Origin of the sequence: Cronobacter dublinensis subsp. dublinensis LMG 23823 (assembly GCF_001277235.1) — a bacterium.
Classification (GTDB): Bacteria; Pseudomonadota; Gammaproteobacteria; order Enterobacterales; family Enterobacteriaceae; genus Cronobacter; species Cronobacter dublinensis.
In genome coordinates this window covers 1,090,385-1,147,724 of the sequence record NZ_CP012266.1, presented here as the reverse complement: position 1 = coordinate 1,147,724, position 57,340 = coordinate 1,090,385, and the positions used below count along the sequence as shown (strand labels likewise).

Annotated in this window: 51 protein-coding genes, 1 other RNA gene and 2 CRISPR repeat arrays (2 of these 54 cut by a window edge); of the genes, 18 read left to right on the top strand and 34 right to left on the bottom strand. The window is 57.3% G+C overall.

The features are described 5' to 3' along the window. Positions 1-243, top strand: the final stretch of a protein-coding gene (gene yczR, locus AFK67_RS05255) for a MocR-like transcription factor YczR (protein WP_007713770.1). Its footprint begins 1,182 nt before the window's first position; 243 of the gene's 1,425 nt are visible here — the last part of the coding sequence; its start codon lies beyond the left edge, outside the window; the stop codon is at positions 241-243. Between the two features lie 249 nt (positions 244-492). Here the strand turns inward: yczR and AFK67_RS05250 are convergent, their stop codons facing one another. The 13 genes from AFK67_RS05250 to AFK67_RS05200 all read right to left on the bottom strand — a co-directional run bounded on the left by AFK67_RS05250 (position 493) and on the right by AFK67_RS05200 (position 12,838). Further along, on the bottom strand, positions 493-705 hold the full coding sequence (locus tag AFK67_RS05250) for a hypothetical protein (protein ID WP_007713772.1): 213 nt from the start codon (positions 703-705) through the stop codon (positions 493-495). Continuing rightward, the gene (locus tag AFK67_RS05245) at positions 702-953 is read right to left on the bottom strand and encodes a hypothetical protein (RefSeq protein ID WP_007713774.1); all 252 of its coding nucleotides are present in this window, start codon (positions 951-953) and stop codon (positions 702-704) included. Before AFK67_RS05245 ends, AFK67_RS05250 begins: the two co-directional genes overlap by 4 nt. Positions 954-1,253: 300 nt before the next feature. Then, positions 1,254-1,350, bottom strand: an RNA gene (gene ffs, locus AFK67_RS21560) — signal recognition particle sRNA small type. A 252-nt stretch (positions 1,351-1,602) separates the two neighbouring features. After that, positions 1,603-2,064 carry a DUF3828 domain-containing protein gene (locus AFK67_RS05240; RefSeq protein ID WP_007713776.1) on the bottom strand — a complete coding sequence of 154 codons (462 nt, stop codon included), beginning with the start codon at positions 2,062-2,064 and terminating at the stop codon, positions 1,603-1,605. A 1-nt stretch (position 2,065) separates the two neighbouring features. Further along, entirely contained in the window at positions 2,066-2,425 is a 360-nt protein-coding gene (locus AFK67_RS21555; RefSeq protein ID WP_071602753.1) for a hypothetical protein, read from the bottom strand. A gap of 414 nt (positions 2,426-2,839) precedes the next feature. Then, positions 2,840-3,906: a CRISPR direct-repeat array (repeat unit 29 nt; unit sequence CGGTTTATCCCCGCTCGCGCGGGGAACAC). Between the two features lie 96 nt (positions 3,907-4,002). Then, positions 4,003-4,296, bottom strand: coding sequence for a type I-E CRISPR-associated endoribonuclease Cas2e (gene cas2e / locus AFK67_RS05235; protein ID WP_007710382.1), 294 nt, complete (start codon positions 4,294-4,296; stop codon positions 4,003-4,005). Then, positions 4,296-5,213, bottom strand: coding sequence for a type I-E CRISPR-associated endonuclease Cas1e (gene cas1e, locus AFK67_RS05230; protein ID WP_007710384.1), 918 nt, complete (start codon positions 5,211-5,213; stop codon positions 4,296-4,298). The genes cas2e and cas1e overlap by 1 nt, the downstream gene beginning before the upstream one ends. After that, complete coding sequence (gene cas6e, locus AFK67_RS05225) at positions 5,210-5,860, bottom strand: type I-E CRISPR-associated protein Cas6/Cse3/CasE (protein WP_007710387.1); 651 nt, start codon at positions 5,858-5,860, stop codon at positions 5,210-5,212. Before cas6e ends, cas1e begins: the two co-directional genes overlap by 4 nt. Then, a complete protein-coding gene (gene cas5e, locus AFK67_RS05220) occupies positions 5,842-6,594 on the bottom strand; it encodes a type I-E CRISPR-associated protein Cas5/CasD (protein ID WP_007710389.1) in 753 nt (250 codons plus the stop codon). Before cas5e ends, cas6e begins: the two co-directional genes overlap by 19 nt. 9 nt (positions 6,595-6,603) lie before the next feature. Further along, positions 6,604-7,677 carry a type I-E CRISPR-associated protein Cas7/Cse4/CasC gene (cas7e, locus tag AFK67_RS05215; protein ID WP_007710391.1) on the bottom strand — a complete coding sequence of 358 codons (1,074 nt, stop codon included), beginning with the start codon at positions 7,675-7,677 and terminating at the stop codon, positions 6,604-6,606. A 12-nt stretch (positions 7,678-7,689) separates the two neighbouring features. Continuing rightward, entirely contained in the window at positions 7,690-8,295 is a 606-nt protein-coding gene (gene casB / locus AFK67_RS05210) for a type I-E CRISPR-associated protein Cse2/CasB (protein WP_032966249.1), read from the bottom strand. After that, entirely contained in the window at positions 8,296-9,897 is a 1,602-nt protein-coding gene (gene casA, locus AFK67_RS05205) for a type I-E CRISPR-associated protein Cse1/CasA (protein WP_050569281.1), read from the bottom strand. Positions 9,898-10,204: 307 nt separating this feature from the next. Continuing rightward, on the bottom strand, positions 10,205-12,838 hold the full coding sequence (locus AFK67_RS05200; RefSeq protein ID WP_007710401.1) for a CRISPR-associated helicase/endonuclease Cas3: 2,634 nt from the start codon (positions 12,836-12,838) through the stop codon (positions 10,205-10,207). A 221-nt stretch (positions 12,839-13,059) separates the two neighbouring features. Here AFK67_RS05200 and AFK67_RS05195 point away from each other — a divergent pair, with 221 nt between their 5' ends. Further along, positions 13,060-13,371: an MGMT family protein gene (locus tag AFK67_RS05195; protein WP_007710404.1), complete on the top strand. Its 312-nt coding sequence runs from the start codon at positions 13,060-13,062 to the stop codon at positions 13,369-13,371. 31 nt (positions 13,372-13,402) lie between these two features. Here the strand turns inward: AFK67_RS05195 and AFK67_RS05190 are convergent, their stop codons facing one another. Next, the gene (locus tag AFK67_RS05190) at positions 13,403-13,975 is read right to left on the bottom strand and encodes a YbaY family lipoprotein (RefSeq protein ID WP_007710406.1); all 573 of its coding nucleotides are present in this window, start codon (positions 13,973-13,975) and stop codon (positions 13,403-13,405) included. Between the two features lie 223 nt (positions 13,976-14,198). On the opposite strand from AFK67_RS05190, the gene tesB reads away from it, so the two are divergent. After that, entirely contained in the window at positions 14,199-15,059 is an 861-nt protein-coding gene (gene tesB, locus AFK67_RS05185) for an acyl-CoA thioesterase II (protein WP_007710408.1), read from the top strand. Positions 15,060-15,246: 187 nt separating this feature from the next. Here the strand turns inward: tesB and amtB are convergent, their stop codons facing one another. The 5 genes from amtB to AFK67_RS05160 form a co-directional block, all read right to left on the bottom strand. Further along, on the bottom strand, positions 15,247-16,533 hold the full coding sequence (gene amtB / locus AFK67_RS05180; protein ID WP_007710410.1) for an ammonium transporter AmtB: 1,287 nt from the start codon (positions 16,531-16,533) through the stop codon (positions 15,247-15,249). A 31-nt stretch (positions 16,534-16,564) separates the two neighbouring features. Continuing rightward, complete coding sequence (gene glnK, locus AFK67_RS05175; RefSeq protein ID WP_007673733.1) at positions 16,565-16,903, bottom strand: P-II family nitrogen regulator; 339 nt, start codon at positions 16,901-16,903, stop codon at positions 16,565-16,567. 231 nt (positions 16,904-17,134) lie between these two features. Next, positions 17,135-18,913, bottom strand: a complete 1,779-nt coding sequence (locus AFK67_RS05170; protein ID WP_038884072.1) for a SmdB family multidrug efflux ABC transporter permease/ATP-binding protein — start codon at positions 18,911-18,913, stop codon at positions 17,135-17,137. After that, positions 18,906-20,681, bottom strand: coding sequence for a SmdA family multidrug ABC transporter permease/ATP-binding protein (locus AFK67_RS05165; protein WP_007710414.1), 1,776 nt, complete (start codon positions 20,679-20,681; stop codon positions 18,906-18,908). The genes AFK67_RS05170 and AFK67_RS05165 overlap by 8 nt, the downstream gene beginning before the upstream one ends. 57 nt (positions 20,682-20,738) lie before the next feature. Further along, positions 20,739-21,200: an Lrp/AsnC family transcriptional regulator gene (locus AFK67_RS05160; RefSeq protein WP_004387554.1), complete on the bottom strand. Its 462-nt coding sequence runs from the start codon at positions 21,198-21,200 to the stop codon at positions 20,739-20,741. Between the two features lie 115 nt (positions 21,201-21,315). Here AFK67_RS05160 and AFK67_RS05155 point away from each other — a divergent pair, with 115 nt between their 5' ends. The 3 genes from AFK67_RS05155 to AFK67_RS23355 all read left to right on the top strand — a co-directional run bounded on the left by AFK67_RS05155 (position 21,316) and on the right by AFK67_RS23355 (position 25,959). After that, positions 21,316-22,362, top strand: coding sequence for a PLP-dependent cysteine synthase family protein (locus AFK67_RS05155; protein ID WP_007710416.1), 1,047 nt, complete (start codon positions 21,316-21,318; stop codon positions 22,360-22,362). Positions 22,363-22,783: 421 nt separating this feature from the next. Then, positions 22,784-23,227 carry a hypothetical protein gene (locus AFK67_RS05150; protein ID WP_007710418.1) on the top strand — a complete coding sequence of 148 codons (444 nt, stop codon included), beginning with the start codon at positions 22,784-22,786 and terminating at the stop codon, positions 23,225-23,227. Positions 23,228-23,238: 11 nt separating this feature from the next. Then, positions 23,239-25,959, top strand: a complete 2,721-nt coding sequence (locus AFK67_RS23355; RefSeq protein WP_235047923.1) for a hypothetical protein — start codon at positions 23,239-23,241, stop codon at positions 25,957-25,959. A 55-nt stretch (positions 25,960-26,014) separates the two neighbouring features. Here the strand turns inward: AFK67_RS23355 and cof are convergent, their stop codons facing one another. Further along, positions 26,015-26,815, bottom strand: coding sequence for an HMP-PP phosphatase (cof, locus tag AFK67_RS05135; protein WP_007730965.1), 801 nt, complete (start codon positions 26,813-26,815; stop codon positions 26,015-26,017). A 90-nt stretch (positions 26,816-26,905) separates the two neighbouring features. Here cof and AFK67_RS05130 point away from each other — a divergent pair, with 90 nt between their 5' ends. Together AFK67_RS05130 and queC are read left to right on the top strand one after the other, a co-directional pair. Beyond that, positions 26,906-28,636: an SgrR family transcriptional regulator gene (locus tag AFK67_RS05130; protein WP_038884075.1), complete on the top strand. Its 1,731-nt coding sequence runs from the start codon at positions 26,906-26,908 to the stop codon at positions 28,634-28,636. Positions 28,637-28,664: 28 nt separating this feature from the next. Then, positions 28,665-29,360, top strand: a complete 696-nt coding sequence (queC, locus tag AFK67_RS05125; RefSeq protein ID WP_007730980.1) for a 7-cyano-7-deazaguanine synthase QueC — start codon at positions 28,665-28,667, stop codon at positions 29,358-29,360. Here queC and AFK67_RS05120 read toward each other — a convergent pair. The 10 genes from AFK67_RS05120 to bolA all read right to left on the bottom strand — a co-directional run bounded on the left by AFK67_RS05120 (position 29,353) and on the right by bolA (position 42,018). Continuing rightward, positions 29,353-30,189 carry an MBL fold metallo-hydrolase gene (locus AFK67_RS05120; protein ID WP_050569282.1) on the bottom strand — a complete coding sequence of 279 codons (837 nt, stop codon included), beginning with the start codon at positions 30,187-30,189 and terminating at the stop codon, positions 29,353-29,355. The two genes, queC and AFK67_RS05120, sit on opposite strands and share 8 nt — an antisense overlap. A 168-nt stretch (positions 30,190-30,357) precedes the next feature. Continuing rightward, positions 30,358-31,362: direct repeats of the CRISPR family, unit length 29 nt; unit sequence CGGTTTATCCCCGCTGGCGCGGGGAACAC. Positions 31,363-31,575: 213 nt separating this feature from the next. Continuing rightward, positions 31,576-31,974, bottom strand: coding sequence for a YbgC/FadM family acyl-CoA thioesterase (locus AFK67_RS05115; protein WP_007731149.1), 399 nt, complete (start codon positions 31,972-31,974; stop codon positions 31,576-31,578). Positions 31,975-32,099: 125 nt separating this feature from the next. Continuing rightward, the gene (locus tag AFK67_RS05110) at positions 32,100-32,468 is read right to left on the bottom strand and encodes a helix-hairpin-helix domain-containing protein (RefSeq protein WP_007720319.1); all 369 of its coding nucleotides are present in this window, start codon (positions 32,466-32,468) and stop codon (positions 32,100-32,102) included. 146 nt (positions 32,469-32,614) lie between these two features. Beyond that, the gene (ppiD, locus tag AFK67_RS05105; RefSeq protein ID WP_007720321.1) at positions 32,615-34,492 is read right to left on the bottom strand and encodes a peptidylprolyl isomerase; all 1,878 of its coding nucleotides are present in this window, start codon (positions 34,490-34,492) and stop codon (positions 32,615-32,617) included. 215 nt (positions 34,493-34,707) lie between these two features. Then, a complete protein-coding gene (gene hupB / locus AFK67_RS05100; RefSeq protein WP_007720325.1) occupies positions 34,708-34,980 on the bottom strand; it encodes a nucleoid-associated protein HU-beta in 273 nt (90 codons plus the stop codon). Between the two features lie 209 nt (positions 34,981-35,189). Continuing rightward, positions 35,190-37,544: an endopeptidase La gene (gene lon / locus AFK67_RS05095; protein WP_071601122.1), complete on the bottom strand. Its 2,355-nt coding sequence runs from the start codon at positions 37,542-37,544 to the stop codon at positions 35,190-35,192. 185 nt (positions 37,545-37,729) lie between these two features. Beyond that, a complete protein-coding gene (clpX, locus tag AFK67_RS05090) occupies positions 37,730-39,004 on the bottom strand; it encodes an ATP-dependent protease ATP-binding subunit ClpX (protein WP_004387729.1) in 1,275 nt (424 codons plus the stop codon). 123 nt (positions 39,005-39,127) lie between these two features. Then, positions 39,128-39,751 carry an ATP-dependent Clp endopeptidase proteolytic subunit ClpP gene (gene clpP, locus AFK67_RS05085; RefSeq protein WP_004387730.1) on the bottom strand — a complete coding sequence of 208 codons (624 nt, stop codon included), beginning with the start codon at positions 39,749-39,751 and terminating at the stop codon, positions 39,128-39,130. A 300-nt stretch (positions 39,752-40,051) separates the two neighbouring features. Further along, positions 40,052-41,350, bottom strand: a complete 1,299-nt coding sequence (tig, locus tag AFK67_RS05080; protein ID WP_007720329.1) for a trigger factor — start codon at positions 41,348-41,350, stop codon at positions 40,052-40,054. A gap of 350 nt (positions 41,351-41,700) precedes the next feature. Then, entirely contained in the window at positions 41,701-42,018 is a 318-nt protein-coding gene (gene bolA / locus AFK67_RS05075; protein ID WP_004387733.1) for a transcriptional regulator BolA, read from the bottom strand. A 298-nt stretch (positions 42,019-42,316) separates the two neighbouring features. Here bolA and AFK67_RS05070 point away from each other — a divergent pair, with 298 nt between their 5' ends. Both AFK67_RS05070 and ampG read left to right on the top strand, forming a co-directional pair. Beyond that, positions 42,317-42,895: a lipoprotein gene (locus tag AFK67_RS05070; protein ID WP_007673843.1), complete on the top strand. Its 579-nt coding sequence runs from the start codon at positions 42,317-42,319 to the stop codon at positions 42,893-42,895. Positions 42,896-42,949: 54 nt separating this feature from the next. Next, a complete protein-coding gene (gene ampG, locus AFK67_RS05065) occupies positions 42,950-44,425 on the top strand; it encodes a muropeptide MFS transporter AmpG (protein WP_007720333.1) in 1,476 nt (491 codons plus the stop codon). 3 nt (positions 44,426-44,428) lie between these two features. On the opposite strand, the gene AFK67_RS05060 is transcribed toward ampG, so the two are convergent. Both AFK67_RS05060 and AFK67_RS05055 read right to left on the bottom strand, forming a co-directional pair. Further along, positions 44,429-45,775 (bottom strand): J domain-containing protein, encoded by a 1,347-nt coding sequence (locus tag AFK67_RS05060; RefSeq protein WP_007720335.1) that lies wholly within the window; start codon positions 45,773-45,775, stop codon positions 44,429-44,431. After that, the gene (locus AFK67_RS05055) at positions 45,775-47,475 is read right to left on the bottom strand and encodes a molecular chaperone HscC (RefSeq protein WP_038884077.1); all 1,701 of its coding nucleotides are present in this window, start codon (positions 47,473-47,475) and stop codon (positions 45,775-45,777) included. Before AFK67_RS05055 ends, AFK67_RS05060 begins: the two co-directional genes overlap by 1 nt. Before the next feature lie 520 nt (positions 47,476-47,995). Here AFK67_RS05055 and cyoA point away from each other — a divergent pair. The 6 genes from cyoA (at position 47,996) to AFK67_RS05025 (ending at position 54,325) form a co-directional block, all read left to right on the top strand. Further along, positions 47,996-48,943 (top strand): cytochrome o ubiquinol oxidase subunit II, encoded by a 948-nt coding sequence (gene cyoA / locus AFK67_RS05050; RefSeq protein WP_032967089.1) that lies wholly within the window; start codon positions 47,996-47,998, stop codon positions 48,941-48,943. A gap of 19 nt (positions 48,944-48,962) precedes the next feature. After that, a complete protein-coding gene (gene cyoB / locus AFK67_RS05045; RefSeq protein ID WP_032967091.1) occupies positions 48,963-50,954 on the top strand; it encodes a cytochrome o ubiquinol oxidase subunit I in 1,992 nt (663 codons plus the stop codon). After that, a complete protein-coding gene (locus tag AFK67_RS05040; RefSeq protein WP_032967093.1) occupies positions 50,944-51,561 on the top strand; it encodes a cytochrome o ubiquinol oxidase subunit III in 618 nt (205 codons plus the stop codon). Before cyoB ends, AFK67_RS05040 begins: the two co-directional genes overlap by 11 nt. Continuing rightward, positions 51,561-51,890: a cytochrome o ubiquinol oxidase subunit IV gene (locus AFK67_RS05035; protein WP_004387740.1), complete on the top strand. Its 330-nt coding sequence runs from the start codon at positions 51,561-51,563 to the stop codon at positions 51,888-51,890. Before AFK67_RS05040 ends, AFK67_RS05035 begins: the two co-directional genes overlap by 1 nt. 11 nt (positions 51,891-51,901) lie before the next feature. Then, complete coding sequence (gene cyoE / locus AFK67_RS05030) at positions 51,902-52,789, top strand: heme o synthase (protein ID WP_007720347.1); 888 nt, start codon at positions 51,902-51,904, stop codon at positions 52,787-52,789. A gap of 171 nt (positions 52,790-52,960) precedes the next feature. Then, positions 52,961-54,325 (top strand): MFS transporter, encoded by a 1,365-nt coding sequence (locus tag AFK67_RS05025; protein WP_032967094.1) that lies wholly within the window; start codon positions 52,961-52,963, stop codon positions 54,323-54,325. A 63-nt stretch (positions 54,326-54,388) separates the two neighbouring features. Here the strand turns inward: AFK67_RS05025 and AFK67_RS05020 are convergent, their stop codons facing one another. Continuing rightward, positions 54,389-54,880, bottom strand: a complete 492-nt coding sequence (locus tag AFK67_RS05020) for a YajQ family cyclic di-GMP-binding protein (protein ID WP_007720350.1) — start codon at positions 54,878-54,880, stop codon at positions 54,389-54,391. A 152-nt stretch (positions 54,881-55,032) separates the two neighbouring features. Here AFK67_RS05020 and panE point away from each other — a divergent pair, with 152 nt between their 5' ends. Both panE and yajL read left to right on the top strand, forming a co-directional pair. Continuing rightward, positions 55,033-55,947, top strand: a complete 915-nt coding sequence (gene panE / locus AFK67_RS05015) for a 2-dehydropantoate 2-reductase (protein WP_007720352.1) — start codon at positions 55,033-55,035, stop codon at positions 55,945-55,947. Then, positions 55,907-56,500, top strand: coding sequence for a protein deglycase YajL (yajL, locus tag AFK67_RS05010; RefSeq protein WP_007720362.1), 594 nt, complete (start codon positions 55,907-55,909; stop codon positions 56,498-56,500). Before panE ends, yajL begins: the two co-directional genes overlap by 41 nt. 76 nt (positions 56,501-56,576) lie before the next feature. Here yajL and thiI read toward each other — a convergent pair whose 3' ends face one another. Then, a protein-coding gene (thiI, locus tag AFK67_RS05005; protein ID WP_007720365.1) for a tRNA uracil 4-sulfurtransferase ThiI crosses the window boundary here: on the bottom strand, positions 56,577-57,340 show its 3' portion. The gene runs 685 nt beyond the window's last position; only the last 764 of its 1,449 coding nucleotides appear in the window; the start codon falls outside the window, past its right edge; its stop codon occupies positions 56,577-56,579.

Below are 57,340 nucleotides of genomic sequence, written 5' to 3'. Positions count from 1 at the left end.
GGATTATCCTTCTGGGTCGAGCTGCCACGCCCGCTCGCGACGCGTTTTGCCGCCAGCGCCGAGGGGCTCGGCATTCATCTTGGCGCGGGCAACCGGTTCGGCGTGGATGGCGCATTCGAGCGCTATCTGCGTATGCCGTTTACGCTGGAGACCGAACGTCTGGAAGAAGCGTTCAGCCGGTTGCAGCCGCTCTGGCAGCAGCTTATGGAGACGCGCGCGACAACATCGCGTGGGCTGGTATGAGCCACGGGTGATGTCATGTGCGTGAATAAGGTAAGTCTGAAGCACGGGCGCAGAACAGCGCAGTGAAATAAGCAGGAAAAAAACAGATGGCGACCCTTCCGGCTCGCCATAAATTACCGTCATCCGTGACTGCACATGATATGAGATGGTGAGGCGTATTGTTTTATTATGCCGGAGATAATGACGGCGCTTTGTAACAGCGCCGTGTCACGAAGATGATATATTAATGACGAATTTAACAGGCAGGAATTAATGCTGGCGCGGGACGGGGAAACCTTTCAGGGAAATGATAAATTCATTACCCTCTTTTTTAATTTTAGCGCCGGCATCGCACCAGTCTGACGCAATGCGAAAAAACTCATCGCTGCCGACATCCCAGCCCAGACGGACATGTTTTACGTAGCCTGAACGCAGCAGCTCGCACGCTTCCCGGTAGGTTGAAGCTGTAGGGGTGTCTTTCATTTTTTCTTCTTCAGCAGTTTACGTAGCGCTTTGATTTCTTTTACAGAAAGTGGGGAGATATCTTCTTCGGTATGCTGGCTGTCAATCTCTTCGCCGCTTACTGCGTCGTCTTCATCAGCCAGCACCAGCGCTTGGATCAGCAGCTTTTCGGTGGCGGCGCTAAGCGTTTCACTGTTCTGCTCAGCATACTGACGAAGCTTTTCTTTGAGGTCGGTATTAATTTTTACGTTAAGCACCGCAGCAGTCATAGAAAATTCCTTTCTTTTCAGATGAGGGCTATTTAATACCTCAATTGATTATTAAGATCCAGCGCTAAGCTCTTTCTTATAAAAAGACGTTTCAAAAATGAGATATTCGACAGGTGATTATGACAATAAGATGACAGTACAATGACAGTTAAATGAAATTTAAAAGACGAAATAAAATAAATAAAGCGGTGTCGCAGAAATAGATATTTTGCGTCATAGCCGTGAAAAGGCAGTGAGGGATACTCTGAAGGAGAGAAGCGGCAGCATGTTGTCGCGGCGAGCGCCTGAAATGGGTGGGGGCCCTGCCAGCTACATCCCGGCACACACGTCATCTGCCTTGGCTGCTTCCTTCCGGACCTGACCTGGTAAACAGAGTAGCGTTGCGGGAGAACCAACAGGGCCCCCATTGAGAGCGTCGTTAAACGCGCAGGGCGCATTATGTCTGTTGCCCCTGGCGATTGCAACCCAACGCGCGCCGGATGTTGGTTTATTGCGCAATCATGGCAAGCGGAGCGTAAAACAGCGCGATTTGAATGAAAAAATGCGCAAAACGTCATCTGTTATGCCTCTGTAGTCTTAATAAAGCGGGGTGAGTACGATAACGGAAAGCGCTATTACGCGCGGTGAGGGCTGTGCAGGTGCCGAGAGCTTATGGCTGGCGCAGTGCTGGCTCGGGCGGTTGCCGCGCAACAGACCGGATTTTCCATCTTCCAGACTCTTTTACCATGCAATCAACCACGCCATGCGTCTGATGCTGGCCGAATGAGACGTACACCTGAGTACAAACGGGATCGTATTCTGCGCCTGTCACTACCGTATGGGATGGCCAGTCAGGCATGATGTCCTGCGCCTTTATAAAAAAGTCAGCATCGTAGAATTCATCGTCGTTATTTCTCGCGTGTCGTAATGTTTCCAGCGTCTCTTTCGCCACGTAGATTTCGATTTCTTTACTGTTAAGCAGATTATCATCCGAATCGTTGAAGTGTTTTATATACCACTGGTTGAATTTGAGCGCGGCCTGTTGCGGCTGTTGCCCGGGAGTGTCATCCCCGGCAAACACGCAAAAACAATATAACGCTGGAATAGCCAGTAAAAGGTTTTTTTTATTCATCTCAGTAATGCCTGTATAGTTTATAAGCTGGTTGTGCTTTTCGATAACTCTCTGCGGGGTAGAGCGTTTTTTGTCGAAAATCGCTTATCCAAATTTGCCCATCATAAATGCATGCATGGCCATCAGGATGGCCGGGTATTGCCTGGATCACCGCCACATCACCAGCAACAGGCTCGCCATAAACCTCATAAAACCCTGGTTTTATCAACGCCTTGCCCATATCTTTTGCTGAGGGTGTGGGATAGATATTTACTCCACCCGCAATAATAGCCTCTTTAACAAAGAGTTCGCATTTATGATGACTTTGGCTATAAGCACGATCACGCACGTGTCTTATCGCCGCATATTTACCCCATGCCATATAAAATTTAATTTTAAAAAAATGATCAGGGGATACTATATGATTTTCGAAAAAAACATTGTAATAAAGCTTTAAAAGCCATTAACTAAAATAAAAATTAGCTATTTTAAGAAGTTTTATCATATTTATAAAAAATAACCACAACTCTAGTTCCCGAAGAATCTAAACCTTCGTTTGAATTATTCCAAAGGTTTCCTTCCCGCTCACGCGGGGAACACGAAATATGGAATTAACCCTTTACGACACGATCCGGTTTATCCCCCGCTCGCGCGGGGAACACGTTGGCTGCAAACTGAGAGTTGAGAGAATCGACGGTTTATCCCCGCTCGCGCGGGGAACACTCCGCCTCCAGCGCCGTGACGTTGTGCTCGCGCGGGGAACACCCGTCTTGGGTGCCGCTCAACTCAATGAATCGCGGTTTATCCCCGCTCGCGCGGGGAACACACAAATCCGTACTCGTTATTTTTGTGATCTGTCGGTTTATCCCCGCTCGCGCGGGGAACACTTACCTGACGGCACCAAATTTGGCGGACAGACCGGTTTATCCCCGCTCGCGCGGGGAACACGTCTGTCGGGTATACGGTTTGAGTCCTTCCATCGGTTTATCCCCGCTCGCGCGGGGAACACAAAGCCGATTTTGATGCTGGCGGGAAAGAATACGGTTTATCCCCGCTCGCGCGGGGAACACACTACGATTGAGCTGGTAGCGGCGCGCGGGTCCGGTTTATCCCCGCTCGCGCGGGGAACACCTCACGGCGGTCAAGGCTCCACTCACGTGGTGCGGTTTATCCCCGCTCGCGCGGGGAACACTCACTAAGCTCAGGGAAGTTCACTAATCGCACCGGTTTATCCCCGCTCGCGCGGGGAACACTGCCCGACGCCCGCGCCCTCCAGAATAGAACTCGGTTTATCCCCGCTCGCGCGGGGAACACCCCCGGGCCTTTTCGCGACGTGGGAGCTTATCCGGTTTATCCCCGCTCGCGCGGGGAACACGCACCTGGCGTTACAGCCAGGGTATTTATCGCCGGTTTATCCCCGCTCGCGCGGGGAACACCGAATTCGGTACTGCTGCACAACACGACGTAACGGTTTATCCCCGCTCGCGCGGGGAACACGAAGAAGTATTCTCTGACGACTCATTATCAACCGGTTTATCCCCGCTCGCGCGGGGAACACGGTAATGCCGACAAAGGTCCGTTATATGGTCACGGTTTATCCCCGCTCGCGCGGGGAACACCATGATGGCTGGACTTTGCATCAACCAGCCATCGGTTTATCCCCGCTCGCGCGGGGAACACATCCAGCAAAGCCTGGCTTACACAAATGCGCACGGTTTATCCCCGCTCGCGCGGGGAACACTCAAGCGGGTATCCGAACTCGCTATACAAACGCGGTTTATCCCCGCTCGCGCGGGGAACACCGCCTGTTTTACAACTGGATGACTGGTAATCCCGGTTTATCCCCGCTCGCGCGGGGAACACTCTAAAACTATATCACTGTTCTATATGGAAATTTTTCACACCCAACAATCCACCAACTTTTTTATTACATCTCCATATTTTTAAAGAGCAGTTAACCTACTGATTCTGAAGGGGTAAAAATGAGACAAGGCGCAGGCCGTCTAAATCCACCGGAATACGTCGGTTAACGCCATACGTCTGGAAATCGAAGCCGGATTCATTATTCGTAGCCCAGGCCATCGCGACATTGCCCTCTTCCGCGAGCTCGGTTATCTGATGCCAGATCATTTCACGTACCCGCTTCGAGACGTCGCCGACATAAACCCCGGCGCGCAGTTCAAGCAGCCAGATAGCGAGCCGCCCGCGCAGTCTCGGCGGCACGTTTTCGGTGACAACCATCAGCATGCTCATTAGCGGCTCCTGAAGCCCGCTTCAGCCAGCGAATCCGCCAGTGGAATAGCAGGCGGCAGCATATCCGCCGCGGGCTGCGGCGGTTCGATGTCGCCGGCCGCCAGCACCTCTTCAATAAGCGGAATCAGCTTGCCGGTCAGCTTTTCGCTACGAAAAATATCCCGGCACGCCAGACGCACATCGCGGTCAGGTTGCTCGGGGTGACGTGCGGCAATCTCAAACGCTTTAGGCACGACGGCATCAAATTTAATGATGTCTGCGATGTCGTAAACGAACGAGAGCGGCTTGCCGCTGTGAATAAAACCAATCGCGGGCGCGTAGCCTGCCGCCAGCACCGCCGCCTCGCTGATGCCGTATAAACAGGAGGTGGCGGCACTGATGCACTGATTGACGATATCGCCCTTCTCCCAGTCTTTCGGATCATAATTACGCCCGTGCCACTTTACGCCGTAGCGCTTTGCAAGCAGGGCGTAAGTCTGGCGCACTCTGGCCCCTTCAATCCCGCGCAGCTGTTCGACCGAACGGCGCTCAGGCGGCGGCTCGCCAAAGCGCAACGCATACATTTTGCGAACCACTTTCAGGCGCAACGTCTCGTCAAGCGCGAGCTTCGCCTGGTAGAGCAGCTTGTCAGCGCGCGCGCCGCCAGGCTGCCCGGACGCGTACAGGCGCACGCCCGCCTCGCCGACCCACACCAGCAATGTCCCGACCTGGGCGGCGAGCCGGATAGCCGCATGAGAAACCCGCGTGCCCGGCTCCAGCATAATGCAGGCGACAGCGCCTACCGGCACATGCGTGCGCACGCCGGTTTTGTCCACCAGCACGAAAGCGCCATCCAGAACATCAAGATGGCCGTACTGAAGGAAGATCATCGACGTGCGATCTTTGAGCGGGATCGGGTTTAACGGGACAAAACTCATGCGCCATTGTCCGGTTTGATAAGCATCAGCCCACAGCCGAAGGCGCGACATTTACCAAAGCCCGCCGCGATGCTCGCCATAAACTGCGCCGGATCGGTGACGATGAGCGTGCCGTCATAGTCCACGCAGCTGTACTGGATCAGGGCGCCGCGCCCTTTCGCCACCTGCTGTTGACGATACGCGGTCACTGAAGCCTGCGTGAGCTGAAAGCCGCTTTTTTCGCCCTGCGCGGCAAGCCAGCTAAGCGCTGCCTGCTCCTGGAGCGTCCACAGCTCACCCGTCTGGGCGTTGCGCTTCCACTCATGCTTCGCATTCATCAGCACGTCGTGGCGCTTACCGTTGCGGGTGACGACGGGGTTTGCCCGAAGCGTAAAGCGTAACGCCATGCCCGGCTGCGGCGTTGAGGCGAAAGCGCGCGTCTGCACCTCAAACAGCGGATGCGAGCGCACCGGCGCGCTCGCTGACAGCAGATAAAAGCAGAAGCCGGTCTGTAACGTCTCGCGACGATAAAGATACTGGCGCTGCGCCACATCGGGGAACAGCTCCCACAACCACTGGTGCATGACATATTCGCCCCGCGCCATCATGTCCATTAGCCGTTGCGGGGTCAGCCTGGCGGTGGGAAGCGTTATTTTTGAGAGATACATGTTGCCTCCGGCGTCAGTCGTCCTTGTTTTACCGTGCGGATGCCGAAATCCCAGCGCCGACGGCTGAGCGGCTGATCGCGCCAGGTCTGGAGTTCATCAGCCTCAAGACCGACGTGATCGCCCTCCCACCAGAGATGCGGATAATAATGTGCAAGCTGTTTAAGCGCTGGCGACAGCTCGCCTAGCGCGGCGCCGTAGCCTGCCTGCGCCTCACGCAGTACCGTCGCCGCGTCGCCGTCATGCAGCTGTGGCCAGAGCGGCAGTCCGAGCGGATGGCTTTTGCGACCGAGGTAGAGCGGAAACACAGGCGTCAGTAACGCCGCCTGCAATGCCTCCAGCGTATAAGGCGCGCCCGGCGTTGCCGCTACCGCCACCAGCCAGTAGCCGTCGGCGTAGTAATCGCGACGGGAAAGCGTGGTTTCGAGCATAAGCTTGTCGCGCAACTCGTCTTTACGGGTGAAGTAGCGCACCTTGCGGGCTTCGTGCGGGACCTGGACCGTGTGGTAATCCCGCGCCCAGGCGGCGCCATCCCCGGCGCAGACAATAAATTGATAGTGCTGATTGAGCGCGTTGAGCGCCGCGTCGTCATCGCGTCGGATGCCGAGTGCGGCGGCAAGCAGGCCCAGCAGCGCCGATCGCCCCGGTAGCGCGCGCGAATGGCGCACTTCGCCGACGGCGATCTCCCCCCAGGACGCCATCGCCCCCTGGAGCTGGAAAATAAGATAGCGGTTCATGATCGCCCCTTATGCGCTGATGAAATCCAGCAGTTGCGCGACGGAGCCTTCGCCTTTCACGCCATGCAGAACAGCGCACGGGGTCTGCTGCCCGCCGTAGACGTTATTCATGTTGTCGCGAAGCGTAGTAATGCGGCGCACGGCCTCTTCCAGCTGGTCAGTCCCGGTGACCGGTTCCCAGAATGCGGCGGCCAGCGAACGCGGCTGTTCGGTGCTTTTTTCCGCGAGCGCCCAACTGGCGTAAGCGCGGGAGGCGAAGCTGTTCTGTTTGCCGGTGGGTGAGATTTTCATCGTGCATTCGCCGAGCGCGCGCAGCGTTTTCGCGAGCAGCCGTTCGTCGCCGTTAAGGTTTTCCAGCAGGCGATCGCGGTCGATACACAGATAGGTGTAAAACAGCGCCGAGCCGAAACCGAGCTCGCCGATATGCCCCGCCCCGGCCTCTTCCGCTGATGCCTGGCGCAGATCGTCAACGGCCGTGAAGAAATCGTCTTCCAGCAGAGACTCGCTAACGCCGAACGCATGGGCGACCTGACACGCCGCCTCGATATTGTGCTCAGGCGATGAGGCGAGCATGCGGCCAAACAGCGCAATATCGACGGCCATTGCGTCTTTGCGCAGGAAAGAAAGCTCCTCTGGTAACGGGCCGCGGTTCTCTGTCGCCAGCGTGCGGGCCAGCGCCTGCACGGCCTCTCTTTCCGTCGGGCTGACATGGGCGAGCTGCTCGGTTTCCGTGTTGATGAGCGGATCTTTCGCCAGCCTGTTCTTATCTTTTTCACTTTTCACTTTACCGAAGCAACCGGCAATAGCGCCGCCCCACTCAACGGCTTTGGTTGCCCCTACGCCGCCTTCCAGCATGATTTCCGCCGCCTCGCGACCAATACGCGCGGTGCGGGTGCCGATATGGCCGCTGAGCGCCTCCTCAAAGAGCGCGGAGGTACGCCAGGCGCGCTTAAGGCTTTGCGAGGAGATGCGCAGCCGCGATGCGCCGCCAATGGTGACGGTTTTCGGCGCGCCGGTGTCGTCGCGGTTCAGGTTGGCGGCAGGGTAAGCAGTTAAGAGATGAAGCTGAATAAATGTGGTCATCGCGAATGTTCCTTATTCCTGAGTGGTGGCCGTTTCGGCCGGTAAGTCGTTAGTGACGGCATCCGGCGTATCTGACGCCGTGCCCGCCATGTAATAGTCGAGCGCCCAGCGCACGCGAATGTATTCGGTCGGGGTACGCTTTTGTGCCGCGTGGCGCTCGCGTTCGTCTTCTTCCGCGCACCAGCGAAATACGCCTTCCGCGAGATCCGGTAGATTGACCGTGCCGCCGAGCAACTGCACCGCGCGGCGCAGCTGGCGGAAAAGCTCTTCCTGCGAGTGCGCCTGGTTCAGCCGCCGAAAGCGCAGTTCAGACATCACCGGATTGTTGCCACTGATTTGCCCGAGCTGCGCGGCAAAAGAGTGGCGCGTCTCGATGCTTTTGACGTGGGCGGCCAGCCCCGCGACGATGCCGAGCGCGTAGAAGCGCCACTCCCGTCCCGGAACGTTCCAGAGTGACGGGACACGCGCGGTCAGCACCCGAAACCCTTCACTGAGCCAGACGTCAGAAAGCGTATGACTGCGCCGCAAGCTGGCGCGCAACCGTCGTCCCTGCTGTTCATTGATGAGCGAATGCCACTTCAGCAGCGATTCGCGGTGCGCCTGCGATAACATGCTCACTTAATTTGCCTCCTGCGTTTTTTTCGCCCGCGCGCCTTTCGCCGCAGGCTTCGCTTTCGTCTGCGTGAAAAACTTTTTGCGGGCTTTCATGATGTCTGAGAATTCCGTGCGCTCCTGTGGGTTGGTCAGGGCGCGTTCATCGAAGTAGCTACGGGTATAGCGCCAGATATCGCTGTTCCAGGCGCTGAGCAGGGCGCGGTTATCGCCGGATTCATCGGTTTTCACCGCCTCGACCAGCGCCAGAAACCGCGGCTGCGTCTGCTGCCAGAAGTCGATATCGATAAAGCTAAAATCGCCGCGCGCGGTCGCGCCTTCGCCATACCACGCCTCTTTTAGCGCGCTGCGTAATTTACTGAGCATCAGCGTGGCGACACGCGCGGCGTCGCTCAGGGTCTGGCGGACAAACGGCTGTCGTGGTTCAGGGATTTGCAGAAAGGGCAGATGGTGCTCATACCAGCAGCGGGCCTTCATGTTGTCGAAATCGTAACCAAAGCACCACAAGCCGGTTTCCGCGTTATCGAGCCGTTGCTGCTGGCGAATTTTCACCACGCTGGCGGGCTGCTCCCGGTTGTTGTCGCTTTCGCTCTCCATCATCAGCCCCAGCCAGTCACGCCAGAGCAGGCCGCCCGGCTGACCTTTAACGGAGAACATCTCGCCGCCCTCTTTTTTGGGAATGCGATGCGGCGTGAGCGGGTGCATCCAGCCGACATAGTTAACGCCGTAGTTTTTTACCGTCATCGACGTTAACAGCGCCTCGCCCGGCTCGCCGCAAAGGTCGCAATGGCCCGGCTGCGTTGCAGAGAAATCGATACGGATACGGCGCGGCATGCCCCAGTACGCCTGGAGCCCGTCGACCTGCTCCGGCGTTACGATAGCTTTTTCGCTGGTACGGGTTGGCGCAAGCCACGGGAAGATACGGGCGTCATAATTCGCAGGCCGGGGCAAGCGGCTTTCACGCTGCGGCATCACGTTGAGCCATAGCCTGCGCCACAGCGACGGAGCCTCGCTGTTATAGCGGTGAAGTTCCAGCAAAGTAGTCATCGGCCCGCCGCCGCGCAGCCCTGTGCGGTAGCCTTTACCGCCTGATGGCGCGTTTAACTGCAGGGAAAAGAGCGCCAGCGCGGCGCAGTGCGGGCAGAATTTCTCGGTCATGCCGCGCTTAATAAAATGGTCTTTATTGAGCTTTAACGTCTGGGCGCCCGGCGTTTCCGGCAACAGCTGCGCCAGTGGCACGCTTTCACCCTCCAGCGGCTCGAAATCCTGCATGAATGAGGGCGTGTCGGGCCCGAACTCAAACAGCGGCGCAAGCGGTTCAAGGGCCTGGCGAATCATCGCGGCGGTTAAGCCCGCCTCCCAGATATCCTCCCAGCTTTCAGCGTCTTTCGGGGCAAGCGCCGTTTGCAGCACGCCGAGCAAAAACTGCCAGGCGGCGCCCTGAAAATCCGGGCGGGGTAAAACCAGATCCAGAATATTGTCATCGGCCAGATCCAGCGGCGCGATTTTCCCGCGGGTGCCGTCGCGGTAAATAACGGGGAGCCATTTTGTGGTGATTAATGAATGCAAAATACATCCCTCCTCTGCCTGCGAATAATTCACAGGCATGCTTTCACGAATAATTTAAAAAGCGGACAGTGGATACTAAAAAAATTAAAAGACAGGTGTTTCACCTGCCAGAAAATGGACACTCACAAAATACTCCCAAAGAGAGATGAGTTGCCCCGGCACAATTCTTAAAATCATTAAAGAAATAACAAAACAAAAATTACACCTTTTGCGTTTGCTTCGTAGCAGTTAATCTTGCCTCGTTCCCTGTGGGATAAACCGGTGTATTTTTTCTCCTGGTGTTTAACCGTTCCCCGCGAGCGCGGGGATAAAAACCCCAGGGCACTCGCCCTGGGGTTTACCGCGCTTACGCCTCACCGATAAGCCCCTCTTTGGCGGAATAGCCGCCCGGCAGCAGAATCACCACCGCCTCCGGTTTACGCTGCGCGCTGCACCACTGAGAGAGCGCCTCGCCGCAAAGCAGCGTGAACTCGCCGCGGTGCTTGTCCCACCAGCTTTTGCGCACGCGCAGCGCACTCATCTCCCAGGCGTTATCGCCCTGCGCGTAGGGCGTTATGCCTTGAGGAATCTCCCTGGCCAGCCAGAGATCGGTTGTAAGTTCGCCAATACGGGTCGAGACGTCTGACCCCCATAGCTCCGCGCTCTCAACGCTGTAGCCAACGTTGAGGGAAATTTCATACTTGCTCGCAATGGCGCGCTGGTTGTAATAGTCGGCCAGCGCGGCGTCTTCAGAACGCTTCATACCTTCCGGCACGTCAATTTCTTCACCATACACGGCTTCAATTAACAGACGCGCCGCCTCCGGCATGCGTATTTCGCCCTGTTCGCGCAGCACGCGCTGGGTCAGCCACAGCTTGGAATGCGCCGGATATACGTAACTGGTATTACGCATCGCGGCAGAAAGCCAGGTTTTATCCGGCTGCGCCTGCCAGCGGGGTGCCAGAATATCCAGACGTGGCGCAGGGCGTTCATCTGCGCCGGTTAATTTAAGCTGCCCTTGTTTATCACGAGTATGCCGCTGCAAACGCCCGGCGCGCTGAATTAATAAATCGACCGGCGCGAGGTCGCTAATTAAATAATCCAGATCGATATCGATGGATTGTTCTATTACTTGGGTGGATATAATTACCTTACCGCTTCGATTAACCGCATTTTCTTTTCCGAACCATTCCAGGGTTGCTTCTTCCTTTTTATTTCTGTCGATAAACGCAAAGCGGCTATGAAATAAAATAATATTCTCCTCCGGGATATTCCCTCGGCGAATTAATTCCCGATAGCTGTTCACCGCATCGTCAACGGAATTTCGTATCCAGCCGATACAGCCGCCTTCGCGCGCCACCCTTTCGATTTTATCGAGGCACGCGGCTTCATCCGCCATCCAGCCGATGCCAACCCGCCGCTGCACCTGTGCGCGCGTCGCGACGCGCTGCCCGTCAATGCCCTGCGCGTGCAGATGCGTGACCCACGGGTAGTCGTCAGGCCCGAGGCGGGGCGATTCACGCGTGGTGTTAAGCCCTTTATAAAAAGCGGCGATTAAGCGGTCGCGCTGGGCCTGCGAAAGCGTGGCGGAAAGCAAAATCGTGGCGCAGCCGCTGGCGGCCCGTACCTCCACCAGCTTTTCCAGGAGATGAGACATATACGCATCGTAAGAGTGGATTTCATCGGCGATGAGCACTTTATCGGTCAGGCCCAGCAGGCGCAGATTCTGATGCTTAAACGCCATGACCGCCATCATGGCCTGGTCGAGCGTGCCGACGCCGGTTTCCGCCAGTAGTGCCTTTTTCGGCGACCCGGCGAACCAGGCGGCGCAGCCCTCAAACGCAGAGGCTTCGTCGCCGGATTCATTGGGTAAGAGCTCGCTCGCCCAGAGGGAGGCATTGAAACTCGCGGACAGTTTGCGGGCGCTGTGCGCCAGTACCAGGCTCGGATGACTGCCTTCACGGTAGAGCCGTAACCAGGCGCGCTCCATCCGCGCATACATCGCATTGGCCGTTGCCATCGTCGGCAGGCCGATATAGAGCCCGCGCGCCTGCCCCGCCGCCATGAGCCGGTGCGCCAGCACCAGCGCCGCTTCCGTCTTACCGGCCCCGGTGACGTCTTCCAGAATAAACAGATGCGGGCCGGACGTATTGATAGTGAGTTCCAGCGCGTGTTGCTGAAGCGGCGTCGGCGCGGTAATAAAGGGAAAAAGCGTGTCGATGCCCTTAAACGGCGCGACGTCGCTTACGGGCGGCAGCAGGCGAAGCGCGTTTTGCGCCTGCGCGACGGCTCGCGCCCAGTAGTTCGCAAGCGGCATCTCTCCGGCTACCCACGGGAAAAAGTGGTTGCCGGAACCGACCCAGTCCGCCAGCACAACCAGCGCCGAGACCCGCCAGCTTTGCGGTAAAAATGATTCACGCCAGGAGGCGTCGTTCCACGTCTGCGGCAGCGTAACAGCCGGAAACAGCGTCTGCACCGCCCGAGCAAAGGCCTGCGCGGCCTCGATATCCTCCGCCAGGAAATCGTTATGGCAATTCTCATACGACACCGGCTTGCCGTGGTGCCCCATCACGGTGGGAATCCAGCGATCCAGCACACGTTTACGCTCGCGCGCCGACAGCGGGCCTGTAACGCTCTGCGCCGCGGTATCGCCGAGGTGATGCCGCCACAGCCACGTCCCCGTCACGGTGTGATGATGATGGCTGTCGCTGACGTCTCGCTGGCCGTGATCCAGCGCCTCATGGGTATATTTTTGCTGAAACAGACGTGAAAACTTGCCAATATCATGCCAGCACAGCAGCCAGGCGAAAAACGTCGCCGCCGTCTCGCGTTCGTTAATGCCCAGCGCGGCGAATAGCGAGGCGGCGTTAAAGCGGTTTTCCATCACCATCACGTAACCGCAGGCGGCCACGTCCAGCGAGTGCCACTGCAGTAAATGATATTCATCGCCCTGATGATTCTCACCTTGCCGGGCTTTTCCCCAGTACCATAAACTGTTCATAAATCAGTCCTTTGAAAAAGATGGGCGTTATTCTGCGGCGGGTTCCGAAAACGTACTGTGAGCGCAAGCGTATTTCCCTTTTCGGCTAAAAAACCATTAATTACAAATAATTACGCGGATTCCATTCACCAAAATGATATTGACCGCGCGACGTTTTCACTCATAGTTGCCCTTCTGGCCGCGCATTCTTATGCTTACACCCTGACTGACAGGAGCCCCCCATGCACAACCACGACACCTTCCCACAACGCGTTTACCAGATTGTCGCCGCGATCCCCGAAGGGTGCGTCACAACCTATGGCGAAGTGGCAAGGCTTGCAGGTTCGCCGCGAGCGGCGCGTCAGGTGGGCGGCGTGTTAAAGCGTTTACCGGAGGGCAGCGTTTTACCGTGGCATCGCGTGGTGAACCGGCGTGGGGAAATTTCACTGACCGGGCCAGATTTACAGCGTCAGCGCCAGGCGTTGATAGCAGAAGGCGTGCAGGTATCCGGGAAAGGAGAAATCGATTTGTCGCGCTACGGGTGGCGCTACTAAAAAGCGCCTCCGAAGAGGCGCTGTGGCAGGCTTAGTACGTGGTCGGCGCCGGAACGGAGGAGGACGGCGTGACCTGCGTCGGTGAGGTGGACGGTACGGTCGTGACCGCGCCGCCGCCAGACTGTACCGGCACGGCGGTCTGCTGCACCGGCACCAGCGTCAGGTCGATTTTCTTGCCGCCGTCGTTCACCGCTGGCTGTACGCGGTCGGTGATAAACACCAGCTTGTCTTTCACGGTGATCGCGGCACTCAGCAGAATGCGGGCATTCGGCTGAACGTCGGACGGATTAAACGGCAGTACAAAGCTGAACGGCGCCTGTTTACCTTCGGTACGCACCACTTTCTGCGAAATCACTTTAGACGGCGCGTTCGCCTGCGTGGCGTCCGACAGCGTCACGGTCAGCACCGCATCCGGCGGCAGAGCCACTTTCTGGCGGATCCAGACGGTCCCGGAGACATTTGGCTGCTTAATCACTGGTTTTGTTGCGACGCCAGACGTGTTCGGGTTCGGCGCGGGCACGGCGATATCAGCACTTTTATCCTGTGCGCAACCTGCCAGCGCAACGGCAACAGCTAAACCACTTAACATGTGCACGAGTTTCATAGCGTTCTCCTTATTTTCGATGCACCAGTAAGCGCCAGGCACTCACCAGCGTGAGCTCTCACAACATGCTTGTCGTGCTAAGTGTGGCACATATCACTAATTTTCGCCTGGAAACGGGCCGCTATTAAGATTATTGAACCCCTCTGACCAGTTGTCTTTCTGCGTTATAATCGAAATATATTATTCGCACAGCTGTGCATTTCCCCGTATCAGAGGACCCTTTATGAGTCAGGCGCTGAGCAACTTACTGGCGTTATTAAATCTGGAAAAAATTGAAGAAGGGCTCTTTCGCGGACAAAGCGAAGATCTCGGGTTACGGCAGGTGTTTGGCGGCCAGGTGGTCGGCCAGGCGCTTTACGCCGCCAAAGCGACGGTGCCGGAAGAACGTCTGGTGCACTCTTTTCACAGCTATTTTCTGCGCCCCGGCGACAGCCAGAAGCCCATCGTGTATGACGTGGAAGTGCTGCGCGACGGCAACAGTTTCAGCGCGCGGCGCGTGGCGGCTATCCAGCACGGCAAGCCGATTTTCTACATGACCGCCTCGTTCCAGGCCCCGGAAGGCGGTTTCGAGCATCAGAAAACCATGCCCTCTGCGCCCTCGCCCGACGGCCTGAAATCAGAAACGGACATCGCCCGCTCACTGGCGCACCTGCTGCCGCCGCAGGCGAAGGAGAAGTTTTTGTGCGACAAGCCGCTGGAAATTCGCCCGGTGGAGTTTCATAACCCGCTGAAAGGCCATGTGGCGAAGCCGGAGCGTCAGGTGTGGCTGCGCGCCAACGGCCAGATGCCGGACGATATCCGGGTGCATCAGTCGCTGCTCGGTTACGCGTCGGATTTCAATTTCCTGCCGGTGGCGTTACAGCCGCACGGCGTCGGTTTCCTTGAGCCGGGGATGCAGGTGGCGACCATCGACCATTCGATGTGGTTCCACCGCCCGGTCGATATGAACGCGTGGCTGCTTTACAGCGTCGAGAGTACGTCCGCCTCCAGCGCCCGCGGCTTTGTGCGCGGCGAGTTTTATACGCAGGACGGCGTGCTTGTCGCCTCGACCGTGCAGGAAGGCGTGATGAGAAAGCGCGGGTAAGGGCCCTTTGGACGGCGGGTGCGCTGACGCTTAGCCGCCCTACGAATCCCCTCCTGCGAAACCCGCCCCGGGTGAGATGTTCCGGGCTGTAGGGTAGGTTAGCGTGAGCGCACCCACCATTGCCCCTCCCCCATAAAAAAACCTCCCGCATGCGGGAGGTTTTTTATGCTCAGGAGATAACACACTATCAGGCGTTGTAGGCGTTCTCGCCGTGACTGTTCACATCCAGACCTTCGCGCTCCTGCTCTTCGGAGACGCGCAGCCCAACGGTCAGGTCCGCCACTTTGTAGGCGATAAACGCCACCACGCCGGACCACACCACGGTAATGGCGATGCTCTCAAGCTGCACCAGCACCTGATGCCCCATCGTCACGCCTTCGGCAAACCCTACGCCGCCGAGCGATGAAGAGGCGAAGATACCGGTCAGGATGCAACCCACGATACCGCAGACGCCATGCACGCCGAACACATCGCATGGGTCGTCAACGCGCAGCCAGCGTTTGAGCATGGTCACGCCCCACAGGCCCGCAAGCCCCGCCGCGATACCGACAATCAGCGAGCCGCCGACGCCGATGTAACCGCACGCAGGCGTCACGCCGACCAGCCCGGCGATAGCGCCGGAACAGGCGCCCAGCAAAGAAGGTTTGCCGCGCAGCGCCCATTCGCCAAACACCCAGGCGAGGATCGCCGCCGCCGTCGCGACCACGGTATTCACAAAGGCCAGACCGGCGATTTCATTCGCGGCGCTGGCGGAGCCGGCGTTAAAGCCGAACCAACCGAAATAGAGAATAGCGGTGCCGGTAAAGACCATCGGCAGGTTATGCGGTTTGAACGCCTCTTTGCCGAAGCCCACACGTTTGCCGACCAGATACGCGCCCACCAGGCCCGCGACCGCGGCGTTAATGTGCACCACGGTGCCGCCCGCGAAATCCAGCGCGCCGTGAGAAGCCAGCAGGCCGCCGCCCCACACCATGTGCGCGATAGGCACATAGGAGAACGTGAGCCACACCGCCACGAAAATCACCACCGCCGAGAAGCGGATACGTTCCGCCAGCGCGCCGACGATAAGCCCGACGGTAATGCACGCGAAGGAGCCCTGGAACGCGACGTGGATATACTGATAGAAGCTGCCCATCAGGTCCGTGATCTTGATGCCCTTGAGCAGCAGCCAGTCGAGGTTGCCAAAGAAGCTGCCGCCCGCACCGAAGGCCAGCGAGTAGCCGTACACCACCCAGAGCACGCAGACCAGCGCGAAAGCGACGGAGATCTGGGTCAGCATCGAGAGCACGTTTTTCGCGCGGATCAGACCGCCGTAAAAGAGTGCAAGGCCGGGGATCGTCATAAAAAGCACCAGCGCGGTGCTGAGCATCATAAAGGCGTTATCGGCTTTATCCGCCACCGCCGGCGCCGCCAGGGCAAAACCGGGCAGCAACGCAAGCAGGCCGAAACCAGATTTGAGGGCTGTGTGTTTCATCTTTTCCATTCCTGTTACGGTTGGCCAGAAATCAGAGTGCCGCTTCGTCGGCTTCGCCGGTACGAATACGAATCACGCGTTGCAGTTCGGCGACGAAAATTTTGCCGTCGCCAATTTTACCGGTCCACGCGGCTTTGCTGACCACATCGATCACTTCATCCAGCTGATCGTCGGCGATCGCCACGTCGATTTTTACTTTGGGCAGGAAATTCACGCTGTACTCGGCGCCGCGGTAAAGCTCGGCATGGCCCTTCTGGCGCCCGAACCCTTTCACCTCAGTGACGGTCAGGCCCTGAATGCCAATGGTGGAGAGTGCTTCACGCACGTCTTCCAGTTTGAACGGTTTGATTACCACGGTAACCAGCTTCATAGATCCCCTCCAGTCAGAATTGGGTAATGCGGCAGCGATGATAATTGGGTAAAGCAAGCGGCGTGCCAGGAATCAAAAAGCGTGCGGCGACGGCGGGAATGGGGGTAAGGAAGCGCAGCCCAGGCCAGCGGGCGCACGCCAGAAAGCAAAAACGCACCATGCCAGTGCAGGGTGCGTTACATTTTTGCACCACTAACGGGGAGTGTTAGCGGAATGCGTTGTTTTGGTGCATCAGGCGCTGAGTGACTCCTCCTGCGCGGCGGCCTGAAGCTCTTCGCCCGCCAGCTGCAGCTGATACATCTGCCAGTAACGGCCGCGCGCCTCAAGCAACGCCTGATGACTGCCACGCTCCACCGCCTGGCCGCGATGCAGCACCAGAATGGTGTCCGCCTCGACGATCGTCGAAAGACGGTGCGCTATCACCACCAGCGTCGTGTGCTGGCGAATAGCCGCGAGCGCCTGCTGAATCGCCTGCTCGGTGCCGGAGTCGATATTGGCGGTCGCCTCATCAAGAATGAGAATCTGCGGCGCGTCCACCAGCACGCGGGCGAGCGCCAGCAGCTGCTTCTGCCCTACCGAGAGATTATTACCCTGCTCGCCAAGACGCGTGTAAATGCCGTCGCTCATGCCGCGCGCCAGCTCCGCCAGCTGCACGGTTTCGAGCACCGTCCAGACGCGCGCTTCGTCGATGTCGCGCCCGAGCGTCACGTTAGCGAAGAAGGAGTCGGCGAGCACCACCGGGTCCTGCTGCACCATCGCGACGCCCTTACGCAGCACGCCGTGGCTGAGCGAGGCGAGCGGGCGTCCATCCACGCGGATTTCGCCCGCCGTCAGCGGGTAATACCCCATCAGCAGGCTTGCCAGCGTACTTTTGCCGCTGCCGGTATGCCCGACCAGCGCCACAAAGTGGCGGGACGGCACGCAGAGCGAGATATCTTTGAGCACCAATTGATCGTCGCGATAGGCAAAAGAGACGTTATCCACCTCAATAGCCCCGCTCGCCAGCGGGCGCTCGTCCTGTCCGTAATCCTGACGCGGACGGTCCATCAGCTCGAAGACCCGCTCACCCGCCACCAGCGCCTGCTGCAAGATAGACTGTTGCGTCGTCAGCTCAATCAGCGGCTCGTTAAGGCGGCCCAGATAGCTGATAAAGGCATATAGTACGCCCACTTCAATCGTGCCGACGGACGTGAACCCGAACAGCATCAGCAGCCCACACAGTACCAGCGCGGAAAAGAGGCTCAGCAGCGGGCGCAGCAAAAAGCCGTCGAGGCGCAGCGTCTGCATGCGCGCCAGATAGTGCGAATGGCTGGCGGCGTTCATACGCTCGCCAAACCGCGACTGCTGGCGGAACTGCTGAATGACGTTCATGCCGCTGATGACTTCATTAAAGCCGTCGTTGATATCCGCAAGATACGTCCGCACCCGGCGCACAATCGGCGTGCTGTAGCGCTGATAAATGGTCATCACGATAAGCACCGCCGGGAAAATCGTGATGGCCACCAGCGCCATGCGCCAGTCAAGGCTGAACATCGCCACCAGCATCGCGCCGATAAGCGCGGCGCTGCGCAGCACCGTCGCCACCACGGTGACGTAAAGATCGCGGATCACTTCAGTATCGTTGGTGACGCGCGAAATCAGCTGCCCCACCGGCTGGGTGTCGAACGCGCTGAGCGGCTGGCGCAGCGCGGCGTCCATCACATCGGTACGCAACTGTTGCACCACGCCGACCGCCGCCTGGTTAAACAGCAACGCCTGCCAGTAGTGCAGCCCCGCGGCGAGGATTTGCAGCAGCACATATGCGAACGCGAGCCCCGCCACGAGCCCCAGCGGCAGCTGGTTTTTCGCGACAAGATTGTCGATAAAATAACTGATGAGCGCAGGCCCGGTGACTTCCGCCGCCGCCGCCACCCACAGCATGAGCACCGCGCCGCCGAGCGGCTTACGCCACGGCGAGCCGTACGCCAGCAGACGTTTTAACGTCGGCCAGCTCTGTCCCAGATTACGCATTCAGCGCCTCCTCATCGTTCTCGCCCGGCGCGTCATCCAGCGCCGCTTCGAGTTGCTGATAGCGATACATGTCCCGATACCAGCCCGGCTGCGCCGCCAGCGCCTCATGAGGCCCGCGCTGCGCCACCTGGCCGTGCTGAAGCACGAGGATTTCGCTGGCTTCGGTCAGTGCCGAAAGCCGGTGCGCGCTGATGATCACCGTGCGGTTTTCGCCCCACTGGCGCAGGTTATGCAGGATCTGATGTTCGGTGCGTCCGTCGACGGCGGAAAGCGCGTCGTCCAGCACCAGGATCTCCGCCTCCAGCAGCAGCGCGCGGGCAATGGAGATTCGCTGTTTCTGCCCGCCGGAAAGCATCACGCCGCGCTCGCCGACCTGCGTTTCATAGCCCTGCGGCAGACGCAGAATATCGTCATGCACGCAGGCGAGTTGCGCCGCCCGCTCGATGTCGTCGCGCGTCGCGTCGGGCTTGCCGAGCGCGATATTGCTGGCAACCGTATCGGAAAATAAAAATGGCGTCTGGTTAACGACCGCCAGCCGGGCGCGCCACTCGTCGAGGTGCAGGCGCGCGAGCGGGACGCCGTGGAAGGTAATATCGCCCGCGTCGAGATCGAAATGACGCTGGATCAGCGACAGTACGCTGGTTTTCCCCGCGCCTGTCGGGCCGCAGAGCCCCAGCATCTGGCCAGGCTTGAGCGAAAACTGAATATTTTGCAGCGTGGTACGGGCCGCGTGCGGGTAGCGAAACTCGCGGATAGCCACGTTGAGCTCGCCACGCCCGGCAGGCAGCGCCGCCTCGCCGTCCTCCACCACCGGCGCTTCCGCCAGCAGCGCGCGGATGCGGCTGTACGCCGCGCTGCCGCGCTCGACAATGTTAAACATCCAGGCCAGCGCCAGCATCGGCCAGATCATCAGGCCAAGATACATGGTGAAACTGGTGAGCTGGCCGAGCGTCAGCGTGCCGTGCATCACCATCCAGCTGCCGCCGCCGATGGCCAGCAGGTTCGCCATGCCAATGGCGATATAAATCGTCGGGTCGAAACGGGCATCCACGCGCGCCACGCGCAGGTTTTTCACGCCGGTATCGCGCGCGTCTTCGGCAAACAGCGCCGACTGTCTGTCCTCCAGCCCGAACGCTTTGATCATGCGAATGCTGGTCAGGCTCTCCTGAGTGCGGTCATTGAGCGATGAAAACGCCGCCTGCGCGGCTTTGAAGCGGTGATGCAGCTGATCGCCGTAGCGTTTGATGACAATCGCCATCACCGGCATCGGCAGCAGCGCCAGCAGCGTAAGCTGCCAGCTTATCTGGGTAGACATGACGATCAGCACCGCGCAGCCCATCACCAGCGAATCGACGAGCGTCAGCACGCCTTCACCCGCGGCGAACACCACGCGGTCCACATCGTTGGTGGCGCGCGCCATCAGATCGCCCGTGCGGTGGCGTAGATAGAACTCCGGATGCTGACGGCTGAGCTGGTGATAGAAATCGCGCCGCAGCTCGACCGCGAGCTGATAAGACGCGCCGAACAGCAGCACGCGCCAGACGTAGCGCAGCAGATACACCACAATGGCAATCGCCACCAGCAGACCAATCCACAGCAGCACCTGCCGGGTGGTGTAATGGCCCTGGGTGACCCCATCGACAACGTAGCCCACCACTTTTGGCGGCACCAGTTGCAGAATGGCGATAAGAATAAGCAGGGCAACCGCGCCGAGGTAGCGACGCCACTCCCGGCTAAAATACCAGCTTAACTGAGCAAATAATCGCACGCGAAATTCCTGATTGGTATGATGATAAAGCGCGGGCGTCGTGGCGAGCCAGACGGTTCAGCGCTTAAGCGGCAGGGCTGTGGTGTATTTTATCTGCTCCATCGCGAAGCTCGAAGTGACATCTGACAGCCCCGGCACCCGGTTAACCAGACGTTTATAAAAGTCGTCATAGCTTTTCATATCGGCTACCTGTACCCGCATAAGGTAGTCGTATTCGCCCGCCATGCGCCAGAAACCGAGCACTTCCGGCATCTCTTCCACCACCGCGACGAACTGACTGTACCAGTCGCTGCTGTGATGCTGCGTTTTAATCAGCATAAAGGCGGTAAGGCCGAGGCCGAGTTTTTCCGGGTCGAGCAGCGCGACGCGCTTAATAATATAGCCGTCATCCTCAAGCCGCCGGAGCCGCTTCCAGCAGGGCGTCGTTGTCAGATTAACGGCATCGGCGAGCGCCTGCAAAGAAAGCGTCGCGTCTTCCTGAAGCAGCGCCAGCAGCCTGCAATCAATTTTATCTAACATTGCCGATTCCTCTAGAAAATTATTCTCCTATAGCAGCAACCCGCAGGCTAAAAGGCAACTTATTTTCCTGCGAGATGCTTTACGCTGGGCACAAATTGATAAACCGGAACGTAACATGTCCAGCACCTGGGTTCACCACGCCATTAATGAGATCCACGCCGACGCCCGGCGCACCGCGGATACCCATTTGATCCGCTTTACCCTGCCCGCTTTTCCGGGCATCTGGTTCTATCTTAAAGACGAAAGCACGCACCCCACCGGCAGCCTCAAACATCGCCTCGCGCGCTCGCTGTTTCTGTATGGCCTGTGTAACGGCTGGATCCGCGAAGGCACGCCGATTATCGAAGCCTCTTCCGGCTCGACCGCGGTGTCGGAAGCCTGGTTCGCCCGGATGCTGGGCCTGCCGTTTATCGCCGTCATGCCCTCCTGCACCGCGCGACGCAAAGTAGAACAAATTGAATTTTACGGCGGCCGCTGCCACTTCGTGCAGAGCGCCTGTGAAATTTACGAGGCGTCCGAAACGCTCGCCCGTGAGCTGCATGGCCGCTATATGGATCAGTTTACCTTCGCCGAGCGCGCGACCGACTGGCGCGGCAATAACAATATCGCCGACAGTATTTTTCGTCAGATGATCGACGAGCCGCACCCGATCCCCGATTACATCGTGATGAGCGCCGGCACCGGCGGCACCTCCGCGACGATTGGCCGCTACCTGCGCTACCAGGGCCACGCCACGCGCCTGATGGTGGTCGACCCGCAGAACTCGGTCTTTTACGATTACTGGCAGCAGCGCGACAGCGGGCTGAAAAGCGCGGTCGGCAGCCGCATCGAAGGCATCGGGCGTCCGCGCGTCGAGCCCTCGTTTATTCCCGATGTGATTGACGAAATGATGCAGGTGCCGGACGCGGCGAGCGTGGCGGCGATGCAGTGGCTGAGCGAGCTGCTGGGCCGCAAAGTGGGCGCCTCTACCGGCACCAATATGTGGGGCGCGCTGCAGCTGGCGGCGCGGATGCGCGAGGAAGGCCGCAGCGGCGCTATCGTGACGCTTTTATGCGACAGCGGCGAGCGCTATCTGGAGACCTACCACAACCCGGAATGGGTCGCGGCGACGCTTGGCGATATTTCGCCGTGGCGCGCCAGGATCAACGCCTTACTGCGCTAAGCGCGCGTAACGCTCAACCACTGCAAAGCGGCGATACCACGCCGCTTTTTTGTTATCCGCGGTTTTATGCCTGCTTTTTATTGGTGCGGTTAATTGCCTGTCTTTTCTCGCACGGTTTTACAAGAAAGAAATACGCCACGCCGCGAATATATATAATCCAAGCAAATGAATAATCACTTTTAATTTATTTAAGAAATACACCAATCACTTTTAAGAATTTATTAAAATCTATCTTCCTCAACTCTGTATAAAATCATCGTTCTTTCTCCCGGTATGCTGGCATAACCCCGCGCGCCTCTTGCGGTTAGCCAGTCTATTACTGGACCAAATTCGGGTGATCCCGGCACGCAATGCGTCAGGGATGGCTGGCATTCTGTCATCTGACAGAAATGAGACAGATAAGAGATAAAAAGAGATAAATATGTTGGATAAAAAAAACATTTATATTGCCGCAATGATGATGTCTTTAAGCGCCTGTACCACGACCGCCAAAAAAAGCGTGCCGGTAAAACCCAGCGCGCCGCAGACGGCGACAGCCGCAGCGGTTCAGCCGACACCCACGCCGGTGGAATCCATGAACCAGCTGGCGCCCGTCAACGATGACACCAAATTACGTCTTGAGCGCTGCCTCGCGGAAACCAAGCACCTGGCCGATATTAACCGTGAAAAATATCGCGAGCAGATCGACACGCTCTATCGCAGCATTAAAGCGACGCAATATTACGCCTCTATCAGTAACGATCTCTCCAATATTATGGTGGATACCATCACTCCGCTTTATCAGTTCCGCGTGAATGACGCCTGCAATACGATTTCGCAGTCTCTGCTGGCCGAGCTGAAAAAAGGCGCGGGAATTGCTAAATGAGAGGTGATGGGATGAAGGGAAGAATAACAAGCCGCAAAAGCGTGCTCTCCTGCATGCTGATGCTGGCGCTGAGCGGGCAGTCATCCTGGGCTGCGCAAAATAACCGTGTCGCGCAGGGAAATGATTTTCTCTCGACCATTCAGCAAATCGACGTGAAACCGATGGACTTCCCTGAACCCACCAGACGTCCGCAAACGCCGTCCGCCTCGCGCGCGCAGATAAACGATCTCCAGCAGGAAATTGCCCGGCTGAAAAAACAGCTCAAAGCGGCGGAACAGGAGAAAAAAAGCCTCGGCGCTTCCGACGCACTGGAAGCACAGAACGCGCAGCTACTGAAAGACAACAGCGCGCTTGCCAAAGAAAACGATCGTCTCAACCGCAGCCTGCAAAACGCGCAGCGCGATCAAGCCGTCACCACTACGCAGCAGGCCGCGCGTATTGAAGCGCTGGAGCAAAAAACCGCTGAACTTCAGGCGACGCTCGCCAGTAAAACCGCAGAGCTCGCGGCGCTTAAAAAAACAAGCGATACCCATGCCGTCAGCGAAAGCGCGCTGCAAAAACAGATTGCCCGCCTTGAGCAGGAAAAAGCCGCGCTCGCACAGCAAAACACGCAGAGCACAACGCGTTTTAACAATGATATGCAGGCACTGCGCGCTGAGCTGAATAAGCGCGCCGGAGAACTGGTCGCGCTGAAAAACGCGGGCGATAAACGCGTGCAAAGCGAAAGCGCCCTGCAAAAACAGCTCGCGCAGCTGGAGCAGGAGAAAGCGACGCTTGCGAAGCAAAACGCCCAGAGTGTTGACGCGCTGAACCAGAAAACCCAGGCGCTGCAGGCCGAGCTCGATAAACGCGCGGCTGATCTGGCGGCGCTGAAAAAAGCAGGCGCTGACCACGCGCAAAGCGAAAGTGCCCTGCAAAAACAGCTCGCGCAGCTGGAGCAGGAAAAAGCGACGCTTGCGAAGCAAAACACGCAAAGTGTTGACGCGCTGAACCAGAAAACCCAGGCGCTGCAGGCGGAGCTCGATAAACGCGCGGCTGATCTGGCGGCGCTGAAAAAAGCGGGCGCTGACCACGCGCAAAGCGAAAGCGCGCTGCAAAAACAGCTCGCGCAGCTGGAGCAGGAGAAAGCGGCGCTTGCGAAGCAAAACGCGCAGAGTGTTGGCGCGCTGAACCAGAAAACCCAGGCGCTGCAGGCGGAGCTTGATAAACGCGCGGCTGAGCTGGCGGCGCTGAAAAAATCTGGCGCTGACCACGCGCAAAGCGAAAGCGCCCTGCAAAAACAGCTCGCGCAGCTGGAGCAGGAGAAAGCGACGCTTGCGAAGCAAAACGCCCAGAGTGTTGACGCGCTGAACCAGAAAACCCAGGCGCTGCAGGCGGAGCTTGATAAACGCGTCAATGAGGTGGCCGCGCTGAAACAGCAAAACGACCTGCTGGAGCTTAAAACCAGTACGCTCAGCAAAGAAGAAAAAGAGAAACTGAAAAAAAACCAGGCGGAACAGGCTGCGCTGTTGCAAAAAAACCAGGCGGCAGAAGCGGCACTGAACGCGCAAATCGCCGCACTAACCGAGAAACTAAACGCCTCGACCGCGCTCGTTACCCGCACGCAGGAGAAAGCGACGGCGCTTGAGGCGGCGCTTGCCAGCATCAAGGGCAGCGAGAGCGATAAAGACAGAGCGCTACAGAGCCAGCAGCAACAGGCCGCGCAGATAGCGGCGGCCAAAGAGGCGCTGAACCAGCAACTCACCACTGCGCAGGCGGAAATCACGACGCTGAAGCAGTCGCTCACAGACAAAGAAAACCAGCTACAGGCGTCGGAAAAAACGCTGCTCGCGCTTAAAGCTGAGATGCAGACGGCGAAAGCGTTGAGCACGGCCACCGCGACCGACCAGCAAAAAGCGCAAACCGAGCTGGAGACGCTGAAACGCGCTAATCAGGAGCTTACCGATAAACTGGCGAGCCTGAACGCGGAAAACGCCGCGCAAAAAGCGCAGGCCGAGAAAGAGAAAGCCGAGCTGCTGGCGCAGGCGGAGAAGCTGAAAGCCGAGCTGCTGGCGCAGGCGGAGAAGCTGAAAGCCGGGACCGCCGCGCAGACGCAAACCGCCAGCCAAACCGGGCCGGAGGCGAACGCCGCCTCGCTCAAGGATAAGGCGAGCAAGCAGTCTTACGCGAACGGCGTGATGTTCTCGCGGCTGGTGCAAAAGAGCATGGATCAGATGACCGATCTCGGCATCAAAACGGATCTGCCGCTTCTGCTGATGGGTATCAAAGATGGCCTGGCGCAAAAAGTCGCGATCGAGCCGAAACTGCTGCTGACGTTACATGAATCGATGCTCAAAGAGCTGTCGAGCCGCGAAGAGAAGAAATACGAGGCGGGCATTAATCAACTTGAGAAAATAACCGCGCAGAAAAAACTGCTCAAACGGAACAAGTCGCTGTTCTTTATTCAGACCAAAGCGGGCAAAAAAGCCATCGCGCCCGGCGAGACCGTCAATGTCGCCTTTAAAGAGGCGACGGTTGATGGCCGCGTGCTCAATGATAACGCCAATGTGCCGGTGACCTATGACGAAAACCTGCCGTACATCTTCCAGCAGGCGCTGGAACTGGGTAAACGGGGCGGCGTGATGGAGGTTTACTGCTTCGCAGGCGATCTCTATAACCCGGACACCATGCCGCCGGAGCTTTTCAACTATTCGTTAATGAAGCTGACGGTAACGATAAGCGCCGGGAAGTAAAAAAAGCCGGGGATAGCCCCGGCTTGCTGGAATGCCTCATCATTCGGGGGAATCATTAAGGTGTCGTGTCCAGCCAATCCGTCAAATAGTGTGCGACTGCCTCACTGTTGCAATGCCCGATAACCGGCAGATGAGGCAGCGCCGCGATAAGCTCCGGCATCGCATTCCCCATAATCAGCCCCTTCCCCGCCAGCAATAACATTTCGCGATCGTTCATCGCATCGCCGAACGCCATACACTCCACCATGTCGATACCCAGGTGCTGAGCCAGCGCCTGTAATGCGGCGCCTTTATTGCAATCGGGCGGCAGAACCTCAAGGCAGTCGCTCGCGGAAAAGCACAGATGCGCCTGCGTACCAAGCGCATGGCTTAGCGCCGTGCGCAGCGTGCAGAGCGTGGCATGGTCGGCGACGAAGCAAATTTTCGTCACTTCATGTGCGGGAAGACGCTGCAGGTCGGTGAGCTGATAGCGAAAACCGCTCCAGCTGTGGGCCTGCAGCAGCGCCGGAATGTCTCTATCCGTGAGCCAGCCGCTGTCGTTAAACACATGCACGCTGGCGGAGGTGTTCCAGTGACCGTGCAGCACCGTGTCGGCGACCTGCGGCGGTAGATCGTTTGCCAGCAGCCGCTCGCCGGACGGCGCATGAATGCGCGTACCGTTACCGGTGATGAGAAAAGCGCCTGGCGCTATCTCCTGCAACATCGGGCGCATATCAAGCAGATGACGGCCCGTTGCGAACGCGAGCGTAACGCCGCGCGCCTGTAGGCGACGTAGCGTCGCCCGTGTTGCCTCGCCCGCGCGGTGATCGGGCATCAGTAGCGTACCATCCATATCAAAAGCAGCCAGTCGTACCATCTGTCATCCCTCCTGCGGTTGACAGGCAGTATTGCCTGGCATATACGGAACAAATAGTGAATAGTTACGAAAAATTGTTCCGGGTTTTCTATGCGCCTTCTGAACCGGCTTAATCAGTTCCAGCGCCTGTGGCAACCGTCGGAAGGCGAACCGCAGGCCGTCACTGTCGCAGAACTCGCCGCGCGCTGTTTTTGCAGCGAGCGTCACGTCCGCACGCTGCTGCGCCAGCTTGAAGATGCAGGCTGGCTGCGCTGGCGCGCGCAGTCGGGCCGCGGCAAACGCGGCGAATTAACGTTTCTGGTTTCGCCGCAAACCGTGCGCGCCGGCATGATGGAAACGGTGTTAAGCCAGGGCCAGCATCACAACGCGCTCACACTCGCGCAGCTCGCGTCCGGCCAGTTGCGTCAGCTGCTGCAGCCGTTTCTGGGCGGCCAGTGGCACAACGACACGCCGACGCTGCGCATTCCGTACTACCGCCCGCTTGAGCCGCTGACGCCCGGCTTTGCGAAAGGCCGCGCCGAACAGCACCTCGCCCGGCACATCTTCAGCGGCCTGACGAGGTTTACCCCGCACAGCGCGCACCCGCAAGGCGATATGGCCCATCACTGGCACGTGTCACCGGACGGGCTCAGCTGGCGCTTTTATCTGCGCTCCACCCTGCGCTGGCATAACCAGGAGCCGGTGGACGCCGCGCAGTTGCAGCGACGGCTGCAACAGTTGCTTGAGCTTGACGCCCTGCGCCAGCTCTTCGCCAGCGTAAACAACATTACCGTTGAACACTCACACTGCCTGCGCGTTGACCTGAACCGCCCGGACTACTGGCTGGCATGGCGGTTTGCCAGCCACGGCAGCTATCTGGCGCACCCGGACGACATATCGCTCGGCTGCGGCCCGTTCCGGCTTGCGGCATTCACCCCTGAACTGGTGCGCATTGAAAGCCACGCGTTTTATCACCTCGGGCATCCGCTTTTAAAAGCGGTCGAGTACTGGATAACGCCGGATCTGTTCGACAGCGCGCTCGGCACCAGTTGCCGCCACCCGGTGCAGATTGCTATCGGCCAGCCGGAAGAACTCCAGCATCTGCGCCCGGTGAGCAACAGCATCAGCCTCGGATTCTGTTATCTCGCCATTCGTCAGAACGGGCGCTTATCGCGCGCGCAGGCGCGCTGGCTGATGCAACTGATTCACCGCAGCGGCACGATCGACTCCCTGCCGCTTGATGAGCATCTGATCACGCCCAGCAATGAACTGCTGCCCGGCTGGGGGCTACCGACGTGGCCCGACGAACCGCCGCCGCCGCTGCCGCCTTCACTGACGCTGGTCTATCATCTGCCGGTGGAGTTGCCGGTCATGGCCCGCCAGCTTCAGGCGTTTCTGGCAGAGCGCGGATGCGCCCTGACGTTGCATTTTCATAACGCGAAAAACTGGGAGGGCTGCAGACTGCTGCCGCAGGCGGATATCGTGATGGGCGACCGGCTGATTGGCGAGGCGCCGGAGTATACGCTGGAGCAGTGGCTGCGCTGCGATCCGCTCTGGCGGCATCTGTTAACCGGTCCGCAGCGCGCGCACCTCGACGCCACGCTGGACGCGGTGCAAAGCCACCCGGACGATCGGAACCGCAATGCGGCGCTGCGCCAGGTCTGGCAGACGCTGATGCACGATGCCGTTATCACCCCACTGTTTAATTATCGCTACCAGATAAGCGCGCCGCCCGGCGTGAACGGCATCGAACTGAACGCGCTCGGCTGGTTTGATTTCAGCCGGGCGTGGCTGCCGCCGCCGCAAGAAGCTGGTGGGCGCGGCGATGCGGCGCTACCATAACGTTTTGCTATTCAATGACAGGGGCTTTATGAAACGTGCTGTTGTGGTCTTCAGCGGGGGCCAGGACTCCACCACCTGCCTGATTCAGGCGTTACATCAATATGATGAAGTGCATTGCGTCACCTTCGATTACGGTCAGCGTCATCGCGCCGAGATTGATGTCGCGAGCGCCCTTGCCGCATCGCTGGGCGCGCGGGCGCATAAAGTGCTGGATGTGACGCTGCTTAACGAACTCGCGGTCAGCAGCCTGACGCGCGACAGCATTCCGGTGCCGGATTACGATCCCGACGCCGAAGGGTTGCCGAGCACCTTCGTGCCGGGCCGCAATATTCTGTTCCTGACGCTGGCGTCTGTTTACGCGTATCAGGTGCAGGCCGAAGCGGTGATTACCGGCGTCTGCGAGACCGATTTTTCCGGCTACCCGGATTGCCGCGACGAGTTTGTGAAAGCGCTTAATCACGCCGTCACGCTCGGTATGGCGCGCGATGTGCGCTTTGAGACGCCGCTAATGTGGCTGAATAAAGCCGAAACCTGGGCGCTGGCGGATTACTGGGGAAAGCTTGATGTTATCCGTCAGCAGACGCTCACCTGCTATAACGGCATTCAGGGCGATGGCTGCGGCGAGTGCGCCGCCTGCCATCTGCGCGCCAACGGGTTGTCAGAGTATCAGGCGGATCGGCCTGCCGTGATGGCCGCGATGAAGCAGAAAACCGGGCTTAAATAGCCAGATTTTTACCGCTGACGCGTTCGAATTCGCGGGCGTCGTGGCTGCAAAACAGCGTCACGCCCGCGTTTATGTCTGCGGCCAGGTTCCGCAGCCTTTTCTGATTCGCCAGCCGCGCCGATTTGTCCTTCTGCATCATCCACTGATAAAAACGCAGCCCCGGCGTGCAGTGTGAGTCCACCGCCATCTCATCACGATAAAACCACGCGTCGCCGCCGTGCAGCATCCAGCCCTGCGGGGTATCAATCGCCACACCGGCGTGGCCTTCGGTATGTCCCGGCAGCGGGATCAGCAAAATTTCCGGCGGCAGGCCGTCAAGCGAGCGCACAGCGCTGAAACCAAACCACGGCTCGCCATGCGCCTGATAGCCATGCCAGCCCGACCGGTTACCCCACTGCCCTGGCCGATAGCGTGCGCTGTCAAGCCAGGTGCTTCGCCCGTCGGCGGCGGTCATTTCCCGCTGCATCAGATGCACCTGTGCCTGCGGGAAATCGCTGATGCCGCCCGCATGATCGAAATCCAGATGCGTCAGCACAATGTGCCGTACATCCTCCGGCTTAAAACCGAGCGACTTAATATGATGCAGCGCCGTTAATGATTCGCGATACTGAATGTTATTCAGCGCCCGGAAAAAGAGGGGCAAACGACGGCCAGGATGGCGCATATCGTCGCAGCCGAAGCCAGTATCCACCAGCACCAGTCCGTTATTTTGAGTTTCAATCAGCAGACAGTGGCAAATCAGATGCGCGTGCAACCCTTTGCTGAAGCCGTCATACAGCGCGCCGCCAAAAGGACACATACAACCGCAGTTAAGATGGTGTACCCGCATAGCCTCTCCTTCGTTGCGCAGTGTTGCGAAATTTCATGTTGGCTTTGAAGTATAAACGCTGCTGAAGAATATGGGGTTTGGGAGGGATTGCCCTGGCGGGTGGTTAGCTGGATATTCGGGCTGGCACGAGTGACAGAGATGCGTTTTTTGCGCCGCGGCGAACGGGTTCGGTTTATCCCCGCTGGCGCGGGGAACACCAGTATGAGCCAGGTAACCAATATCGCTCTTGCGGTTTATCCCCGCTGGCGCGGGGAACACGGTCAGGCGCAGCATGGTTAGCAATTTATTCGCGGTTTATCCCCGCTGGCGCGGGGAACACATTTTATGGTATCGGGTGAAAAACTACCCTGGCGGTTTATCCCCGCTGGCGCGGGGAACACAGCAGCAGCGGCTGATTGAAAGCCCGCGCGCTCGGTTTATCCCCGCTGGCGCGGGGAACACTCAAACTTAATTCCGTCAGTACCGCTAAAAATCGGTTTATCCCCGCTGGCGCGGGGAACACAGCAAGGCTGACCAGCGCGCGATTATCCGCCACGGTTTATCCCCGCTGGCGCGGGGAACACGATGAAATAAATTATAGGTTAACCTATATCATCGGTTTATCCCCGCTGGCGCGGGGAACACGGTGGCAATTATAGCGAAAGGCGGTAGCAGGAAGGTTTATCCCCGCTGGCGCGGGGAACACATTTGGTGAGATATGGCTACCAGAATCGAAATCGGTTTATCCCCGCTGGCGCGGGGAACACATACATGACTGACTTTGTTAACTCACAGTCAGCGGTTTATCCCCGCTGGCGCGGGGAACACTGTACAGTTGTTTTGGCGGGTATGGTGACGCGCGGTTTATCCCCGCTGGCGCGGGGAACACATTTCCGCCGCCCAGCGCTGGAGAGTAAGCATCGGTTTATCCCCGCTGGCGCGGGGAACACCTGCTTAATGCGCCTGCCGACGAAAGCGGAAACGGTTTATCCCCGCTGGCGCGGGGAACACGCCATTTTTGTTATTCACGGCGAGAACGACGGGGGTTTATCCCCGCTGGCGCGGGGAACACATCTCAGCCATTCTCGGTCACCGTTAACAGGCCGGTTTATCCCCGCTGGCGCGGGGAACACGGCGAGGTATGTCTGAATGCCGGTACGTGACGCGGTTTATCCCCGCTGGCGCGGGGAACACTCTAAAAACAACCTGCTGTTTTCTTTAAAATTTTATCGACCCCAACATTCTACCAACATTTACTTCACAACCCATCTTGTTAAAGAGCGGCTGCCCTGTTGATTTTAAAAGCCTTTTTTCAGCGTGCTTTCGAGCCGATAACATCTACCGGATTGTTCGCTTTCGGTAAGTGGAAGTCCATGACTACACGCACAGGCAGCGTGATTGCAGAATTTACCCTGTGATATTTTCCAGTTTTTCGCGCAGTTCGCCTTCAATCGGCAGCGCTTTCTGGGTTTTAAGATCGACACACACGAACGTGATGAGCGCGTCGGCGACCACCCCGTCTTCGGGCCCCAGCGTAATCACCTGGTTCAGCACCCCGCTTTTACCATTGAGCTGTTTCATCTCGCTGGTGATGGTCAGCATGTCGCCAAGCACCGCAGGACGGCGATAGTTGATGTTGATATTGACGACAATAAAGGCGATGTTGTGCGCCATCATCCATTTAAAGCTTTCGTCGTTTTCCAGCCCATCCCAGCGGGCCTCCTCAAGAAACTCCAGGTAACGCGCGTTGTTCACATGCTGGTAAACGTCAATGTGATAACCACGCACTTTGATTTGAGTCTGCATAGCGCTTGAACCTTTTCTTTTTTGTAAGGGATACAGGGTGATAAAAAAAACAGAGGCCACACCACTGGTATGACCTCTGTAGTCTGGCAAAGTTTTTCAACTCTGCAAGCGCGAAGGTTTAACGATTAGAGCCGGATCCGGGAAAGGTTACGCTCGACCAGCGAATTACCCATACCGGGCACCTGTTTAAGATCCTCAAGGGATTTAAACGGACCGTACTCTTCACGATAGCTGACGATAGACTGCGCTTTCTTTTTGCCAACGCCGTTCATCGCCTGCGCCAGTTCATCCGCCGTGGCGGTGTTGATGCTCACAGTTTCTTCCAGCGCTTGCGGTGCGCTTTCCGGCTTCGCCTGCGGCGCGGCGGCGGCAGGTTTTTCTTTCACCTGCTCTGCCTGAGCTTTTCCGGTAGAGGGTGTCGCGTTCGCCGCAGTGCAAAAGGTACCGCCAGCCAGCGCGACGGCGAGACAAAAGATTTTGATTCCACGTTTCATGCTGTGTTCTCCTTGTTTGTTAACAGCATCGCCACCTTAAGCGGACAGAGAACGCGGCTCAAACGCCGGATTTCAGAAATGGAAAAGGCCGCGAAAGCGGCCTTTGAGGTTTGCAGTGAATTGCAAAATTTGTGCGAGACGTCTCGTTATTGCTGCGGTGCTGCGCCGGTATCGCCAAACTTGATTTTGGCGTCTTTACGCAGGCCCAGCAGCAGCGCGTCGAATGCGATTTCCGCATTATTCTGGGTAAGACGCTGCGCCATCATTTTCTTCTGCGCTTCCGGCATGGTGCCGCTGCGAACGTCATCCAGCGCCAGCAGAACAACGTTGCCCTGCATGTCGTTGCCGATGCCGTAGCTCGGTTTGTCTTTCGCCGGCAGCGGCAGGGCGAAGACCGGCTGCGTCAGCGTATCCATCGTGCTGCGCTCGAAGGTTTTCGCCGGGCTGAAGGCAATGCCGGCCGCTTTCAGCGCATCGTCGCCTTTGCCTGCGTTCAGCGCGCTCAGCAGTTTCTGCGCATCGTCATTCGCTTGTTTAAGCGCTTTTTCATGTTTCACCAGCGCGGTCACCTGATCTTTCACCTCGGCAAGCGGTTTTTCCGCCTGCGGTTTGTGATCGGTGATACGCAGGACGAAAGCGCGATCGCCATCGACGGTGATGATGTCGGAGTTGCTGCCCGGCGTGCCGTTCTGGCCCAGCAGATTACCGCCAAATACCGCGTCGGTAACCGGTTTGAAGTTGATCTCCTGCGGCACGGCATCGCGGCTGAACCAGTCGGTCTGGACTGCTTTCACGCCAGCGGCTTTCTCGGCGCTCGCCAGCGACTCGTTATCGTTGTTCGCCGCGTCACTCACGGTGCGTTGCAGCGCGAAGAAGGCGTCGAGCGCTTTCTCCTGCTTCACTTTAGCGCTGATATCGTTATGCACTTCTGAAAGCGGCTTCACTTTGGCTGGTTCAATGTCGTCAAGACGCACAATCAGGAAGCCGACCGACGATTTGATAACGTCGGAAAGCTGGCCTTTCTCTTTCAGACCGGCGTTTTTGAACTCTTCCGGCGTGGTGCCCGGCTCGAGCCAGCCCATGTCGCCGCCGTTACGAGCCGTGATGACATCTACCGATTTCTCTTTCGCGAGCGTGGCGAAATCCGCGCCCTGTTTGAGCTGCGCCAGCACCGCTTTCGCGTCGGCTTCGGTTTTGGTCTGGATCAGGCTGTAGCGGTTGCGCTGCGGCTGACCGAACGCATCCTGATGTTTGTCATAGTACGCCTGAATCTCTTCTTCGCTGGCGTTCTCAGCGAGCGCGGCGGCGTCAAGCTTGATGTAGCTGATGCGGAACTGCTCAGGCGACATGAAGTTATTGGTGTGTTGCTGGTAGTAATCGCTGATTTCCTGTTCGGAAACCTGCTGCTTCTGCGCCAGCGCATCGATAGCGATAGTCGCGGTGCGCACCTGACGCTGCTGCGAGAACAGCGCGGCAAACTGATCGTTTTCGCCCGGCAGGATGAAGTCGCTGCCGACGACAGCGTTGACCAGTTGGTCGGTGGTGAGCTGGCGACGCAGCGCCTGCGCGTATTGATCGGCGCTCATGCCCATGCTGGTGATAATCGCGTTGTAGCGCGCGTTATCAAATTTGCCGTTTTCCTGGAACGCCGGATTTTTGAAAATAGCGTCACGCACCTGTTCGTCGCTGATCTCCAGATGGAGCGTGCGCGCGTACTGGTCGATCAGGGCTTCGTCAATCAGGCCCTGCAGCACTTCCTGGCGCATACTGGCCATGTATTTTTCATCAGCAGCGAGTTCCGAGAAGCGCTCGCCCATTCTTCTCTCACGGTTGTTGCGCTCCGCGTTAACCGCGTTCTCAAGCTGGGCCCGGCTTATCTCCTGGTCGTTAACTTTTGCGGCATAGTTGCTGTTACCGCCAATCAGGTAGTTACTCACGCCAGTCAGTATGAATGACAGGATAATCAAACCCAGAATGATCTTGAGCACGACGTGATTCGCCGCCGCGCGTAAATTGTCCATCATGGTGTAACAACACTCCGCTGTAGAATGACAGGTAGAACTCGCACAGAAACGTGACGACATCCGCTCGGCCGCTGCGCGCAAAGGCGTATTGTGACAAGAAACCGGGGCGGTTGTCAGCCCATATCGCCAGATAACTCGTCCAGAAATAAAAAAGGCACATCAGATGATGCGCCTTGTTTTTTTATCCCCCGGCTGCGGTATCGCAAGCCACAGGATCAGTTAACCGCGTCTTTCAGCGCTTTACCAGCACGGAAACCCGGAACTTTCGCCGCTGCGATGGTGATTTCCTTGCCAGTCTGTGGGTTGCGGCCGGTGCGGGCAGCACGTTCACGAACAGCAAAAGTACCAAAGCCAACCAGCGCAACTTCATCCCCTGCCTGCAGAGATTCGGTAACGGAATCAATCAAAGCATCTAACGCACGTCCAGCCGCTGCTTTAGAAATATCGGCACCTGCGGCAATTTTGTCTATCAGTTGAGACTTATTCACTCTTCTCTTCCTCTCTTTATATTTTATATCGCACCGGAATCCTTCACGACGCGACCGCGCAGCAGTTATAGCAGTCCTCTCATGCCCTTACAACAGGAGTTGTTGATGGCTCCCCGGACTGGCAATCTAAAGTAGCTATACAAAAAAAGGCTGGCAAGTGCGAAAGCACTCACCAGCCCTGTTTTTCTCAGCCTGCTTGCGTCAGGTCACTATTTTGCGGTCGCGACCTGCATGCCGTACGGCGCGTTTTGCAGCGCCAGACTCAGCACTTCTTCAATGCGTTTCACCGGATGGATTTCCAGATCGGCAATGACATTCTCCGGAATTTCCTCCAGGTCACGCTTGTTCTCGTCCGGGATCAGCACCGTTTTGATGCCACCACGGTGCGCCGCCAGCAGTTTCTCTTTCAGGCCGCCAATCGGCAGTACCTGACCACGCAGCGTGATTTCACCCGTCATCGCCACATCGGCGCGAACCGGGTTGCCGGTGAGGCAAGAGACCAGCGCGGTGCACATGGCGATACCGGCGCTCGGGCCATCTTTCGGCGTAGCGCCTTCCGGCACGTGAACGTGAATATCACGTTTTTCGTAGAAGTCGCTGTTGATGCCAAGCTTCTCAGCACGCGCGCGAACCACGGTTAACGCCGCCTGGATAGACTCCTGCATGACTTCGCCAAGAGAGCCCGTGTACGTCAGCTTGCCTTTACCCGGCACGCAGGCGGTTTCAATGGTCAGCAGATCGCCGCCCACTTCCGTCCACGCCAGGCCAGTGACCTGCCCTACGCGGTTTTCGCTGTCGGCACGACCGTAGTCGAAGCGCTGAACGCCCAGGAAATCCTTCAGGTTGTCGCCGTTGATCTCGATGCGCTTGAGCGATTTATCCAGCAGCAGCTGTTTGACCGCTTTACGGCACAGTTTCGAGATTTCACGCTCAAGGCTACGCACGCCCGCTTCGCGGGTGTAGTAACGGATGATGCCGATGATAGCGCTGTCATCCACCTCGATTTCATTCTCTTTCAGCGCGTTACGCTCGATCTGCTTCGGCAGCAGGTGGCGTTTGGCGATATTGAGTTTTTCATCTTCGGTGTAGCCGGAAAGACGGATTACTTCCATACGGTCCAGCAGCGGCGCCGGAATGTTCATGGAGTTGGACGTGGCGACGAACATGACATCGCTTAAGTCGTAATCCACTTCCAGGTAGTGATCGTTAAAGGCCACGTTCTGTTCCGGATCGAGCACTTCCAACAGGGCGGAAGCCGGATCGCCACGCATGTCGGAAGACATTTTGTCGATCTCATCGAGCAGGAACAGCGGGTTTTTAACGCCCACTTTCGCCATTTTCTGGATCAGTTTACCCGGCATAGAACCGATGTAAGTACGGCGGTGACCGCGGATTTCCGCTTCATCACGTACGCCGCCCAGCGCCATACGAACATATTTACGACCGGTCGCTTTGGCGATGGACTGACCGAGCGAGGTTTTACCTACCCCCGGCGGCCCCACCAGGCAGAGGATCGGCCCTTTGATTTTGTTCACACGGCTCTGAACCGCGAGGTATTCCAGAATACGGTCTTTGACGCGCTCAAGGCCGTAGTGGTCGGTATCCAGAATCTCCTGGGCCTGGCGCAGGTCTTTTTTGACTTTGCTGCGCGCATTCCACGGCACCTGAACCATCCAGTCGATGTAGCCGCGCACCACGGTGGCTTCGGCGGACATCGGGGACATCATTTTCAGCTTCTGAAGCTCGGCTTCGGCTTTCTCTTTCGCCTCTTTCGGCATTTTGGCCGCGTCGATTTTACGCTTCAGCGCTTCGTTTTCGTCCGGCGCGTCGTCCATCTCGCCGAGCTCTTTCTGAATGGCTTTCATTTGCTCGTTCAGATAGTACTCGCGCTGGCTTTTTTCCATCTGTTTTTTGACGCGATTACGGATGCGTTTCTCCACCTGCAGCAGGTCGATTTCCGACTCCATCATCGCCATCAGGTATTCCAGACGCTCGTTGATGTCAGACATCTCCAGCACCGACTGCTTGTCGCTGAGTTTCAGCGGCATGTGCGCGGCGATGGTATCCGCAAGACGCGCCGGATCGTCGATGCTATTCAGCGACGTCAGCACTTCTGGCGGAATTTTTTTATTAAGCTTGATGTAGCCTTCGAACTGGCTGATGGCGGTGCGCACCAGCACTTCCTGCTCGCGCTCGTCAATGGCCGGCGATTCCAGATATTCGGCTTTAGCGGCGAAGTGGTCGCCGTTGTCGGAAAGCGTGGTGATACGCGCGCGCTGCAAACCTTCGACCAGCACTTTAACGGTGCCGTCCGGCAGTTTCAGCATCTGCAAAATAGACGCCACGGTGCCCACTGTGAACAGATCGTTGACGCCCGGCTCATCCGTTGAAGCTTCTTTCTGCGCCACCAGCATGACTTTTTTGTCATTATCCATGGCGGCTTCAAGGCAACGAATAGACTTTTCCCGTCCCACAAACAAAGGGATAACCATGTGCGGATAAACCACCACATCGCGCAATGGCAATACGGGGATTTCAATGCGTTCAGAACGCTCAGGATTCATAGAGCTCTCTCTTAGTTTAGTTTCCGCCTGGTGATGGGGCGCATGTGAACGCACTTCACGGCATCACCAATAAGTAAATCAGTATATGGGGATGTTTCCCGCACATTCAACGGCACGGATGCAGGAAAAATAAATGGGGGATTATTTCCCCCATTTATTGTTAACTGATTGTCAGAACTGGCGAATTATTCGCCGGATGCCTGCTGGGCTTCCGGCTTGCCGTAAATCAGCAGCGGTTCGCTCTGGCCTGCGATCACGGACTCGTCAATAACCACTTTTTCGACCTCTTCCATAGAAGGAAGATCGTACATGGTTTCGAGCAGCGCCGCTTCGACGATAGAGCGCAGACCACGCGCGCCGGTTTTACGCGACATCGCTTTTTTGGCGATAGCTTCGAGCGCTTCGTCGCGGAACTCCAGTTCCACGCCTTCGAGGTTAAACAGCGCCTGATACTGCTTGGTCAGGGCGTTTTTCGGCTCTTTGAGGATCTGGATCAGCGCGTCTTCGCTCAGCTCGTTCAGCGTCGCGACCACCGGCAGACGACCGATGAATTCCGGGATGAGACCAAATTTGATCAGATCTTCCGGCTCGACCTGGGAGAGCAGCTCGCCTTCCGTCGCCTTCTGCGATTTGCCTTTTACTGTCGCGCCAAAACCGATGCCGGAGCCGGTTTCAACACGGTTGGCGATCACTTTGTCGAGGCCCGCGAATGCGCCACCGCAGATAAAGAGGATCTTGGAGGTATCAACCTGCAAGAACTCCTGCTGCGGATGTTTGCGCCCGCCCTGCGGCGGCACGGCAGCCACGGTGCCTTCGATAAGCTTCAGCAGCGCCTGCTGAACGCCTTCGCCGGACACATCGCGCGTGATGGACGGGTTATCGGATTTACGGGAGATTTTATCAATCTCATCAATATAAACGATGCCGCGCTGCGCTTTCTGTACGTCGTAGTCGCACTTCTGCAGCAGTTTCTGGATGATGTTTTCCACGTCTTCGCCCACATAACCGGCTTCGGTCAGCGTGGTGGCGTCAGCCATGGTGAACGGTACATCCAGCAGGCGCGCCAGCGTTTCGGCCAGCAGGGTTTTACCGCTACCGGTCGGGCCAATCAGCAGAATGTTACTTTTGCCGAGCTCGACGCCGTTAGAGGTGTCGCCATTGCGCAGGCGTTTGTAGTGGTTATAGACCGCTACCGCCAGCACCTTTTTCGCCTTTTCCTGACCGATAACATAATCGTCAAGATGGCTACGAATTTCATGTGGCGTCGGCAGAGCGCTGCGTTCACGGTGCGGAGCCACTTCTTTAATCTCTTCGCGAATAATGTCGTTACATAAATCGACACACTCGTCGCAGATATACACGGACGGCCCGGCGATTAGCTTGCGCACTTCATGCTGGCTTTTGCCGCAAAAAGAGCAGTACAACAGTTTGCCTGAGCTGTCTTTGCGCTTATCTGTCATGAGTCAAAACCTCTTTTCTGTTCTTAGTGCCGCACGCGACAACGCCATGCTCGTACCAGCGCCTGCCGCCAGGATACCGAGGGCCATCTCTTAATGAGTATAGCGGCCCTCGCGTGGCGGGCATCAGTTACGATGGGTCATGATGGAGTCAACCAGACCATACTCTACTGCTTCACCAGCAGAGAGGAAACGGTCGCGCTCAGTGTCTCTCTCGATTTGTTCAAGAGGCTGGCCCGTATGTTGCGCCATCAGTTCGTTCATGCGTGCTTTCACTTTCAGGATTTCGCGGGCGTGGATTTCGATATCCGTCGCCTGCCCCTGGTAGCCGCCCAGCGGCTGGTGGATCATTACGCGCGAGTTGGGCAGGCAGAAACGTTTACCTTTCGTGCCCGCAGTCAGCAGAAAAGCGCCCATTGAGGCGGCCTGGCCCATACAAATGGTGCTGACGTCCGGTTGAATAAACTGCATGGTGTCGTAGATTGACATCCCGGCGGTGATTACCCCACCCGGCGAGTTAATGTAAAGATAGATGTCTTTCTCTGGGTTTTCCGCTTCCAGAAACAGCATCTGCGCGACAATCAGGTTGGCCATCTGGTCTTCGACCTGGCCGGTCAGAAAAATGATACGTTCCTTGAGCAGACGGGAGAAAATATCGTAAGAACGCTCGCCGCGCGAGGTCTGTTCAACAACCATCGGCACCAGCGCCATATGGGGTGCAAATTGATCACGTTCGTCACTGTATGACATATCCGTCTCCTGGATAAATATTCTGAGTAACCTGCTGTACTGATTCTACTTGAGACCGATCAGGATGACTACGCTCCTGCCGGTAAACACCTTACGGACGGATTATCAGCCAGTCGTTCACTTCTTACTGTTTCATTAATGGGGATAATGATGCCCTGTTTCAAGCATAACAATCTTTTGCTGTTACGCTAACACCGAAACACCCCTTACCCGCCATTTCTGGGTAGGAAAAGTGACAAAAAAGCCCGTCACCCTGCGGTGACGGGCCCATGTGCCTCGTCGTGGAACGATGAAACGGGCTTACGCCTGCTGGTTCATCAGCTCCTGGAAAGAGGTCGGCTTCTCGGTGACTTTAGCTTTCGCCAGTACCGCTTCAACTGCCTGCTCTTCCAGCGCCACGTTGCGCATGTTGTCCATCAGCTCGTTGTTCTTGCTGTAGAACTCGATAACTTCTGACGGATCTTCGTAAGCGGAAGCCATCTCTTCGATCAGCGCTTTCACACGATCTTCGTCAGCTTTCAGCTCGTGGGTACGAATCACTTCGCCCAGCAGCAGACCCACAACAACGCGACGTTTAGCCTGTTCTTCGAACAGTTCGCGCGGCAGTTCCAGAGCCTGTTTCTCGTTACCGCCGAAACGCTGTGCGGCCTGGCGGCGCAGCACGTCGATTTCGCCGTCGATCAGCGCAGCCGGAACGTCGATGTTGTTCGCGTTCACCAGACCGTCGATAGCCTGAGACTTGATGCGGTTACGCACCGCGCCTTTCAGCTCGCGATCCATGTTTTTACGCACTTCGGTACGCAGACCGGCAACGGAACCATCTTCAACGCCGAAACGTTTGATGAACTCTTCGGTCAGTTCCGGCAGTTCGCGCTCTTCAACTTTTTTCAGGTTGATGACGAACTTAGCGGCTTTACCTTTCAGGTTTTCCGCGTGGTACTCTTCCGGGAAGGTCACGTCGATGGTGAACTCTTCGCCTGCTTTGTGGCCTTTAATGCCTTCTTCAAAGCCCGGGATCATGCGGCCCTGGCCCATCGCCAGTACGAAGTCGGTCGCTTTACCGCCTTCGAACTCTTCGCCGTCTACAGAACCGGTGAAGTCGATAGTGACACGGTCTTCTGCATCAGCAGCGCCGTCTTTGTCTTTCCAGGTCGCCTGCTGCTTGCGCAGGGTATCCAGCATGGTGTCTACGTCAGCGTCGGTCACTTCAACAACCGGTTTTTCCACTTCGATAGATTCCAGGCCCTGCAGCTCAACTTCCGGGTACACTTCAAACTCTACCGCGTAGGTGAAGTCTTCGCCCAGTTTATATTCGCCCGGAACATAGTTCGGTGCGCCAGCCGGATTGATTTTTTCTTTGATGATAGCGTCAACGAAGTGACGGCTCATCAGATCGCCCAGCACATCCTGACGCACGGACGCGCCATAACGCTGAGCAACAACATTCATCGGTACTTTGCCTTTGCGAAAGCCGTCGATACGCACTTTCTTTGCCACGTTGACCAGCTCGCTTTTTACAGCGTTCTCGATGCTGTCAGCAGCGATAGTAATCGTTACACGGCGCCCAAGGCCCTGAGTGGTTTCAACTGAAACTTGCATCTTGTTACCTCAAAAAATCACAGTGCTCGGTCAACTCTGGAAGCCCTATGGTATTCGCTTCGCAGAACCGGGACGTCTTCCTTAGAAGAAACACTATCCCTGTCGCCAGAATCGTCCCGAAGACATTCCGAAAAATAAGACGCAGCATTATAGCGGCATCCCCTTGGGGAGTCGAGAAAAGCCAGCCGAGGCATTGCGGCTCTTTTCACACTTCCCGGCAAATTTACGACTGAAAAATGCACATGGCGCGCAAAATTCAGGCAAAACAAAAACGGCCACGCAGGCCGTTTCGTTTTATTACCGCTGGCGCAACATACTGGAAAAGCTCCCGACGTTGCAACTGTGATTGATCAGGCCAGCGTGCCGGCTCCCCGACAGGCCGGAGACGGCAGGACCGTATCCTGAAGCCCTTCCCACTCTTTCAGGGTGTAGGTGTGCAGCGCGAGGGCATGCACCGTCGAGGCCAGTTCTTCGCTCAGGATGCCGTAGATGAGCCGATGACGATTAAGAAAGCGCTCGCCGACGAAGCGATCGCTGACCAGCACAACTTTGAAATGACTTTCAGAGCCCGCCGGCACGTTATGACGATAGCTTTCATCCACCACATCCAGAAAGACAGGCTCAAAGGCTGCCTTCAGTTTTTCTTCGATCTGCTCGCGTATCATCATAAGACTCTCCTCGACCACGCTGCGATGGTAGCCATCACTTTAAAGGTTAGCCGCTTTTACCGTTTCCATTGTTAAAAAACAACACAATTTTAACTTTTGCAGCCGCTGCGCTTTATGGCACGCTCTGCGCCGGTCAGCGCCATTTAACCGCAATTCAGAATGGCGCTAAGCCAGGCGGCGGTCATAAAAAAGACATTGCGTTATTTTCAGTCGACTGGCCTCTTCCCCTCGCGCATGGCGATGCTATGATGGCGAGAATTTTCTTCTTTATTGCCCATGGACCGTTGAGAGCCTGAACATGTTAAAAAAAGTACTCTTCCCGCTCGTTGCCCTTTTTATGCTGGCCGGTTGCGCGACCCCGCCGACCACCATTGAAGTCTCCCCGAAAATCACTCTGCCGCAGCAGGATCCGAGCCTGATGGGCGTGACCGTCAGCATCAACGGCGCCGACCAGCGTCAGGATCAAGCGCTGGCGAAAGTGACCCGCGACAACCAGCTGGTAACGCTGACCGCCTCGCGCGACCTGCGTTTCCTGCTCCAGGAAGTGCTGGAAAAACAGATGACCTCCCGCGGTTATATGATTGGCCCAAGCGGCGCGGTAGACCTGCAGATCATCGTCAACCAGCTGTATGCTGACGTCTCGCAGGGTAACGTACGCTACAACATCGCCACCAAAGCGGACATCTCTATTATCGCGACCGCGAAAACCGGCAATAAGATGACCAAAAACTACCGCGCCAGCTATTCTGTGGAAGGCGCTTTCCAGGCGAGCAACCAGAATATCGCCAACGCGGTTAACTCTGTGCTGAGCGACACCATCGCCGACATGGCGCAGGACACCAGCATCCACGAGTTCATCAAACAGAACGCGCGTTAATCATCCTTGTTTTTAAAGGCCCGGTTCGCCGGGCCGCTTTTTTTACGGCCGCCCATGCACAGTCATTATTTCCGCCTTTTTCAGCAGCCGAAATCCGCCATTTTACTGATCCTCGGCTTCGCCTCCGGCCTGCCGCTGGCGCTCACGTCCGGTACGCTCCAGGCCTGGATGACGGTAGAGAATATCGATCTCAAAACCATCGGCTTTTTCTCGCTTGTCGGCCAGGCCTACGTCTTTAAATTTCTCTGGTCGCCGGTCATGGACCGCTATACGCCGCCGCTTTTCGGCAGGCGACGCGGCTGGCTGTTTATCACGCAACTGTTGCTGCTGGCGGCCATCGCCGGGATGGGCTTTCTGGAGCCTTCAACGCATCTGCGCTGGATGGCGGCGCTGGCCGTGCTTATCGCGTTCTGTTCGGCCTCGCAGGATATTGTGTTCGACGCCTGGAAAACCGATGTGCTGCCTGCCGACGAGCGCGGCGCGGGCGCGGCGATTAGCGTGCTCGGCTACCGGCTGGCGATGCTGGTTTCAGGCGGACTGGCGCTGTGGCTTGCGGACCGCTGGCTCGGCTGGCAGGCCACCTACTGGCTGATGGCGACGCTCCTTATTCCCTGCCTTATCGCCACCTGGTTTGCGCCGGAGCCTGACGACGCCATTCCTGCCCCGCGTACGCTGGAGCAGGCGGTTGTCGCGCCGCTGCGTGATTTCTTCGGGCGTAACAACGCCTGGCTTATCCTGCTGCTGATTGTCCTTTATAAGCTTGGCGACGCGTTCGCCATGAGCCTGACCACCACCTTTCTTATCCGCGGCGTAGGCTTTGACGCCGCCCAGGTCGGCATGGTGAATAAAACGCTGGGGCTGCTCGCGACGATCATCGGCGCGCTCTACGGTGGGGTGTTGATGCAGCGGTTGACGCTGTTTCGCGCGCTGCTGATCTTCGGCATTTTGCAGGCGGCCTCGAATGCCGGTTACTGGCTGCTCTCGGTAAGCGATAAAGATCTGCTGACCATGGCGGCCGCCGTGTTCTTCGAAAACCTGTGCGGCGGCATGGGCACTGCGGCGTTTGTGGCGCTGCTGATGACGCTCTGTAATAAGTCGTTTTCCGCTACCCAGTTCGCCCTGCTCTCTGCCCTCTCGGCCGTTGGCCGCGTCTACGTGGGCCCAGTGGCGGGCTGGTTTGTAGAAGCTTACGGCTGGCCGAGCTTTTATCTCTTCTCGGTGGTCGCGGCGCTGCCCGGCCTTCTGCTGCTGCAACTGTGCCGGGGGACGCTGGAATATACCCGTGAAACCGGCGAGTTTCTGCGCCGCCAGGCGTACCCGGCGGGTTATCGCTTTGCGCTGCGTCTGCTGATGGCCGGTTGCGCCCTGCTCGGCGTCTGGCTTCTGCTAATTGTCAGCAACGCGCTGGGCCTGAGCGCGCTGAGCGTTAGCGTTACGCTGCCCGAAGCCGGCGCGCTGCTGGCGCTGGGTGGTATCGTGCTGGGTTGTCTGCTCGATTACCTGGCGCTGCGCCGCCGAGCACAACGGTAATCGTCAGGGATGGATGAACACAATAAACATGCTTACCAATACGCTGTAGACCTTTGTGCCGAACGGAATCAAAAACAGGTTAATGATCCACGGTAGCTGACGAAGAAACTGCACAGGAAATCCCACCGGCCCGGAGATGATATCAATGGGCCAGCGCCACCACTGCCGCGCCTGCGGTCTCAGGCACACCACCAGCACCCCCACGATAATCACGCTGACATAGAGCAGCGGCGTGATTTCGTGGTTTCTCTCATAGAACGTCACGGCATAGTGCGCAAAAAGCCCCACCGGGATCGCCAGCAGCGCAAGTGATAACAGCACGTATCCCACACGCACGGCGATCCGCCTGCCGCTGCCCTCAGAATAGCGGTTCCAGAGATAAGGAATACCGAGCAGATAAGCGGCGACGATGGCAGCGACAACACCGACATCCAGTAGCGTTACCTTCGGGTCGAACGCCAGAAAGCCCAGCACGCCGCCCCAGAACAGCAGACTCATAAAAAGGTGCATCGACAGCGCCGTGCCTGGCGTATAGAGCAGGTCCCTCATCACCGGGTTAATACGCTGCCATAACCCTGGCTGTTCGCTGCACATCGCCTGTACGCGCTGGCGCGCCTCATCAAGAAAGCCAGGCCATAAGCGCCCCCACCACGGCAGCGGTGCCTGCGGCTCGGTCATTAGCCGCCAGCGCGCTTTTGACAGCCAGCTCACCTGATGCTGCCCATGCTCCACAATCATACGGTAGTCGTCTTCCGTGGTGGCGACACGCGCATCGAGCGCCTCCACCAGCCAGTCGGGTAGCGCCGTACTGCGATAGCTCTCAAGTTCCCACCCCATTATCCTGCCGACATGCTCCAGCTGGCCGCGCGTGAGCCATTGCTCCTCCGCCAGCGCCCCGGCAAACGCCTCGCTGAAATAGCGCCGCGCCGCCAGCGCATCCGGCAGTTCGGTGATCAGATACGTTTCCAGTTGCTCACAGCCCGCCATTTCATCGGCGACAACGAAAGTCGACAGCGACTGCGCTTTCTCGCGAAGCTGCTGCGCATCCCAGCCAGGCTGCGACGCGATATCGGGCAATGGCGGCGGGGCTTCCTCCAGCGCGGTTTGCAGCCACGCGGGGATCGCGCCGTCGGTGATAATGACGGGAGCTTGCGCCTCGTCGTTGTCGGCTTCGTCTTCTTCTTCGTCAATTTCCTGATAGCGCTGCGCCGCCTCATAGGCTTCGCGCAACCGCTGATACCGCTGCGGATCTTTGTCCGGACGGTTCTGCTTCACCACTTTCGCCCAGGCGCGGCGCAGCGCGGCTTTGTCTTTGGTCGGCTCAAGGCCGAGAAGGCTCCAGGCGTCCATTAGCGTAGCCCGTCGTCAAACTGGGCGAGGATCTGCTCCAGCGACTGACGCGCCTCGGCGATCGTGCGCAGATCCTGGCTTTCCAGCGCCTGCTCAAACTGCGCGCTGTAGTGATCGATAAGATGGCGTCGTTCGCCGAGCGTCTGCTCGTAGCGCTGGCTCGCCAGCGCCAGCAGTTGCCGGTTTTCAGTGCGATCCCGCGGGTGGATTTTCAGCGCGTTCAACTGCGCCAGCCGCTGCTGGATCTCTTCCGGGCTGAGGCTGCCGGGCGCGCGCTCAATCACCAGCGACGCCACTCCCTCCTGACCGTCGATTTTGCACTCCACTTCGAGGATCCCGTCGAGGGTATAGGTGAAACGCACCTCCACCGTGACCTCGCCTGCCGGGCGCGGTGGAATATCAAGCGTGAATTTGTCGAGCAGGATATTTTCGGCCACCCGACGCGCCTCGCCCTGGAACACGGCGATCTCCAGCTGGCGCTGGTTGTCGTATACGGTCGCGATGGAGCGGAACATGCTGACCGGCACAAAGCTGTTGCGCTCGATGATGGGCAGGAAATAGCCGCTCTCAAAACGCTCGCCATGACGACGCGCGGTTTCGATGCCGAGCGAATAGGGCATGACGTCGGTCAGCACGATGTCGTCGAGCGCGGCATCGAGGCTTGCAAGCCCGGCCTGAATGCCCGCGCCCAGCGCCACCACTTCATCCGGGTTCAGTTCGGCGCGCGGGAAGCGGCCAAACATGCGCGCTGCCAGCTGGCGCACCACCGGCATACGCGTGGCACCGCCCACCAGGATAATGTCGTCCAGATCGCTGATATCAAAACGGGCATCGCGCAGCGCCTGAATCACCGGCTGCTTCAGGCGCGCCAGCAGCGGCTGGCAAATGTCAGTAAGCCGGTCGTTATCAAGCCGCCACGTCATTTCCTGCCCGCCCGCGTGGAGCGTGGCCGTCGCCAGCGGCTGCTGTGTCAGCTGGTGTTTAAGATGTTCAGCCTGTTCGGTCAGCTGCGCTTCTTCGAAGGCATCTGCAGGGCGGTAGTCCGGGTAACGCGACAACATCCACTGGCGGATAATATCGGTAAAATCATCGCCGCCGAGGCGCGCGTCGCCGCTGCTGGCGCGCACTTCAATCACGCCTTCAAACATATCGACGATGGAAACGTCAAACGTGCCGCCGCCGAGATCGAACACCAGAAACTTTTGCTCGCGGTTTTCGGCAAGGCCATAGGCCAGCGACGCTGCCGTCGGTTCATTGACCAGCCGCTCCACCTCGAGCCCCGCCAGATGCCCGGCCGTTTTGACCGCTTTACGCTGAATATCGTTAAACCAAGCAGGAACAGTAATCACCGCGCGCGTGATTGTGACGCCAAGCGCCACTTCGGCATCGGCTTTCAGTTTGCGCAGCACCAGGGCCGAAAGCTCTTCCGCGCGAAAGCGGTGCTCGCCGAGGATAAAAATTTTGTCGGTGCCCATGTAGCGTTTAAAGCTGGCGTGCGTGAGCGTTGGATGACTGACCAGCCGCGCTTTCGCCGCCGCACCGACAATGATATGACCCTCGTCGTCCAGGCCGACGACCGACGGCGTGAGCACGCGGTTATCGCCATCGGCAATCAGCGTCGCACGCCCATCGGTAAACCAGGCCACCGCGCTGTTAGACGTGCCTAAATCGATGCCCACTAAAGGCGTTGCTGTTTCCATGTGTATCAATCCTTTACCCTGAATAATTGTTGTTTTATTGTTGCTTTTATCGCCAGAAAAAAAGCACTACCAGAAAAGCGTTTCAATTTGCTGGTCAATAAAATAGCATCTGATTTGCTTAGATATATTTATCGAAATTTGGTAGCAGAGACTTTAAATAATTTCGTTTATCATTCTGTGCGACATTATTTTTAACGATTCAGCACCGTGAAAAATTATTTTCCCGCCGTTATTGTTTCTCATTTGAAACCGCCTTGTTAATTTATTGTATGCCATTTCCGCCCCTATATACTCAATTCCCGTCTTGACCTTACTTTACATAGGATTTTGTTATAACCCTTGCCATGTGGCTGTCATGGCTTACATTTTACATTTTGTTGCATTGGCTGTGACGGTAGCGACAGAACCCGGTTACACCCCACAGACACTGCGCCATTCGTGTTTACAGTAATGTAACCTTCCCGTAAAATGCCCGGCACACTTTAACCGCCACCAGATCCCCCTGAATTGAGGTCGTTAAATGAGACTCAGGAAATACAATAAAAGTTTGGGACTGCTGTCATTATTCGCAGGCACTGTTTTACTCAGTGGCTGTGATGCTGCGCTTCTCAACCCCAAAGGACAGATTGGACTGGAGCAACGTTCATTGATACTGACCGCCCTCGGGCTGATGTTGATTGTCGTGATTCCAGCCATCTTGATGGCTATTGGCTTCGCCTGGAAATATCGGGCAACCAATAAGGACGCAAAATACAGCCCCAACTGGTCACACTCCAACAAAGTTGAAGCTGTTGTCTGGACCATCCCTATCCTTATCATCATTTTCCTTGCAGTACTGACATGGAAAACCACGCACTCGCTCGAACCCAGCCGTCCGCTGGCGCACGATGCGAAGCCGGTGACCATCGAAGTTATCGCAATGGACTGGAAGTGGTTCTTCATTTATCCGGAGCAGGGCATCGCAACGGTCAATGAAATCGCGTTCCCGGCGAACACGCCTGTGGAATTCAAAATCACCTCCAACTCGGTGATGAACTCCTTCTTTATTCCGCGCCTGGGTAGCCAGATCTACGCAATGGCAGGCATGCAGACCAAACTGCACCTGATTGCGAACGAAGCCGGCACCTACGACGGTATTTCTGCTAACTACAGTGGTGCAGGTTTCTCCGGCATGAAGTTCAAGGCAATCGCCACGCCGGATAACGAGACCTTCAACCAGTGGGTGGCCAAAGCGAAGCAGTCTGGCAAAACCATTAACGATATGGCGACCTATGACAAGCTGGCGGCCCCGAGCGAATACAACAAAGTCGAATACTTCTCCAGCGTAAAACCGGATTTGTTTAAAGACGTTATTAACAAATTCATGGGACCTGGGAAGAGCATGGACGTGACTCAGTCTGAAGGGGAGCACAACGCCCACGAAGGCATGGAAGGCATGGACATGAATCACGCGGAAACCTCTCACTAAGGGGCCGAGGAATAATACGATGTTCGGAAAACTTACACTGGATGCAATTCCGTACCATGAGCCAATTATCATGGTTACGGTGGCTGCCATTATCGTCGGGGGTCTGGCGCTAGTTGCAGCTATCACTTACTTCGGTAAGTGGTCTTATCTGTGGAACGAGTGGCTCACGTCTGTGGACCACAAACGTCTGGGGGTAATGTATATCCTCGTGGCTATCGTGATGCTGGTTCGCGGCTTCGCGGACGCCATCATGATGCGTACCCAGCAGTTGCTGGCGGCCTCCGGCGAAGCCGGGTTCCTGCCGCCGCATCACTACGATCAGATCTTTACCGCCCACGGCGTTATCATGATCTTCTTCGTGGCGATGCCGTTCGTTATCGGTCTGATGAACCTGGTGGTTCCGCTGCAGATCGGCGCGCGCGACGTGGCATATCCGTTCCTGAACAACCTGAGCTTCTGGTTCACCGTTGTCGGGGTAATCCTTGTGAACGTCTCTCTGGGCGTGGGCGAGTTCGCTCAGACCGGTTGGGTGGCCTATCCGCCGCTCTCGGGTATTGAGTACAGTCCGGGCGTTGGGGTGGACTACTGGATCTGGAGTCTCCAGCTCTCCGGTATTGGTACGACACTGACCGGTATCAACTTCTTCGTGACCATTCTGAAGATGCGTGCGCCGGGCATGACCATGTTCAAAATGCCGGTATTCACCTGGGCGTCGCTGTGTACTAACGTCCTGATTATCGTCTCCTTCCCGATCCTGACCGTTACGATTGCGTTGCTAACCCTGGACCGCTATCTGGGCACCCATTTCTTTACCAATGATATGGGCGGCAACATGATGATGTACGTGAACCTGATTTGGGCCTGGGGCCATCCGGAAGTGTACATCCTGGTTCTGCCGGTGTTTGGTGTGTTCTCTGAAATCACCTCCACCTTCTCGAAGAAACGTCTGTTCGGTTACACCTCCCTCGTATGGGCGACTATCGCGATTACCGTGCTGTCGTTCATCGTGTGGCTGCACCACTTCTTCACCATGGGCAGTGGCGCGAACGTGAACGCCTTCTTTGGTATCACCACGATGATTATCGCCATCCCGACCGGGGTGAAGATCTTCAACTGGCTGTTCACCATGTATCAGGGCCGCATCCAGTTCCACTCCTCCATGCTGTGGACTATCGGCTTCATCATCACCTTCTCCATCGGTGGTATGACCGGCGTGCTGCTGGCAGTACCGGGCGCAGACTTCGTACTGCACAACAGCCTGTTCCTGATTGCGCACTTCCATAACGTGATTATCGGTGGTGTGGTCTTCGGGTGCTTCGCCGGTATGAGCTACTGGTGGCCGAAAGCCTTTGGCTACAAGATGAACGAAACCTGGGGCATCCGTGCTTTCTGGTTCTGGATCATCGGCTTCTTCGTGACCTTTATGCCGCTGTACGCCATGGGCTTCATGGGTATGACGCGTCGCGTTAGCCAGAACATCGACCCGATGTTCCAGCCGCTGATGATTGTGGCTGAAATCGGCGCGCTGCTGATTGCCTGCGGTATCCTGTGCATCGTTCTGCAGATCTACGTGAGTGTTCGCGACCGTCATCTGAACCGCGACCTGACTGGCGACCCGTGGGGCGGCCGTACGCTGGAGTGGGCAACCTCTTCTCCGCCGCCGTTCTATAACTTCGCAGTAGTACCGGAAATCCACGAGCGCGATGCGTTCTGGGAAATGAAAGACAAAGGTGAAGCTTACAAGCAGCCGGCGCACTATGAAGAAATTCATATGCCGCGCAACAGCGCAGCGGGTATTTTCATCGGCGCGTTCAGCACCATCTTTGGCTTCGCGATGATCTGGCACATCTGGTGGCTGGCTATCCTGGGCTTCGCGGGTATCGTTATTACCTGGATTGCGAAGAGCTTCGATGAAGACGTGGATTACTACGTACCGGTAGCCACCGTTGAGAAACTGGAAAACCAGCACTTCGAAGAAATCACCAAAGCAGGGCTGAAAAATGTCAACTGAGAGCATTAATCACGAACTTGCCCATGGCAGCCATGAGCATGGGCACCACGATGCAGGAGCGAACAAAGTGTTCGGCTTCTGGATCTACCTGATGAGCGACTGCATTCTCTTTGCATGTCTGTTTGCCACCTATGCCGTTCTCGTGAACGGCACGGCGGGGGGCCCGACCGGGAAAGACATTTTCGAACTGCCGTTTGTGCTGGTTGAAACTTTCCTGCTGTTGTTCTCCTCCATCACGTATGGCATGGCGATGATCGCCATGAACAAAAACAACCAGAGCCAGGTCATGTCCTGGCTCGCCCTGACCTTCCTGTTTGGCGCAGGGTTCGTGGCGATGGAAATCTATGAATTCCATCATCTGATCGCGGAAGGCTTCGGCCCGGATAAGAGCGGCTTCCTGTCAGCGTTCTTTACTCTGGTCGGCACCCACGGTATCCACGTAACTTCTGGCCTTATCTGGATGATCGTGATGATGATTCACGTCTCCCGCCGCGGTCTGACCCATAACAACCGCGCGCGCCTGATGTGCCTGAGCATGTTCTGGCACTTCCTGGACGTAGTGTGGATCTGTGTATTCTCTGTAGTCTATCTGATGGGGGCGATGTAATGAGTCATTCAACCGATCACAACGGCGCTCATCACGGTGGCGTCAAGACGTACCTGATCGGGTTTATCCTGTCGGTTATTCTGACAGTAATCCCGTTCTGGATGGTCATGAACGGCTCCGCATCTCACGGCACCCTGCTGGGTGTGGTCGTGGCAACCGCAGTCGTACAGATTCTGGTTCACCTGGTGTGCTTCCTGCACATGAACGCCTCCTCTGAGGAGCGCTGGAACCTGGTAGCCTTTGTCTTTACGTTGCTGATTATCGCGATTGTAGTGGTAGGCTCTATCTGGATTATGTGGAACCTGAATTACAACATGATGGTTCACTAAGAGCGGCGAGTATGATTAAGCAATACCTGCAAGTAACGAAACCAGGCATCATTTTCGGCAACCTGATATCGGTTATCGGGGGATTCCTGCTGGCTTCCAAAGGCAGCATCGATTATCCCCTGTTCCTTTTCACCCTCGTGGGGGTGTCGCTGGTCGTGGCGTCCGGTTGTGTGTTTAACAACTACATCGACCGTGATATCGACCGCAAAATGGAGCGCACCAAAAACCGTGTGCTGGTGAAAGGACTGATTTCGCCGAAAATGTCGCTGGTGTACGCCACCTTGTTGGGTATTGCTGGCTTTATGCTGCTCTGGTTCGGCGCCAACCCGCTGGCGATGTGGCTCGCGGTCATGGGCTTCGTGGTCTATGTCGGGGTTTATAGCCTCTACATGAAACGCCACTCGGTCTATGGCACGTTGATTGGCTCGCTGTCGGGCGCGGCGCCGCCGGTTATCGGCTACTGCGCGGTGACCAACGAGTTCGATACCGGCGCGTTGATCCTGCTTGCGATTTTCAGCCTGTGGCAGATGCCGCACTCCTACGCGATTGCGATTTTCCGCTTTAAGGATTATCAGGCCGCCAATATTCCGGTGTTGCCGGTGGTAAAAGGGATCTCTGTGGCGAAAAACCATATCACCCTTTATATCATCGCCTTCGCCGTGGCGACGCTGATGCTCTCGTTAGGGGGTTATGCCGGGTATAAATACCTGGTGGTGGCGGCAGCGGTCAGCGTCTGGTGGCTTGGCATGGCCCTGCGCGGCTACAAGGCTGAAAATGACAAAGTCTGGGCGCGCAAACTGTTTGTGTTCTCGATTGTCGCGATTACGTCGCTGAGCGTGATGATGTCCGTGGACTTTATGGTGCCGGATTCACATAGTCTGATGACTTACGTCTGGTAAGTTACCGACACGAAAAAGGGTGCTGCGGCACCCTTTTTTATTGCGCCAATCCGGGCCGTGATTCATTGGCCGCACTAATAGTTAACCCTTGAAATATTTTCTAAATAACCCGGCATTTACCCTCCCCTGCCCTCGCACTACACTAAGGCCTGCTTTTTATCTGAGGTGGTAATGAACGATAACAAAATGACGCCAGTCGAGTTGCGCGCGACATGGGGTTTAGGGACGGTTTTTTCTTTGCGCATGCTCGGCATGTTTATGGTGCTGCCGGTCATTACTACTTACGGAATGGCGCTACAGGGCGCCAGCGAAGCGCTGATTGGCCTCGCTATCGGTATTTACGGCCTCGCGCAGGCGATTTTCCAGGTGCCGTTTGGCCTGCTCTCTGACCGTATTGGTCGTAAACCGCTGATTGTCGGCGGCCTCGCGATTTTTGTTATCGGCAGCCTGGTCGCCGCGCTGACCGACTCCATCTGGGGCATTATTCTCGGGCGCGCATTACAGGGCTCCGGCGCTATCGCCGCCGCCGTGATGGCCCTCCTCTCTGACCTCACCCGCGAACAGAACCGCACCAAGGCGATGGCCTTTATCGGCGTCAGCTTCGGGGTGACGTTCGCCATCGCGATGGTGCTCGGCCCGATTATCACCCACGCGCTCGGCCTGCATGCGCTGTTCTGGATGATCGCGGTGCTCGCGACGGCGGGCATTATCATTACGCTCTGGGTCGTGCCCGACAGCGGCAGCCACGTGCTGAACCGCGACTCCGGCATGGTGAAGGGCTGCTTTCGTAAAGTGCTGGCGGAGCCGACGCTGCTGAAGCTCAACTTCGGCATCATGTGCCTGCATATCCTGCTGATGTCGACCTTCGTCGCACTACCCGGCCAGCTCGAAGCGGCAGGTTATCCGGCAGCGGCGCACTGGAAGGTCTATCTCTGCACCATGCTGATTTCGTTCGTCTCGGTGGTACCGTTTATCATTTACGCCGAAGCGAAGCGCAAAATGAAACGCGTGTTTCTCTTCTGCGTGGCGCTACTACTGATTGCGGAAATCGTCCTGTGGGGCGCTGGTCCGCACTTCTGGGAGCTTATCGTCGGCGTACAACTGTTCTTCGTGGCGTTTAACCTGATGGAAGCGCTGCTGCCGTCGCTTATCAGCAAGGAGTCGCCGGCGGGCTATAAAGGCACCGCGATGGGCGTTTACTCCACCAGCCAGTTCCTGGGTGTCGCGATCGGCGGCTCGCTCGGCGGCTGGCTCGACGGCCTCTTTGACTCGCAAACGGTGTTTCTGGTGGGCGCGCTGCTGGCGACTGTCTGGCTGCTGGTCAGTACCACGATGAAAGAGCCGCCGTATGTCAGCAGCATTCGCGTGGAAATTCCGCCTGAGGTGACGGCGGATGAATCGCTCGCGCAGCGTTTGCGGGAGACCGCAGGCGTCAGCGAAGCGGTGGTAGTGGCCGATGAGCGCAGCGCGTATTTAAAAATCGACACTAAAGTGACGAACCGCGTCGAGATAGAACAGCAGATCCGCCACGCGTAACCGCGGGCAGCAGACGTAAAAAAGGGCGGATTATCCGCCCTTTGTGTTTTACGCTTCCGGTGTTTAGTCGCGGAAGTTATTGAACTGGAACGGCTGGCCGAGGTTACCGCCGCGCACCAGCGCGATTGCCTGCTGGAGGTCGTCGCGGGCTTTGCCGGTAACACGCACCTGCTCGCCCTGGATCTGCGCCTGGACTTTCAGCTTGCTGTCTTTAATAAGCTTGACGATTTTCTTCGCCATCGCGGTGTCGATGCCCTGCTTGAGCTTCGCTTCCACGCTCCAGGTTTTGCCGCTGTGTTCAAACTCTTCCGGCACGTCGATGGAGCTGCCTTCAATGCCGCGTTTGAGCAGTTTTGCGCGCAGGATATCCAGCAGTTGATTGACCTGGAAATCGGATTCGCTCGTCACTTTAATGGTCTGATTTTTTTCGTTCAGCTCGAAGCTCGCGGTCACGTTGCGAAAGTCGAAACGGGTTTCCAGTTCACGCGTGGCGTTCTCAACCGCGTTCTGCACTTCGCGCATTTCGACCTCAGAGACAATGTCAAAAGATGGCATGTTTTCTATCTCCCTCTCAGTATGTGCGTTGCATAATACCCGCAAAGGCGCATAACACAACCCGGAAACCGGCAGCAGGCGAAAGCCTGAGCGCTCACGTTATAATAGACGTATGACACAACGCCCGGTGCCGTTGCGGGCGAGGAGGAACAATGAAAATTACCGTGCTTGGATGCGGCGCTTTAGGCCAGCTCTGGATGAGCGCGCTGCATAAACAAGGTCACGAGGTGCAGGGGTGGCTGCGCGTGCCGCAATCCTCCTGTCAGGTCAGTCTGGTGGAAACCGACGGCAGCGCATTTACACATACGTTTTTGGCCAACGACACCGCCTTTCTCGCCGACAGCGAGCTGCTGCTGGTGACGCTGAAAGCCTGGCAGGTCTCAGAGGCGGTGAACACCCTCGCCGCGCGTCTGCCCGCCGTCAGCCCCATTTTGCTGCTTCATAACGGCATGGGCACGCTGGATGAGCTGCGCGCGGTAGTTCAGCCGCTGCTCGCCGGGGTCACCACCCATGCCGCCCGGCGCGACGGCAGTCGGGTCATCCACGTTGCCTGCGGCACCACCCATATGGGCCCCGTTACGCCGGGCGCGCAGGATTACTCCCGACTGGCGGCGCTGCTGCAACAGGCGCTGCCCGATGTCGCCTGGCACGATAACATTAACGCGTCGCGCTGGATCAAGCTTGCCGTCAACTGCGTCATTAACCCGCTGACGGCGCTTTACAACTGCCCGAACGGCGACCTGCGCGCGCGCCATGATGAAGTGCGGGAGATTTGCGCGGAGGTGGCGCAGGTCATGCAGCGCGAGGGCTATCACACGTCGACAGACAGCCTGCTTTATTATATCGACCAGGTGATTGAGAGCACCGCCGCCAATATTTCATCAATGCTGCAGGATGTCCGCCAGCAGCGTCATACCGAAATTGATTACATCACCGGCTATCTGCTGCGCCGCGCCAGAGCGCATGGCCTGACGCTGCCGGTAAACAGCCGTCTGTATGAACAGATTAAACGCAAGGAGAATGAGTATGAGCGCATCGGCACTGGTATGCCTCGCCCCTGGCACTGAAGAGACCGAAGCGGTCACCACCATCGATTTGCTGGTGCGCGGCGGCATTAACGTCACCACCGCGAGCGTCGCGAGCGACGGCAATCTCACCATTACCTGCTCGCGCGGCGTCCGGCTGCTGGCGGACGCGCCGCTGGTGGAAGTGGCGGACGGCGATTTCGACGTCATCGTGCTGCCGGGCGGCCTGAAAGGCGCCGAAGCGTTTCGCGACAGCCCGTTATTGGTCGAAACCGTGCGCCAGTTTCATCTCTCGGGGCGAATTGTCGCCGCTATTTGCGCGGCGGCAGGCACGGTGCTGGTGCCGCACGAGCTTTTTCCCATCGGCAATATGACCGGCTTCCCGGCACTCAAAGAGACTATTCCTGAGGAGCAGTGGCAGGATAAACGCGTGGTCTGGGATCCGCGCGTCAACCTGCTGACCAGCCAGGGACCGGGCACCGCAATTGACTTCGCGTTGAAGATTATCGACGTGCTGGTCGGGCGCGAGAAAGCGCATGAAGTTGCCGGGCAACTGGTGATGGCGGCAGGCATTTACAGCTATCGCGACTATTAAGCGTCACCGCTGAAATGCCGCCAATAAAAATCCCCTCGGCTGAGGGGATTTTTTTGTCTCTGCGAAACGCCCGGCGTTACGGACGGTAGACTTTCACATTCTTAAAGCCCTGCTCCAGCAGGTACAACGCCTGCAGGCGGCTCATCACGCCACGCTCGCACCACAGCAGGTACGTTTTGCTCTGGTCGAGATCGCCAAACTTCGTGCTGAGCTTGTAGAACGGCAGCGAAACCACCTCGACGCCGTCGATAGCCAGCGGTTTGTCATCCTGCTCGTCGATGGAGCGGATATCCAGGATCGCGTCGTTCGGGCCGAAACCGCTGACGGTTTCCACTTCCACCACCTGCTGCTCGGTCTGCTCGGCGATTTCGCGGATATCAACATTGGTGGCTTCAGCCACCACGCGGTCAAGAATAGTGAAATCGAAGTTCGCTTCTTCGGCTTCGATTTTCCCTTTCACGGCCTTCACAGTCGGGCTTTTCGAAATCACGCCGCAATATTCCGGCATGGTCCGCGCGAAATCTTCGGTGCCGATTTTGCGCGCGATATCGATAATGTGCTCTTTGTCATAAGAGATAAGCGGGCGCAGCACCAGCGTATCGGAGACATTATCGATAAGGCGCAGGTTGGTCAGCGTCTGGCTGGAGACCTGGCCCAGCGCCTCGCCGGTGACCAGCGCCTGCACGCCGTAGCGCTCCGCCACTTTCGACGCCGCGCGTACCATCATGCGCTTGAGCACAACGCCCATCTGGCCGTCGTCCACTTTTTCCAGAATTTCGCCGACGACAGGCTCGAAGTTAATCGCCACAAAACGCACGCGGTGCGAGCTGCCAAAGCGGC

Bases quoted from the DNA above. Each gene is read 5' to 3' on its own strand.
- AFK67_RS05110 (WP_007720319.1), bottom strand. From the start codon at position 32,468: ATGAAACGTGGAATCAAAATCTTTTGTCTCGCCGTCGCGCTGGCTGGC.
- cas2e (WP_007710382.1), bottom strand. From the start codon at position 4,296: ATGAGCATGCTGATGGTTGTCACCGAAAACGTGCCGCCGAGACTGCGC.
- AFK67_RS05055 (WP_038884077.1), bottom strand. From the start codon at position 47,475: ATGGAAACAGCAACGCCTTTAGTGGGCATCGATTTAGGCACGTCTAAC.
- AFK67_RS05245 (WP_007713774.1), bottom strand. From the start codon at position 953: ATGACTGCTGCGGTGCTTAACGTAAAAATTAATACCGACCTCAAAGAA.
- AFK67_RS23355 (WP_235047923.1), top strand. From the start codon at position 23,239: ATGAAGGGAAGAATAACAAGCCGCAAAAGCGTGCTCTCCTGCATGCTG.
- AFK67_RS05200 (WP_007710401.1), bottom strand. From the start codon at position 12,838: ATGAACAGTTTATGGTACTGGGGAAAAGCCCGGCAAGGTGAGAATCAT.
- amtB (WP_007710410.1), bottom strand. From the start codon at position 16,533: ATGAAACACACAGCCCTCAAATCTGGTTTCGGCCTGCTTGCGTTGCTG.
- AFK67_RS05025 (WP_032967094.1), top strand. From the start codon at position 52,961: ATGAACGATAACAAAATGACGCCAGTCGAGTTGCGCGCGACATGGGGT.
- AFK67_RS05130 (WP_038884075.1), top strand. From the start codon at position 26,906: ATGCGCCTTCTGAACCGGCTTAATCAGTTCCAGCGCCTGTGGCAACCG.
- AFK67_RS05040 (WP_032967093.1), top strand. From the start codon at position 50,944: ATGTCAACTGAGAGCATTAATCACGAACTTGCCCATGGCAGCCATGAG.
- clpX (WP_004387729.1), bottom strand. From the start codon at position 39,004: ATGACAGATAAGCGCAAAGACAGCTCAGGCAAACTGTTGTACTGCTCT.
- cyoB (WP_032967091.1), top strand. From the start codon at position 48,963: ATGTTCGGAAAACTTACACTGGATGCAATTCCGTACCATGAGCCAATT.
- cas5e (WP_007710389.1), bottom strand. From the start codon at position 6,594: ATGAACCGCTATCTTATTTTCCAGCTCCAGGGGGCGATGGCGTCCTGG.
- yajL (WP_007720362.1), top strand. From the start codon at position 55,907: ATGAGCGCATCGGCACTGGTATGCCTCGCCCCTGGCACTGAAGAGACC.
- tig (WP_007720329.1), bottom strand. From the start codon at position 41,350: ATGCAAGTTTCAGTTGAAACCACTCAGGGCCTTGGGCGCCGTGTAACG.
- AFK67_RS05195 (WP_007710404.1), top strand. From the start codon at position 13,060: ATGCACAACCACGACACCTTCCCACAACGCGTTTACCAGATTGTCGCC.
- cyoA (WP_032967089.1), top strand. From the start codon at position 47,996: ATGAGACTCAGGAAATACAATAAAAGTTTGGGACTGCTGTCATTATTC.
- AFK67_RS05060 (WP_007720335.1), bottom strand. From the start codon at position 45,775: ATGGACGCCTGGAGCCTTCTCGGCCTTGAGCCGACCAAAGACAAAGCC.
- cof (WP_007730965.1), bottom strand. From the start codon at position 26,815: ATGGTACGACTGGCTGCTTTTGATATGGATGGTACGCTACTGATGCCC.
- AFK67_RS05070 (WP_007673843.1), top strand. From the start codon at position 42,317: ATGTTAAAAAAAGTACTCTTCCCGCTCGTTGCCCTTTTTATGCTGGCC.
- AFK67_RS05035 (WP_004387740.1), top strand. From the start codon at position 51,561: ATGAGTCATTCAACCGATCACAACGGCGCTCATCACGGTGGCGTCAAG.
- AFK67_RS05120 (WP_050569282.1), bottom strand. From the start codon at position 30,189: ATGCGGGTACACCATCTTAACTGCGGTTGTATGTGTCCTTTTGGCGGC.
- clpP (WP_004387730.1), bottom strand. From the start codon at position 39,751: ATGTCATACAGTGACGAACGTGATCAATTTGCACCCCATATGGCGCTG.
- AFK67_RS05240 (WP_007713776.1), bottom strand. From the start codon at position 2,064: ATGAATAAAAAAAACCTTTTACTGGCTATTCCAGCGTTATATTGTTTT.
- cas7e (WP_007710391.1), bottom strand. From the start codon at position 7,677: ATGACCACATTTATTCAGCTTCATCTCTTAACTGCTTACCCTGCCGCC.
- bolA (WP_004387733.1), bottom strand. From the start codon at position 42,018: ATGATGATACGCGAGCAGATCGAAGAAAAACTGAAGGCAGCCTTTGAG.
- queC (WP_007730980.1), top strand. From the start codon at position 28,665: ATGAAACGTGCTGTTGTGGTCTTCAGCGGGGGCCAGGACTCCACCACC.
- tesB (WP_007710408.1), top strand. From the start codon at position 14,199: ATGAGTCAGGCGCTGAGCAACTTACTGGCGTTATTAAATCTGGAAAAA.
- casA (WP_050569281.1), bottom strand. From the start codon at position 9,897: ATGCCTGTGAATTATTCGCAGGCAGAGGAGGGATGTATTTTGCATTCA.
- AFK67_RS05250 (WP_007713772.1), bottom strand. From the start codon at position 705: ATGAAAGACACCCCTACAGCTTCAACCTACCGGGAAGCGTGCGAGCTG.
- AFK67_RS05115 (WP_007731149.1), bottom strand. From the start codon at position 31,974: ATGCAGACTCAAATCAAAGTGCGTGGTTATCACATTGACGTTTACCAG.
- cas6e (WP_007710387.1), bottom strand. From the start codon at position 5,860: ATGTATCTCTCAAAAATAACGCTTCCCACCGCCAGGCTGACCCCGCAA.
- AFK67_RS05155 (WP_007710416.1), top strand. From the start codon at position 21,316: ATGTCCAGCACCTGGGTTCACCACGCCATTAATGAGATCCACGCCGAC.
- AFK67_RS21555 (WP_071602753.1), bottom strand. From the start codon at position 2,425: ATGGCATGGGGTAAATATGCGGCGATAAGACACGTGCGTGATCGTGCT.
- panE (WP_007720352.1), top strand. From the start codon at position 55,033: ATGAAAATTACCGTGCTTGGATGCGGCGCTTTAGGCCAGCTCTGGATG.
- cas1e (WP_007710384.1), bottom strand. From the start codon at position 5,213: ATGAGTTTTGTCCCGTTAAACCCGATCCCGCTCAAAGATCGCACGTCG.
- ppiD (WP_007720321.1), bottom strand. From the start codon at position 34,492: ATGATGGACAATTTACGCGCGGCGGCGAATCACGTCGTGCTCAAGATC.
- AFK67_RS05150 (WP_007710418.1), top strand. From the start codon at position 22,784: ATGTTGGATAAAAAAAACATTTATATTGCCGCAATGATGATGTCTTTA.
- lon (WP_071601122.1), bottom strand. From the start codon at position 37,544: ATGAATCCTGAGCGTTCTGAACGCATTGAAATCCCCGTATTGCCATTG.
- AFK67_RS05020 (WP_007720350.1), bottom strand. From the start codon at position 54,880: ATGCCATCTTTTGACATTGTCTCTGAGGTCGAAATGCGCGAAGTGCAG.
- AFK67_RS05190 (WP_007710406.1), bottom strand. From the start codon at position 13,975: ATGAAACTCGTGCACATGTTAAGTGGTTTAGCTGTTGCCGTTGCGCTG.
- AFK67_RS05160 (WP_004387554.1), bottom strand. From the start codon at position 21,200: ATGTTAGATAAAATTGATTGCAGGCTGCTGGCGCTGCTTCAGGAAGAC.
- AFK67_RS05170 (WP_038884072.1), bottom strand. From the start codon at position 18,913: ATGCGTAATCTGGGACAGAGCTGGCCGACGTTAAAACGTCTGCTGGCG.
- cyoE (WP_007720347.1), top strand. From the start codon at position 51,902: ATGATTAAGCAATACCTGCAAGTAACGAAACCAGGCATCATTTTCGGC.
- glnK (WP_007673733.1), bottom strand. From the start codon at position 16,903: ATGAAGCTGGTTACCGTGGTAATCAAACCGTTCAAACTGGAAGACGTG.
- ampG (WP_007720333.1), top strand. From the start codon at position 42,950: ATGCACAGTCATTATTTCCGCCTTTTTCAGCAGCCGAAATCCGCCATT.